Here is a 57671-nt window from a genome sequence, read left to right on the forward strand (position 1 = left end):
CGTAGTGAAATGACAACACAAACGTATTTTTATATTGAAAAATACTACAACTCAGTAAGAAGGCATGGCACCCTAGGGTATAAAAGTCCCATGCAGTACGAACAAGTTAATTAAACCCCGTGTCTACTTTATCGGGGTCAGATCAGATCGCTGAAGGCTGAAGGCTGAAGGCTGAAGGCTGAAGGCTATCAGACTTACTCATCCTGAAATATCTCTTCGATACTCAGGTTAAATAAACGCGCGGCTTTAAATGCTAATGGCAAACTTGGGTCAAATTTACCTTTTTCAATCGCATTAATAGTTTGCCTAGACACATCCAAAAGCTCTGCGAGTTTCGCTTGGGTATAGTTGTGCTCAGCACGGAGCACTTTCAAGCGGTTTTTCATTCTTCGCCCTCGTCGTTTAACTGCTTATTCATCATTAAAAGACTCACTAAATAGGTTAAGCCCATAAAGAGCACGAGGTGTGAAATATCTTCTTTAAAACTAATTAAACCGCTTGATTGCACCACCGAGTAAGCTAAACCAAATACCAAGCTTGCACCCAAGGTAATGGCCATTGCATTAAGGTGCATACGCTGCTGCAGCTCATCCATTCCTTGTAGTTGTCGTTTGTTCGATAAAATCATCATGATGCCAACTACTACATTGATTAAGATTGCCACAACACTAAAAATAGCCTGCTCTTGCCATAAAAAATGCGGCCCAAATGAGGCAACTGCTAAAGTAATCACCCATGCAGATGTCCATTTAGCGAGGTTTAGCGTGTTCTGCTTATTACGTTGTTTAAAGGTTAATCCTGTTTGATTCATTATTCTCACCTTAAAAGTAAAGTAAACTTGACTAAAGATTAACCTAGCAACACAAAAAGTCAAATAAACTTTACAAAAAGTTTTATATACACGACATCAATATGATTTTTTAATGTCAGAAAAGGCAAGGCGCTTGCTGTTGATCTCATAATATTGTATTAATCAAAGAATTCCGTAATCGGTCCAATCGGACTGCGTTTCTAACAATAACAATGAAGATAACACTATGAATACGGCGCTGTTTTTCGTTGGCGAATGGCAAGTTACTCCGGCTACTAATTCAATCAGACGCGGTGAACAAACAAAGCATCTTGAACCCAAGGCGATGGATGTATTACTGCTGCTTTGCGAAAAACAAGGTGAGCTACTAACAAGTGAAGAAATTATCAGCCACTGCTGGCCAAATGTGGCGCTCGGTGACAACCCCCTACATAAAGTGATCACCCAATTACGTAAAGCCTTTGATGATAAAGCAAGTGATCCGCATTACATAGAAACCATTCGTAAACGCGGTTATCGGGTTATTGCCGAAATCAACTTTCCACTCAACGAAGAACAAAAAGCCAGCCAAACCAGTTGGCAAGGTGATTCGCCCTTTGTTGGCTTAAGTGCATTTGCACCAGAGCAAGCCGATGTGTTTTTTGGTCGTAACAAACAAATTGCCACTTTGCTACAGCGGGTATCGGCTCAAATAGAGTTTGGTCGCGCATTTTGCTTAATTTTGGGAGCCAGTGGTTCAGGTAAATCGTCGTTAGTTAACGCAGGTGTATTGCCCGCTTTAATGTCGAGTAATGGCTACGATGGCATTAGAGTACATAGTTACTGCCAACTCGACTTTGCCGATGTCAGCAAAGAGCGCTTACTGCTTGATTTAGCCTCAACCTTGCTCGATTTAGAAATAAACGACGCACCTGTACTTAGCGATATAAGCGCCGATGCGTTGGCTGAATTGTTATTAACAGATCCAGAACAGGTTATTTCCCGCTGTAAAGCAGCACTTGCAACGCTAAATAAAGAGTGCACTACACCCTATTTATTTTTATTTATCGACAGGCTCGAAGTGCTATTGTCATCACCTTTATTTAGCGATGACGAGCGCAACCAGCTGTTAGCACTTATTGAGCGCTTAGCAACAAGTGGCTGCATGATCATTTTTAGTGCCTGTCGTAATGACTTTTACCCGCAAGTAGTGAGTCAACCAAGTTTAATGGCAGGTAAAGCCAATGGCGCACACTTTGACTTATTAGCGCCAACTCGCTCTGAGCTTAAGCAAATGATCCGTTTGCCAGCACTTGCAGCAGGCTTAAGTTGGCAACATCACCCAGAGCATCACACACCGCTTGATGAACAACTTTGTAATGATACTGCCAATAACCCAGATGCATTGCCAATACTGCAATACACCTTGCAACAGCTTTATTTACAGCGAAGCCCAGACAACGAATTATTGTTTTCTGAATACCAAGCGCTTGGCACCATCGAAGGAGCTATCGGCCAAAAAGCCGAACAGGTATTTTGCCAATTACCCAAAGACCAACAAACTGAACTTGCTGCGGTTCTTTCAAAACTGATCACCTTAAATCCAGATGGCGAAACACTCACCAGCCGTGCAGCACATTGGAGCGAATTAACCAGCCCAGCTGCGACCAAGCTTGTTCAGGCTATGGTCGACAGCCGCTTGTTTGTGTCACACCTTAAAAATGAGCAAGCATGCTTTAGCCTTGCCCACGAAGCCCTGCTACGCCATTGGCAACGCGCCATAGATTGGGTGCAAGAACACCAACAAAGCTTAGCAATTCAAAGCCGTGTGCAACTTGCCACCGAGCGCTGGCTGCTTGAACATAAACACAGCGACTTTTTATTAGCCCAAGGCAAACCGCTGCAAGAAGCACAAAGCCTAGTTAAAAACCCTATGTTTAGCTTATCGAGCGACGACCAAGCGTTAATTAAAGCTTCTAACAACAAAGCGAAACGTAAAAAGCGCGTGTTACAAATAACGGCGGCTGCACTTGTGTGCTTAACCTTTATTGCCACATTTATGAGCGTGCGCAGCTATCACGCCGAACAAATAGCAAAACAAAAACGCCAAGAGGCCGAAAGTTTATTGGGTTTTATGGTCGGTGAATTTGCCGATAAACTCAGAAGCGTTAAGCGCATGGATTTACTGGATGGTATTAGCAACAAAGCCCTTGAGTATTTTACCAATCAAGACGAAGAAGCTGCTTCGTTGTTTGACTTTAGCGATAAACAAGCCGAGTTTAATAACCATTTTCAATACGCTCAAACCTTAGAGGCCATGGGCGAAGTCGCTTACTCTCGAGGCAAAACCGACGAGGCCTTCACGGCCTTTGAAAATGCGCGAACGCGCCTAGAATCATTACTAAAAATTCAACCCAACAACCTTGATGTTTTAATGCTTGCAGGGGCCAATGCCTTCTGGCTTGGGCAATTAAACTTTGATAGCAGTGACTACAATGCCGCCGAGCCTTGGATAAAACGCTACCAAGAGTACAGTGAAAAAATGTACACATTAGCACCCAATGACTTTAACTCGATTGTAGAGCTATCTTATTCTTACAACTCCTTAGGTTCACTGTATTTAAAACAATTTAATTACGCACTTGCAAAACAAAGCTTTACTGAATCTTTAAAACTTAAAAACCAAGCTCTTGCGCTTAAACCTGATAACAAAAATTTATTACGCGATAAGACAGATACTATAAGCTGGATTGCAACCACAGAAGAAAACCTAGGGAATTTAAGCGAAGCATTGCTCATGCTTGAGCAAGCTATTAATCAATTAGATTCTGTCCTAAAAATAAGACCTGATGATGCTAGCCTTCTTAATGATATTTTTAATATCTACATGCAACAAAGCTACCTTCTAAGTTATTTCCCGGACAAAAAAGATGCTTATCTGAAAGCTGAAAATGCAACAATCTCTATAAAAAAAGCACTCAGACAAGATCCTAATAACGTTAACTTCAAGCGTAAATATTATAGATCTCTTTCTTACCAACTAATGCTACTTGAAGATAACAAAACAAGTGACGAAGCTATTGAAGTAATTAATTACATTAATACCCTAACCTCTTCAAACCCAACCATAATTAACATTAGAATAAGTTTAATAAAATATTTTATAAATAGAAAAAATTACCAAAAAGCAAAGGAGTTACTAAATGAACTTGAAAAGGACTCAGAATTTAAAGAAAGAATCAACAACACAAGAAAAATAGAAAACGAATCAATACTTATAAAGACATATTTAATAAAAGCAAAATTAGAAAAAGATCCTATTTCAAAAAGTGAATTTTGCAGAAAAGTTATAAGTACAACAGAAGAAAACAGTAGCGGTAGTAAAAGTATAAAAACAGTTTACCCTCTTATACAAGCTTATATCTGTTTAAATAAAGTAAGCGAGATAGAAAAAAATAAAAGTAAACTAATTGAGTTAGGCATTACTAACTTTGATCTATAAAAAACAACTAGAAGGTAATAACAATGAGCGAAAGTCAAACTTACAACTTTACAGTGAATGTTACACTTAACACTGAAAATGAAGCTGTATTTACATACTTCCAAAACGGTCAGCAAGTTTCTGGTGGCGGTACTGTCAACGAAAGAAACAGCCTAGGTATTTATACACTTGATGACGCAACATCTGAAGCGGGCTTTCAGTTTACAGGTGCTAAATTTGCAAACCTTGAAGGTGATTGCGAGCAAGACTTTAGCTTTAAAGTCACTAATGATGGCCAAACAATTGAAGTAGCCGATACTGATGAAAATAACGGTACTGCGTGTATGATTTTCATCGTTGAGTGCAATGGCACAAGCTATGAAAGTGCCGACCCGCAAATAAAAAATGATAAAGAAAACTAAAAACCTCTTGTGAAAAGCTCCTTTTTAGGAGCTTTTTTACATTACAAAACAAAAGATTAAAACCAGAAGATTACCAGAAGATTACCAGAAGGTTAATTTGCACTTTTTTAAGTAACTTTATAGACACCAAAATCGTTTGCATCAGCAAAAAGGAAACGAACGTGTCTACTAATAAAAATGAACAACCAAGCACTGCAAAACCAGAAGCGAAAAACGCACTACCGCAGTCTATCAATTCAGAGCAACTTGCACTGATTGCACAAATGTTTCAGAACATTCCTGAAGGAGTGTTTATCATTAATGGCCAAGGCACGTTTGAATTTGCAAACCCGATGGCGGCTCAGCTTTTAGGTGACAACCAAGAAGCGTTAATCGGGCAAAACATTTTGCATTACCTACACGACACCGACCGTGATAAATACATGTATACCCTACTTAGCTGGTTAGACCATAAAGACTCGCCGATAAGCCTTGGGCCAAACGAAGTTAAAATAAACCGTGCCGACAGTAAAACCCTTGAGGCGGATTTATGTATATCGAGCCTGCCAAAAAATATTGCCGTTGCAGAAAATTTATTTATTTGTGTATTACACGATTTATCATCACACAAAGAACAATATAACCGCTTAATTAAACAGGCTACCACTGACCATTTAACCGGCCTTGCAAATAGATTAACCCTTGAAGAGTCATTAAAAGAGCATTGGCAAGAAAGCGTACAAACCAATCAGGCTATTAGCACTATATTAATCGACATTGATTACTTTAAATTATTCAATGACCGATTCGGTCATGTAAAAGGCGATAAATGCTTACAAAAAGTAGCAAGTATAATAGCAGAGTCACTCCCTTCTCGCGATTGTTTAGCAGCCCGTTATGGCGGTGAAGAATTTGCTATTATATTACCCCGTTGTCAAAAAGACACAGCCGCCGCTATTGCTAAACATATTCAAATAAAAATAAATAACATGCCATTTACTGACATAGGATTACCGAGTGATTTTAGAATAAGTGTAAGTCAAGGAATTGCTTGCGAGTTCAATAATCAATATCGTACTTCAGAAGCATTAATTTGCGCTGCAGATACTGCTTTATACCGAGCAAAAACAGAGGGCAGAAATAAAATAAGCATTAGCGCGTAAACATAACAGTAACAATAAAAACATAAATTCAACAACAATCATAAGTAACACATATACTATATTTTAATGTTATTTGTTTGTTCCCGTTTCGTATTATAGACTAAATTCAGTTAGATAAGTCAGATGGGAACAATAATGACATTATTCAAAAAATTACCTTTGCAACTTGCAATCGCAAGTACGTTAGCTGCATCAGCGACTGCAATCGCTGCTGAGCAAAATACAGAAGATACAGCAAAAGATATTGAGGTTATCTCTGTTACAGGTACACGTAGGAGTTTACGTAGCCTTTCTGAAAGTACAGTGCCAGTTGATCTACTAACAAGCCGCGACTTAGCAAGTACTGGTCAGCTTGAAATTAGCCAAGTACTTGCTTCACAGTTACCAAGTTTTAATTACCCTAGCGCCACTCTTGCCGATGGTACTGATCATGCAAAACCAGCCGTTTTACGTGGCCTTGCTCCTGATCACACTCTGGTATTAGTAAACGGTAAACGTCGCCATGCAGGTGCACTATTAAATTTAGGTGGCACAGTGGGTCGTGGCTCGACGGCCGTTGATTTAAACAATATTCCTACTTCAGCTATTAAGCGCGTTGAGATTCTTCGCGATGGTGCTGCAGCACAATATGGCTCTGATGCCATTGCTGGCGTGATCAATATTGTACTAAAAGACGCTGATGAGGGCGGTAGCGTTAGCTACACTTACGGTGAATACGACACGCAAATGGCTGGCTCGCCGCAACTACTAAGCACAAGTGCTGATAACGATGGTAACTTGAGCTTTGCAAAAGGCAGTGATCGTAAATTAAACGATGGTATTTCGCGAACAGCAAGTGCGAATGCCGGTTTTGCTTTAGGTGATAGCGGCTTTATAAACATCTCTATTGAATCTCGCAATAACGAGCCAACAAACCGCTCGGGAATTGATCAACGCGAGCAATACAGTCGTGATGAAAATGGCAACCTAGACTCACGTGAATTTGATTTCGACCGTTACAATCATCGTTTTGGTAAAGCCGATATCGAAGACTATGCACTTTTTTATAATCTAGGTTACGAGTTTGATAACTCACTATCACTTTACTCGTTTGCTAGTTACTCAAACCGTAAAGGTAATTCGGCAGGCTTTTATCGCCGTGCCAAAGACTCTCGTAACTTAACCGAAGTATACCCTAACGGCTTTTTACCTGAAATAGATACGGATGTTGATGACTATTCATTTGCGATCGGTGTTAACGGCGAAACCAATGACTGGGCATGGGATGTAAGTACCAATTATGGTCGCAACGATTTCGGCTTAGGGGTCAGTAATAGCTTAAATACGTCGATGGGTGTTAGCAGCCCAACTGAATTTGATAACGGCGCCCTTGTTTATGAGCAATACTTAATTAACATGGATGCCAGCAATACTCTTGACCTTGGCTTACCTGATGATGTGTTTGTTACCGTGGGCGCTGAGTATCGTCACGAAAATTATCAAATCAAAGCAGGTGAAGAGGCTTCATACATCACCGTATTGGATGACGATGGCAACCCTGTTGCTGCTGGTGGCGCACAAGTGTTAGCTGGTTTCTCTCCAGAAAGTGCAACTGACGAAAGCCGCCATAACATTGCGGTATTTGCTGAGTTTGATACTTACCTAACAACAGATTGGAATCTAGTGTTGGCTGGTCGTTTTGAAGATTACAGCGATTTTGGCAGCACTTTTACCTCTAAACTAGCTACGCGCTACAGCATTAACGAGTCATTGTCGTTACGCGGTGCAATTAGCACAGGTTTTAGAGCGCCTTCACTTGCACAAACTTCTTATAAATCAGTAAGTACTGTATTTGAAAACGGTATTCCAAGTGAGGTCGGTTTATTCCCAGTTGATGAACCTGCAGCCCAAGCTCTAGGGGCACGCAAACTTGATGCTGAAGAATCAGTTAATATGACGGCGGGTTTTATCTTTACGCAAGGCGGTTTTAGCCTGACGCTTGACGCATATCGCATTGAAATTGACGACCGTATCGTATTGTCTGAAAACTTAAGTGGTCCCGAAGTTGAAGCGATTCTAGCTGCAGCTGGTGAACAAAACACTCAAAGCGTTCGATATTTTACAAACGCTATTGATTCACGTACGCAAGGTGTTGATATTGTAGCTACCTACTCATTAGGTTTAGAAAACTATGGTGATTTACGCTTAAGTGCTGCGGTTAACTTTAACGACACAGAAGTCACACACGTTAAAGAAAACCCAGCAGAGCTAGAAGCACTAGGTGATAACTATCAATACTTCGCACGTCGTGAAATCACTCGCTTTGAAGAAGGCACTCCTGCTGATAAGTGGAACCTATCTGCAACATGGGATTATGAAAACTTTCAGACCACATTACGTGCAACCCGTTATGGCGAAGTCGTTGACACTTCAAGTACGCCTGAAGGTGATGAAATTATTGATGCTAAATGGATCACTGACTTAGAGGTAGCTTATCGTCCCGATGAGCAGTGGAAATTTGCATTAGGCGCTAATAACCTATTTGATCAGTACCCTCAAGATACTGTAAGCAATATAGGTTATAGTGATTTCAATCAAATTTTTACCTACAGTGCATTTACGCCATACAGTTTAGATGGTCGTTTTGTTTACGGTAACATCACTTATAGCTTTTAAAAAATAGGGCGTGAAAGCAGTAATTGCTAACACGCCCTAACCTACAATGATGGGTTGCTTAATTAATCTGAATAGTGTGGTAGGCCAATAAAGTGCCATCACTATTTTGTGCTGTATTTAAAATAAACTGCTCATAATCACTACCAAACACGTTATCGTTGCTAGCAAGGGTTGTATCTTGTTCACCACGTGATTTGTAATCGCTATGAGTGGTACAAATTTCTTTTGCAAACGCATCTGTAAAACAAAACTGACTAATTACATAGTCGTTATTGTTGTTCGACACTTTAAAATGAATATGAATAGTTCGCCCCGAATACCAACCTGGAAAATGCGTTTTAAAGTTCACACGACCACTACTATCTGTGATCAATGAACCTCGGTACCAGGTGCTTGCCTCAGCTTCGGTATCGCCATCAGTACAGAAATCACCCGCAAAACGTGAGCTATCAGAACTACTACTTGTATCACCCGAGTAAATACCGCGGGTATCACAGTGCCAAACCGATATTTCGTAATTTGCTAATGGGTTACAGTCACTATCAATTAACTGTAAACAAAGCATCATAGGCAAACCAGTTAAGCCATCCGAAATATCTTCGTCTGAATCAGCTTGGAAGTAACAGGGGCCTTCTGTTGTTGCTTTAGTTAGTGCTAACACACATGCGGTGGATGTTTCAAAAATACTGTCATCCGGAAAGTCATCAGTAATAAGCGCTGTTGTGCCCGATACATATTCACTGTCGTTCGTGGTTGTTGTATCGCCTGTATCAGTGCTGGTGCCTGTGCCCGTTGATGTGTCGGTGCCTGAGGTTGTGTCCGTTGACGATATTGTGTCTGAGTTACAGCCTAAAAATGCCAACATAGGCACAGTAGCAAGAGAAACCCCTAATGTTTTTAGCATTTTTCTACGAGTATAAAGTTCAGGTTTTAAAGTCACCTTGTGCCCCTTCGTTAACTTGAATAATTAGCGTCGAGTATAAAGAACAAATGTAGAGACTTTGTGTAGAAAAAGTGGTGCTTTTATAGAGTGATTAGGATGCACATGCCAAAAAATAGACATTTATAGTATATTCAATTTTGGCTATTACATTTTACTATTATACCTATGAAGTTAATTCACAAACTCTTAATTACCAATCTTATTATTACGTTGCTGCTGGTACTGACCATGTTTGGTCTTAATGCAATAACTAATAAGCGTATGCTCAATAGTGTATTTGAGGATATAGACAACGAAGCATTTAACCTTATAGCCACTGAAATTAGCCAGCAGTACCAGCAAACGGGTTCGATTGGTATGTTTATCGACTCTAAAGCTCTGTGGTATGAGCTAATTAACCGCAATTTTCACTCAAGCCGTTTATTGTTTTCGCCGAACAGACCAAAACCAAGAGAGCCCAGACCTTTTTCACTAGAAGGCCCCCCTCAAAAGCACATGCAAAATGAGGGAATGCCACCACCTCGCAATAAACCGATGGCTGATGACTTTATGCCTTTTGAAAAACGCCTCAGCTTGCTTGATGCAAAAGGCAAAATATTGATTGCAGGCAATACCGATACTGAGGTCGTGAACGAGCAAGAAATCACTCACAATGGTGCCGTTGTTGCAGTGCTGCAGTTGCATGCTAACGGTAACCATGTCAGCGCGCTTACTCAGCATTACCTTAATACACAAATTAATATCAGTTTGTGGACAGCGGGGATTGGTTTATTAATTGCTTTATTGTTTAGTTACTTACTCGCACGTCATTTTACTAATCCTATTTCACAACTAAAAGAAGGTGCAAAAGCCCTTGCTGAGCGCGAGTTTGAGACCAAAATTACAGTAAATAGTAGCGATGAATTCGCCACCTTAGCGGAAGATTTCAACCGTATTGCCACAGAGCTTAGGCGTTTTGAATCGCAGCAAAGTCAATGGATTATGGATATTTCTCATGAACTGCGTACGCCTTTAACTATTTTAGAGGGCGAACTTGAAGCAATTAACGATGGCATTATCGAACCCAACCAAAAAGCGATAAGTTCACTACAAGAAGAAGTGGCGCTGTTAAGTCGACTTGTGAACGACTTACATAAAGTCAGCACACTTGACAGATACAGCTTCAACTACCAAATGGAAGAGATTGATTTTAATACCTTAGTAACTTTACAAGCGCATAAATATGCCTTTAAATTTCAATCAAAAAACATCACCCTCAATGCAACCTTATCTGAGCAACCCGTAATAATTTTGGCTGATCAGAATCGTATTACACAAGTACTACAAAACATTTTAGAAAATAATTTACGCTATACCGATGAACAGCAAAAAGTCTGGTTAGATTTAACCGTGTCTAAGCATCATGTATTTTTGTCGATAGAAGATTCTGGCCCCGGTGTCCCCGATGAAGCCCTTGAAAAACTGTTTGATCGTTTATATCGCACCGATAGCTCTCGCAACAGAAAAACCGGCGGTTTTGGCCTAGGTTTGGCGATTTGCCAAACAATTGTTGAAGCCCACCAAGGAAAAATAAATGCAACTAAAAGCCGGTTAGGCGGTCTGTGTATAACGTTAAAACTCCCGCTTGCAGAGGCGTAATAATATGTCAGAAACCATAGCAAAACAGCATATTCTCGTTATTGAAGACGAAGTTAAAATTGCCGAACTAATAGAAAAGTATTTATATCTGGAAGGGTTTAAAACAAGCTTAATTCACGATGGCACCTGCGCACTTGATGCTGTTAATGAGCTAAACCCTGACCTCATTATTCTCGATATCATGTTGCCAGGCACTAACGGCATCGAGCTGTGTAGCAAGATAAGACAATACAGTGATGTGCCTATTATTATGCTTACGGCACGGGTTGAAGAAATTGACCACTTAATTGGTTTTGATGTCGGTGCCGATGACTATGTTACTAAACCATTTAAACCAAAAGAGTTAATGGCACGTGTAAAGGCTATTTTAAAGCGCCGCCGTATGCCAACTACCGCACCAAATACGCTCAAAGCGGGCAATATTATTGTTGATCCGAGCGAATACAAAGTACTGGTAAATAATGCAGAGCTAAAACTAACAATTAATGAATTTAGCTTATTAAAAATATTAATTGCCTCACCCAATAAGGTTTTTTCACGCCAAGATTTACTAACCATGACCCAAGGGAAGTACTTTGAAAGCTACGAGCGTAGTATTGATTCACACATTAAAAACTTGCGTAAAAAGCTGACACAAGCCGACCCTAATAGTCATTACATTGAGTCAATTTATGGTGTGGGATATAAATTTAAAACTTAAACAACCTTTTTCATACTTGCGACGACTAACTAAATAACATAACCCTGTAGGATATCATTATGAATTTAGTACGCATCAGCGCAAGCGCACTCTTAATTGCTGCCACTACCGCTTGTATCGGCCTCTCTAATGCCAGTACAGCGAACGACCAAGGTGATTATCGCGTTATCACTTTTAAAGACTGTAAAAAGGTGAGCGAAATTACCCTCAATAACGAACAGATTGCTGCATACCTAGAGCTTAAACATGAGCAAGTAAAATTAGAAGCGCTAGAGCAACCAATTAGCAACATAGAACAACAAGTGACTGAGTACTCTGAGCAAATAAAAGCGATCGCCGAAAAAGCTGTTATTGAAGACGAGAATCACCTGCGAATTAATAAAAGCTTATTAAAAGAGCAAGATAAGTTGGCTACAGAGCTCAATAAACTGATGGCTGCTCATGATGCCGATTTTAAAGCGCTAGAGCAGCAAGCAAAGTTAATTGAACATGCCGCTAAGCAGTTTGATAAAACTATGAAACCTTTGATGGAGCAAGGCGATTCAACCCATCTACAAATTTTAGCGCCAGGTGAAGATGAAAAATCTGGATGTTTTTACACTATCTAAAGCACATTACTAAGATGTGCATAAAGTTTCGCATGTGATTGACGAATGTCTTCTTTATGCACTTGTTTAAACCACTTTAAAGCCTGTGCTGGCTTGCCAGCTTGCCAATTGATTTCAGCAAGGCGTAATTTATAAATAGCAACTGCGTTGCGATCTGAGTCCGTGTCCATGAATTTGAGTGACTGCACATAAACATGATCAGCTTTCACATAATCAGCAAGAAGTTGATGAGTACGGGCTAAGTAACCTAATGCTACAGAAATCTTACGATTATGATTAGTTTTTAAAATCCAATCAGCTGCAATTTGTCGGTTTACAAGTGCACCATCTATATCCCCTAATGAATGAAAAACATTCGCTTTATTCGACGCTAATTCAAAATGAAAAATGGGGTCTTTGCTTTTGCCAAAACGGCGCTCTGCCCTATCAAGAATTTGCAACGCTGTTTCTTTATTACCAAACACAAATTGCAAATTGGCCAGCTCGACCATACGCATCGGATTACCAAACGAATCAAAAATAGCTTGTAGCTTTTCAAACGCTTTCGTCGCATATTTATGACCAGTTTCTGAGTCACCTAAATAGTGTGTTGATTTTGCGTAATAAAAGTAAACTTGTACTTGAAAGACGACTGGCAATTCTTCACTTGTAATAAAAGGCTCAGCGCTTTCCTTTAAAGCTTGAAATTCCATTTTGTCGTAGAAGTAATCTAACTGATACGATTTAATCTCATACCAACGCGCAGAGCCAATCTCGCTGCTGGCAAGCTGCTGATTAATGTAATCTAGGCAACTAATTTGCGATTGCCGCTCACAAAACATCTCATGATCACTAAAGTTTTCAGAGGCTGAGACATTAAAACTAGATAACCCCAGCAATAACATGGCTAACTTTTTCTTCATCCACAATTATCTCAGTGATAACACCTTCAGAAAGCTAACAAAGTTTAATGCTTTATAACAGTATTTTTTAACTAAATTAATAATTGTAACCGACAATAGTTCTAATCCAGTATCTTAATAGAGACGCTAAATAATGAATAAATTCGAATAGTCACTTGTATAAGTTAGAACAATTCAACTTGGACCTTTGATGGCAAAGCAAAACGTCGTGATATTGGAATTGTAGGTAATTGCAACCAATACCCGTAAAGAAACAGCATAATCGAAATGAAGCTGGCTAATTATCTTAGCCAGCGCATTAACCACTTAAAGTAAAAGAAGACTACCCAGGCCAAGGAAAGTGACAAAACCAACAATATCGGTGACTGTGGTAAGGATCACAGAACCTGAAAGGGCTGGATCAATTTTAAGCTTATCTAAAATCGATGGGATCACCACCCCTGATAACGACGCGGCAACTAAGTTAAGTAAAATAGCGATAGTGATTGTTAAACTTAACATACCATCGTTGAACCAAAAATAAGTGAGTACACCAATCACAAAGGCCCAAACACAGCCGTTTAATGCCCCTACTCTTAGCTCTTTCTTTAACAGTGCTTTGCGGTTGGAGTCGGTAACCTGACCAAGTGCTAGACCGCGTACAATAACCGTTAACGTCTGACTACCTGCAATCCCACCCATAGAGGCAACAACTGGCATCAGTACCGCCAGCGCAACCACTTGCTCTATGGTTGCGCCAAACAAACCAATAAACCAAGATGCTAAAAATGCCGTTGCTAGGTTTATACCAAGCCAAATACCGCGGTTTTTTGCCGACTTAGTGACACTTGAGAACAGATCCTCGTCTTCACGAAGACCACCGGCTTTTGCAGCGGCTTCGTCGGTCACTTCTTGACGCAATTCATAAGCAGATGACACTGACAATCGGCCTAATAATTTGTTATCGGCATTCACAACAGGCATCGCCATTTGTTCACTATGAATAACCACTTCAGCAGCTTCGTATAGGTCGTCATCAGCATGTAAAGCCGATACATCAAGGTTCGCGTAATCAAGCAGGCTGTCGTTATCATTGGCTTTGAATAATGCATTAATTGCCACTTCACCAATTAATGTACCTTTGCGACTGACCAAATAAATCACCTCGGTGTATTGCGGTAAGCCTTTTTGAAAAATTTTACGTGCGCCAGCCACGGTGAGTTTTTCTGATACTTTTAGCGCATCAAAATCGAGCCAGTGACCTAACTGCTCTGGGTTATATTGCTGTGCAAGGTCGTACTGCTTTGTTTGAACTTCATCAAGTTGTTTACGTGCATAATCAACAAAGCGCTCAGGAATAATTTCTTCGAGTTCAAGTAATTCTTCTACGCTCACTTCGTCAAGTAGCTTAAAACCTTCAGCTTCATCTAAGCTTTGCAATAACCAGCGACAGCTATCACCGCCTAAGTTAATGAAGATTTCATGTTGCGTGTCTTCATCGAGTAATTGCCAAATCTCTAGACGTTGTTCTTTAGGTAGCGCTTCAAACAATAACGATAAATGTTCTGTAGAAAGCTTTTCTTTAGCATCAGTAAGTAACTTATTTTTGCGTGTTGTGGTGTCACACTGAAGCAAGTCATCAATTAACTGGGGAAGTTGGTCAACAGGATACTCAATCATTTGAGACCTCGGTTAATTACATCAATAACAATAGTCTAACGCAGCTCGGGAAAAATAACTGCTATGAATTAGCTTTAATTTTCAATGATGCGATTATTCTCAGATGGAAAGCATAGTTTCTACCTAAGCTTTCAAGTCTGAGTCACTACAATTGCATAAAAATGCACAAATAAACGCTATTAAGATCTATTATCATTCGTATTATAATGTTAACATTCCCTCCCTTTTGAAATTACCAATAATAAATGCGGGTATAAACATGACTAATAGAATAAAGTATTTACCACTTGTGATTGCATTTGCACTCACTGGCTGTGGCGGTTCAGATAGTAATAATGCACCTGAGTTCACCAGCAACTCAGCGTTCACTCTAGATGAAGATACATCTATTACAGGTCAAGTTGTGGCAACAGGTGATAATGCTGTTAGCTATACCCTCGGCTCTGCAGCAAGTAACGGGATATTTGCTTTAAATGCTGATGGTAGTTTTAGCTATACCCCAAAAGAAGATTTTGCAGGCCAAGACACAGTAACCGTTACCGCCACTGATGGCAGCTTAAGTACTGATGCAGTACTTACTTTTACGGTTAATAACGTTAACGATGCGCCAACACTGGCGAGCCAATCAATCACTGTAACCACCTCAACAACGACTGAAGGCACATTAGTATTTAATGATGTTGACGGTGACACTGTGACTGTTTCTTTAGTAACGGCCCCTGCCAACGGCACCCTTACTCTAGATGAACAAACGGGTGAATTTCTATTCACAGCTGATACGTTGTCAGAAATTAACGACAGCTTTGTTATCGAATTTACCGATGGCATTATTAGCTCGCCTATCAGCGCAACCATTGAATTAAAACCGTCCTATGTGACTAACGAAGATAAACTTAATTACTACTACAGCTCAAATAACTCTCATTTAAAACAAGCACAAGCGATTAGTGACAATATCAATGATGATGTTTACATGGACGAAGTAAACACACAATTAGCTATTGGTTATCTTATTGCAGGCTTTGCTGAGAAAGCAGACGAACACTTCAGCAAAATTTCAGCAATAGACACAAAAGCAAAAGCCTATTTAGATGCAGCTAAATCTCTTGATTTAGTAAGTTTAAGCGAGAGGGCTTTAACGTTTAGACAAGATGCTGCAACTCTTTACAATCAGTACCTTGCTGAAAAAGGCCTAGATAACATCAGCAGCTCAGATCCGGGGTTTTATCTGACTCTAACCAATCAATACAACGCAGCTGGCCAAACCGAATACGCTCAAGCCATGTTAGACACACTTAAACTTTATGCAAATGAGGTTTATACAGAAGAATATAATGCGACTTATATTAGATTTATATCTGCAATCAAAAAAACCGTTGAATCTTCTAAAGATCAATACGCAGCGACTCACACAGAAACAGTAAGAAATGAAGGAGTAAAAGTCACCCAAGCCATGGCCGAGTTAAGTGAAAAAATCGGTTATTTTACTCAAAAATCAGGTGACTACAAAGGCCAACCAACTGAGCGTATGAGAGTGCTTTACATTGCATGGGCTGCTCAATCTTTTATACAGCTCAATGAAGTTGATTTGGCAAAATATTATACGAACTTAGCGCTTTCATATTATGGTGTTGTTGGATTCGATAATACATATAGCTTTACTGCAAGCCCATATGCAGAAGCAACTTTAGCGACATACACCTATCCATTAGAAGTGTTAACAGCAAATATTAAAGCTTTATATGATGTAGAGCTTTCAAATAACCCAGCCTTTGCTTTACTTACAGATCAAGATGACAAAGATGATGCTATTGAATTTTCTTTTGCTTATGAAGTAGCTAACAAACTACAAGCGGGTATCTCCATAGAGGATGCGGTGCAAAACGCTAAAGAATACTTTATGAGTGGCGAAACACCTAATGCAAAAAGTTTCTATCAAACACTTATAACTTCATCAGGCCAACCAGGTGCTGCTGATATTCTTCGAGTTCGAGGTGAAAATGAACTTGGCCTAATTCTGACGGATTACGCCGCAAACATCCTATTTTCTGAAGAGTATGTGTTAAATGAAACTAACGCATATTATGTCACCGGAATATTCGGTTGTGGCGGCCTTGTCGACTTTACCCTTAGTTTAGGTGGGGAAGAACAAGCAAATATTTTTGCACAACGCTGTGCTGAGGTTATAGATTCTTACTTTATAGAAAATAACACTAACTTTAGTACTTCCTCTGCTGCTTATGCTTTAAATCAGCAGTTAGCTATTTTTGGATTTGTATCTCAGAATGACTCGGTAGCCATCACCGCAGAAAGACTTAACACTCAAATTAACTTAATTGAAGAAAAACAAACACAAATAGAATGGCGATTGAGTTCACTCGGATACCTTGTGCAAGCTGGGCTAATTGATATGGCGTTAAATTGGTTAGATATCAGTTTAACCACACTGCAATCAGAACAATCAAACCTTGATATTAATGACTTTAAAACTCTACTTGATAAAGTACTTTACGCGACACTTAGTAATAGCGAAACAAGTGGTGGACTATTCAAAAGCTATTCTCTCACCTCATCATTAGCTAGATTCCAAGTAAATAACGAGCAGTATGCTTCAGCTTATGCTGAAACAATTGAAATGTTAAAGCCATTCGTAGCCAATGCAAATACGTTTGTACTCTTACAAACCGATAAAGTTATTCAAAGTAACCTTGAAACATTGCTTACTTTTCAGGCCCGACTTGGCAATGATGCCGCAGTAAAAGAATTAATCGATCACTCAGTCAATGCAGAAGCAGATAAGCTATCACTTACAGCCCTTTATGCTAACTTAGTAGCTAAAAAAGATGACTTCCCTGCATCTTCGATCGCAAGTATCGATACAGACCACGATGGCAAACCTAACTTCTTCCTATCCAGCGCATCAGAGCAAGCAATTGCTGAATCGGGCTTAATTGCTGATAACGATGCCGACAATGATGGTATTGAAGATAGTATCGATGTGACTCCTTTAGGAGAATAACACCATCACAATAATGCGAGGTCGCCTTGCCTCGCATTATTATTCAATAACATTAAGAAAAAAATTTTATATTCAATAGAAAGTCAAACTTTAAAACACATCCGAAATCTCTTCGTATGTTTAGCATTGTAATTTTTCATCATTTACTTTTATGTGTAATGCGCAATAAAAGCAGCATTTAAAAAATGCAATGAAGCCTTACAAGTCATTTGACTGTTCCTATTTTAATCTAATCACTTGTATTTCAGGAGTTTTACCATGCAAATGCGCTACTTATCAGCGTGTTTGATGCTTTTACTTAATGCCCCTATACACGCTAATGAAGTAAAGCAACAAGCAACAAATCCTCAATGTAATGATAAGAACAATAAGCAATGCTCAGATCAAGAGGTAGAGCGCATTACCATTAAAGGGCAATACATAGGGATTGAAGTACCTGAAGTAATTGGTCGCGCCTATTTAGATAGAAACTTTATTGAAGCAACTCCAAAAGGTAATGGTGATATCAACGAATTGATTGCCTTACTGCCGGGCGTGCAATTAAGTGAAGACTACTACTCGATTGATAACCTTGCGGAAATTAGTGCCCCTGAAATTAGTATTTCGGGTGCAAAGCCTTGGCAAACAGGCTTTATGATTGATGGCATGAACTATAACAATCGTCTTGATCCTGCCAGTGCGAGCCGCATTGGCGCCTCTGAAAATGAGGTGTCAGGCGGTGTGCAAAGCATGAATATTAACAGTCAAATCGTAGAGTCAATTACTGTGTACGATCACAACATTCCAGCAGACTTTGGCGACTTTTCTGGTGGCGTGATTGATGCCGAAACGATATCTGCTTTCTCTAGAGAAACACGTGTAAGCTTAGGTATTCGTGGTAATCGCAGTGATTGGGGGGAGTACCATATAATCGATAATGATGAGCCAGATGACACCGCTGAGGGCAAAGACGCCCTTGAGCCACCAACCTATGAAAAAACCAATATCGATTTTTCAATTCAAAAAGAGTTGACTGACAAGCATGCCTTATTGCTAAGCGTAAGCTATTTAAAAAGTGATATCTCAGATGTTTCGCTTTCAGCACAAAAGGTCGAAAGTAGAGAAAACATCAATGCATTACTTAAATACAGCTATCGCGATGGCTGGGTTGATTCACTCGATTTAAGCGTTATGTATGCCCCTTATACTTCAGATTCATACTTGAAAGACGTGCTTAATAGTGACTACCAAGTCGAAGGAGGAAGCTTTGGTTTTACGGCTAATTTAGGTGAAGAAACACGCTTTGGTCACTTCAGCAGTAAGTTTAATATGAGCCAAAGTGATAACAACCGTACAGGGCCTGCGCATTTTTATACTTGGCTTCAAGCAAAAGGCAAAGAGTGGGGTCAATTAGCCGATCAGAGCCCTGATTCAACTCCTGTTTCAAGATACGGCGGTTATGGCAATCTTGATAACACGCAAACTAGCTTTAATTGGCGAAATTCCCTAACACTTGAGCGTAAAAGTTGGGGCAATACTGAGCACGCAATTCGCGTGGGCGCTGAACTCAACCATCAAAACTATGAGCGTACCCGCCAACAAAACTATTATAAGTATGACTCGCCAATTCAATACTCATCAACCAACGCACAACTAAACTGTAGTGGCTATACCCTTGATTGTGTTGAGCAAAATTTTTATGTTGATTTAGATACCCTTGCCGAGCAATTAGGTGGCAGTATCGATTTTAATAATCCAGAGCACTTACTTGCCTACTCGAATAACGTAGCGACAACAGCTCAGTATTTTAACTCACGTTTGGTCACACCCAGTGAACAAATAGACGTAAGCTTAAATAAAGCGGCACTATATGCCACCGATGTGATCACTTGGAAACAATTTGATTTTCATTTAGGTATTAGATACGACTACGATGATTTTTTCAAAAATCACAATATCGCGCCACGCTTATCAATGGGTTATGACGTATTTAACGATGGCAATACACTATTGACTGCGGGTTTAAACCGTTATTACGATGCGGGCCTACTCGGTTATAAAATTAAAGAGCAACAAAAGTTTGCTTATCGTGAGTATCGCCCTATTCAAAACGGTTATTTACAAGCTTGGCTTCCTTCTTCTTACACAGGTAACTTCCGCTATATCTATGACAACGTAAAAAGTCCTTACGATGATGAAATTGCCTTAGGTCTTCGTCACGCGACAGAAGATTTCGGTAACTTTGCATTAAAATATGTGCACCGTAACAAAAAAGAACAATTAGCGAGAAACGAAGAAACCAACCTAAAAAATGACGGTTTTAAATATATTACTATTTATAATAATGGTACAGGTGAAAGCGAGCGTTACTCGCTATCTTGGGATGCCAAATTTGGCGACCATTCAATATGGGCTAATGCATCTTATAGCCAAAACAGTGAAAGCAATAGCGACTACACTGCAACACCCGATAACACGCCTGTTGAAACACTGGTTTACTATGAGGGTGAGCTGATGAGCTTATCTGAGTTAGATACCCTTAAAGCGAATTTTGGTCGCCCTGTAACTGCTAACTTTGGTTGGAATGCCAACTGGACTGATACTTTTTCAACTGGTCTAACAGCAACCTACAGCGGTAGTTATACAACCGCTATTAAGTCTAGTAACGATCAAAGAATAGGCATTGGAAGTGAATGTGCTACGTGTGGTTCGACCGATATATATATATCCAAATATGAAGCTCATACCTTTGACGCTCGTATTATATTTGCCTTAAGTAGCCGTTGGGAGTATCAAGTTAGTCAATCTCAATCTCTTGAAGTTCGCCTTGATATCAGCAACTTATTTAATGCCAGAAGTCACGCTATTACAGAAGGAAATTCAGGTATTGAACCAGGTAGAATGTTTTGGTTAGGGGTATCTTATAACTATGAATAAATGGTTATTTCTCTTAACTTGCGGCATTTTTACAACGAGCGCCTTCACACAAGAGCAATCATTACGCAAGTTATACGCAAAGCCACAGCATGAGTGGCCTGCGATTATTAGCAGTAAAGATGTGCCAGCTGCCCCGCTCAAACCTTTAAAAGCTAAACCGTTTAATCAAAGTGATGAGATCATCACATTAGGCGAAAAGCTATTTAACGATACCCGTTTGTCACGAGATAACACGGTAAGCTGCGCAAGCTGTCATGAGTCTCGTTTAGCATTCTCAGATAGGCGAAAACTAGCTGTCGGCATTGATGGCCAAGTGGGCACCCGAAATACCCAAGCCATTATTGGTGTTGACCATTGGCAAAGTTTCTTTTGGGATGGCAGGGCTAAAACTGCGACAGAGCAGGCATTAATGCCGATTGAAAACCCGATAGAAATGGGCACTTCTGTTGATCTTGTGCTTAACAAAGTAAACAGTGCTGAGGACTATAAAAGCCCAATATTCAATGCCTTTGGCAAAGAAGCGCTTAATAAAGAACTATTGGCTCTTGCGCTTGTTGCCTTTGAACGTACCTTTGATATTCCAGAATCATTATTCACGCGCTTTATCGATAAAGCGCAAACGAGTCCTAGTGAAGCGGTTGCACTTTTAAACGATCAACAACTTGAAGGCTTGCATCTTTTTAGAACCAAAGCAAGGTGTATGACTTGCCATGAAGGTGCTTTACTCAGCGACAATGAATTCCATGTTACAGGGCTGCATTTTTATGGTCGAAAACTTCAAGATTTAGGCCGTTTTGATGCCACCCAAGACCCAGCTGATATAGGCAAGTTTAGAACCCCTTCTCTTTTAGCGTTACAACAAAGTACGCCTTGGATGCACCATGGTGGCTTTCAAAGTTTGCTGGGGATAGTCAACTTTTATAATGCAGGTGGAGCAAGGCCAAAACCGAGCAAAAAATTTAAAGATGATCCAAACTACCCACAAACAACAGAGTTACTGCATAAGTTAGAGCTCAGTAAGGATGAAAAAAATGCACTCATCGCATTTTTAGAAACCCTTTAACTGCACGCTCGCTCTTAGCGATAAGAGCGGGCTTTCTTACCCCTTCAATTGACTTGGCGTAAGCCCGGTCCAGCGTTTAAACGCTCGTCTGAAATTAGCAATATCATAAAATGATAAGCGCATGGCAACTTGCTCATTGCATTGCTCGCGCATGGCAAGTAGGTAAATCGCTTTGCGCTTACTTTGCTCATCATACAAGGTAGAAAAACGTACGCCATGAGCTTTTAATTTACGCTTGAAGGTTGCAGGGCTCATGGCAAATTGGCTAGCTACTTGGTCTAAATTTAACGCCGGATTTTGATAAATTAATCGGCTTACGGCTTCCACAAAAGTGCTATTTGCTGAATCTAATGCCGCTAGCTGCGAGTTAATTTGTGAGAACCGAAAACTACTAAACGCGGGGTTAGTAAGCCTAAGCGCGTGTTTATTTAATACCCAGCGGGTTATAGGCTTTTCAAAAGCAACTTTAAGGCCCAAATGCTGCTCGTATTCTTGGCTATGTCTGGCGCGTTTATAGGCAAACTCAAACTGACAAGGTACTCGCTCACCCGCCACTTTTTTAAGAACTTGGTAAAACGCGGCGCTGTAAATTTCCTTAACGTACTGGCTTATTTCATCATCCAAGCCGACTGCGTTTTGCAGCACAATGTAATACTGCTCGTTATGTACATAACTGTAACTAAATAACAAAGGGGCTAGTTGCATGCGTAAATTGTGTAACTGCTTTAAAGCTTGGCCGATATGCGCTGCATGTAACACGCCTTGGGCGGCAACAGAGGTATCGTTTGCTAGTTGACTGCCTAATAAAAAGCCGCTGTCGGCAGATTTCATAAACTGCTTAAACTGAGTCAATAAGCGTACTTGCTGCGAAATACTAAACTGATGCTGCACACTCATTAAGTCTTGCTCAAACACCCCAGTGCCTCTAAGTAACTTATGCAGTGCAATGCCGCGGCTTAAGGCCAGTTCCACCAGCGTGGTGATCAGCCCCTGTGCGGTGAGGTATTTGTCATCTTGATTAAGATACGGCTTCACAATGGCTGACTCTTTGTTGTTTTTGTTGTTGTAACTTAGCGTGTAAACGCGAGCTTAAACTGTGTGGTGTATCGCCTTGCATACTGCCCACTAAGGCCGCTGTTACATCTTGGAACTTAGCGTGTTTTTCGCCTTCGACCTTAAATGCACAATGGCTCAGCGCCGAGGTAATTTGCGCCACCAGCTCTTTCGCTTGTACTGCGCTGGTGTTTGGCATTAGCACCATAAAGCAGTCTCCTGCATAGCGGCACACCACATCGCTCAAGCGGCAATTCATCAATAAAAGCTCGCTCACTTCACGGAGTAAGCGGTCGCCTTCGATAAAACCAAATTCAGCGTTAAAATCAGCAAAACCACGAATATCAATGGCGGCCAGTTGCAACGGCTGTGGCTCACTTAACTGCTCTTTTAGCACTGCTTGTAAGTAATCTGCCTTATAAAGCCCTGTTATTGAGCACACTAATTCATGCTCACGATGCTGTGCTTCGCGGCGCTTTAGTTGCCTGTTAAGCACGTATTGCTCTTGATGCCATTGATACAGCCCAAGGCTTGTGAAAATCATGCCTATCGGCGCAGGTAATGATTCAATCCAAGTAAGCCATGTGTTAGTTGGTTGGTGTAACCACTCATCAAATAAATCAAGGGAAGCTGAGAACATAAAAAGCCCAAGCCCAAGCACTAAAAAGCTGGTGACTTTGCCGGGCGGCCTCGAAATAAGTAGCGCAGCTATCCAAGTCAGGGTCATTAGCACAATGCCACCCTCACCTAAAATATCTAACCAAGCAATATCGGCAAGAGGCTTTAATTCTCCTGCTTGCGCGCTTAGCAAAAACGCAAACACAAACAGAGCAATAACTGCATTGGTTAAAAATCGATGATGAGTAAAAGGGTTATATCGCATTCTCAGTACCTAACAATAATTCACGCTGCCATGCTAACTCGTTAGCGTTTAAAGCAGCAGGGTCATATTAGCTCAATGATGTGACAGCAAAACGACAGTCATACCTTGTTAAACCCCCTAAGCACTGTATTTACCTTAAAAAGATGGGGTTATTGCAGCTCAAAAGCACTTTTAAAACCCGCTAATCACTTGTTTTTTCTGGCTGTTAGCGATTTTCTGTCACATTTGCGTCATTTAAGCTGCGTACTTTGCTCGTCAAACCAAGGACAACCAGGAGCAACCCCATGAAACAATTTAAAACGAAGGCGTTAGTAAGCGCCCTCGCCTTATGCCAATTTGCCGCTTACGCACAAGACGAACAAAACAGCGATGAGAAAAAAGTAAAAGTCTCTGAAGAGCTTGTCGTCTATGGCGAGATTGGTTATCGCAACCGCTCACAGGAGCTGGCACCGACGCTTGAATACTCACAAGAATACTTTCAACGTTTTGAACCGCTGACTGCCGGTGATGCATTAAAACGTGTACCGAGTGTGACGTTTTTATCGGATGTTTTAGAGTCTGATGGCGCCCGTATGCGTGGCTTAAGCCCAGCTTACACAAAGGTGCTTATCAACGGTGAAGAAGTACCTGGTGCAGGTGCTGACCGCTCATTCTTTGTTGACCGTATTCCTGCCGAGCTAATTGAGCGTGTAGAAATTATTCGTGCTTCAAGTGCAAACCGCTCTGCCGATGCCATTGCCGGTACGCTAAACATTGTATTACGTGACGGGTACAGCCTAGATGGTGGTTACTTGCGTGCAGGTGGCCTGCGTTATGACGATGGCGAATTAAAAGAAAGCTTTGCTGGTGTTTACGGCACTGAGTTTGCTGGCGGCCGTTTACTACTTGGTGCGAACTTACAAGGTCGTTATAACCCAAAACAAAAATCAAGCCTACGCTATGGCGACAGCCCAGAGAATAACGCCAATTACAAAACCGAAGAATTCGATAACCGCGAAGATCAAACAGACACCCGCGATGGTGATGACACCTCACTAAATGCCAGCTACGAAATTGCTTTTGATAATGGCAGCAAGTTTGATATCAGCGCAATTTGGGTTGATACCGACCGTACTGAAGATGAGCGTTCATTCGAATATGACGATCCAACAGCAATCAATAACTCAATTGTTGAAGGCGGTAATCTTGAAACCGACAACGCCAATGTGTCTTACATTGATCAAACCAACTACAACATCAACTCGGGTTATGAGTTACCCCTTTTTGGTGGCACCAGTAAATTTAAGCTTGGTTTTGCAAGCTTTGAAGAGTCAGTTTACGAGCAAGAAGTAGAAATCGATACCTCTGAGTTACCTATGGTGTTTGAGGAAGAAGAAGAAACTGTAGACCTGGATGACAAAGAATGGTCATTACAATGGCAACATAGCTTATTTGCAGGCGAGAGCAAAACGATTCAATTCGGTGCCTTTGTACAAGGTAAAGAGCGCGATACTGCGGTTTATCAAGCCGAAGGTGAAAGCGAGCAAAGCTTTACTAGCTGGGATCAGTTCAACAAAACACCACTGTCACTGGCAGGCTTTAATAACGAGTTTGAAGCAGCCGCTGGTGGCGTCAATAAACTCGAAGAAGACCGCCTAGATGTATTTGCATTAGTTAAGCACGAAGACCAAGACTTCTCGTGGGAGTTAGGTGTGCGCTACGAAACAACTGATTCAACCATTACTGACAAAGTAGAAGGTGTAAGCGCTAAAAACGATTATGACTTCTTCTTACCATCGGCACATTTACGCTACAACGTCTCTGAAAATGGCCGTGTTAGTGCATCGGTTGCACGTAGCTTACGTCGTCCTGACTTTGATTACATCACCCCTGCTCTACTTGAAAAAGAGCTAGGCGATAACGACTTTTTAGGTAACCCAGACCTACAACCAGAATCATCGTGGGGTATGGACTTAGGCTATGAATATCGCTTAGGTAAAAGCGGCGTCGTGGGTATTAATGTGTTCTATCGCGATGTCACTGACCTTATCGAAATAGCCAATACAGGCCAACAAGGCTCAGAAGGTGATGGTACTTACATTTTGCAACCGCGTAACACCGGTGATGGCAACGTAAAAGGTATCGAGCTTGATTTATCAACGCCGCTAAGCGCTATTAGCATGCCAAACACAGGGGTATTCTTTAACTACTCATGGCTTGATTCAGAAGTAGATGACACTTTCGGTAGCCGTAAATTCAACGACCAATCTGACTACGTGTTTAACGTTGGTTTTATTCAAGACCTACCTGATTTAGGCGCTTCGTTCGGTGCAACTTACCGTAAACAAGGTGATGCTTATGGTCGTATCGTGGGTGAAGAAGTAACCACACACTACGGTGCAGACCTTGAAGTATTCGTAGAAAAACGCTGGCAAGACGTCACGCTTCGTTTAGTGGGCTCAAACCTACTTGATGCAAGCAAAGACGAAACCTTCAACAAGTTCGACACGGTTGATGACCAAATCAACCGCGACTTTGACGAGTATGAACTGGAGTCTGAAGAAGCAGGCCCTGTTATCCAGTTAATGCTGCGCTACGCGTTTTAATACACATAAGAGTTATTAAGGCAGCGCATTGCTGCCTTGTTGTATATTTGGGGATCCCATGAATTTTAAAAAACCACTTAATCTTGTTGCCAGTGCAGTGATGCTAAGCACCCTAGCAGCGTGTAGCCAAACAACGGCAAACGAGGCACCAAGTAAAAACCAATTAACAGCCTTTGGCACAACTGAAAATATGCAAGGCTCACAAGCAGCAGCCCTTGCTGATGACGCTTGGCTATTAAGCTCACAAAGCCAAGGCCTACAACTTATTGATGTCACTGGTAAACAGCACGCATTACAAAAAGGTAACTTCGAAGCGCTATCTGTTAAGGCGATCGACAAAAACAGTTACCTTGTTGCCAGCATCGACAACGAAGCCGACCAAGCGGTGATTTTTAGCTTACAAAAAGCAGCTAAATGGCAGCTAACTGAAATTAGCCGTATCAGCCCACCAAAAGCAAAACCTGAGGCGGTGTGCTTATTTGCCAACCCGACCACTCAAGCCGTGTCGGCATTTGTGGCAGACGCTCGTGGTCTTATCCGCGAAACACTGGTGTTTGATATGGCAAACAAACGCGCGTTAAACCTTGAATTACGTGAGTTTGCTGGCGTAAGTGAAACATCAGGCTGTGCGGTTGATGATAACAGTAAAACTCTTTATTTAAGTGAAGGCGAGCTAGGCATTTGGCAAATTAATGCCGACGCTGAATCACGCGCCGATAAAAAGCCCCTTGCTATGATGTCGCCATTTGGCAGCTTAGCGCCTGAAGTTGGCGGATTAAGCACAACAGAAGATGGCAGCTTATGGTTCACCACTTCTGAAGATAACCAATTACATCGCTACGAAAATAGCACAAAGCGTTTTAGCAGCTGGCAATTTGCTGGTGAACTGGCGATTGAGTCTGCCGCAGTGCGCTTTAACAATAATCAAGCTGACATCGTGTTATACGATGATGAATCAGGTCATTATGTAAAAGGTCAAATAAATGGGCAGGCTAAACAACACACTAGCGCTAAAACAGCGGCTGTTACTTACATCAATGCACAAGCGCAAACCGATGCAGTACGTGCTTTTGGTGATGCCGCCGATGACCCTGCAATTTGGGTAAACCCTAATAATGCAGCTAAAAGCTTGATCTTAGGTACCGATAAACGCCGTGGCTTAATGGTGTATGACCTTGCAGGCAAAGAGCTACAAGCACTAGAAACAGGCCGTTTAAATAATGTTGATGTGCGCCAACATGCCAGTATCAACAACGCAACGAATACCTGGATTGCAGGTAGTAACCGTACTCATAACAGCATCAGTGTTTACAGCGTCGATACTCACAATCAGGTGCAACATTTTGCTGAGCTGCCAACGACTCTAAACGAAATTTACGGTATGTGTATGTACTCATCAAACACAGGCAACTATGTGTTTATGAATGACAAATCAGGCCTGTTTCAGCAATACAAACTAACAGGTGATAATGAGAGCGTATCAGCACAACTAGTGCGCGAGTTTAGTGTTCCAAGCCAACCAGAAGGTTGCAGTGCTGATGATAAAACCGCACAGCTATTTTTAGGTGAAGAAGACGAAGGTATTTGGTTTATTGGCGCTGAGCCAACAGCTGGAAATAAACCTGTAATGCTACAAACCGTGAACGATATGCTGGTTGATGATGTAGAAGGCATGGAAATCTACCACGCAAAAGATGCTCGATATTTAGTGGTTTCTAGCCAAGGTGATTACAGCTATGTGCTTTATAAAATTATTGATGGCAATACCCCAAGCCTTGAGTTTGCGGGTAAGTTTGCAATCAGTAATAACCTAGAGTTAGCAATAGATGGCGTATCAGAAACCGATGGCCTAACGGTCACACCGGCTGCACTACCGGGCTACCCTGAAGGGGTGCTAATTGTGCAAGATGGTTACAACCGTATGCCACAGGCACCGCAAAACTTTAAGATTATTGACTGGCGCGAGGTAAAAAAAGCTATTCAATAAGTTACTATGTAGGGTGCTCGGTTTATCTGGGCACCTTTTTTATCTGAACATGTTTAATCAGTAAAATAGATAACTAAAACATCCTACAATTGCACCGTAAATCAGCATAGGCAAAAAGGTTTTCTTAAGCACGGGCCCTTCTTGATTATTCACTCCAACAATACTGGCTACAGCAATAATATTGCTAATGCAGATCATATTCCCCATCGCCGCCCCCGTTGATTGCAACGCAAGCACTAAGGTTTCTGACAAGCCCACTTGCTGTGCAATACCATATTGAATACCGCCAAAGGTAAGATTAGATACGGTTGCCGAACCTGAAAAGAAAGTGCCGAGTGCCCCCAAGTATGAGGCAAATAACACCCAGTGCTCACCGCTTAAATCTGCAAAGGTGCTCGCCATATAAAATATGGGCGCATTATGGCCGCCTTGCATTAAAACATTCACCATCACCAGCGCCCCGATCAAAGCAATACATGGCATAGCTATACGGCCTAAGGTGTCGGAGCACATTTGCTTTACTTGTGGCTTGCTCATTTTAAGTAACGGCACGCAGATCAGCACCACCAATACAAACGGGATCAAGGCTGGTACAAACAAGGTTTTATACGACCACCCCACTGAGGTACCAAATATCTCATGTAAAGATAAGATCAGTGCTTTGCTTAATTCAAATTGTGCGAAGCCCAAGTGAATACTCAGCCAGAGCGTTTCGTCGTTAAGCAATGCTTTAATTCCCAACTGATGAATACGGGTTATCACCAGCACAACAATCAAAAGTAATAACGGGAATAATGCTAAAAATAGCGCTTTGGGTGTGAACTCAGCTTTGCCTTTCGTGCTTTGTGCATTTACAGCTGAGTTATCTAAACCCACTCCCCGACTTGCTAAATAGATAGTGACTAATAGACCCACTGCGCCACCTATCAGTGATGGAAATTCATAGTTCCAGTGGGCAAACAACCAATAAGGTAAGACACATGAAAACACACTTAAATAAATGAATACGCTATTTTGACGCACCTTTTTTAGTGGTAAAACAAGACACAGCGCAATCATAGGAATAACCAAAGCAGCAATAACATGACAAAGCGCCGTCCATCTTGAAATAGCCAGCACTTGCCCATCATCTAATTGTAGCGCTGAAAAGCCAAACCATGTTGGTGTGCCAACTGCACCAAAAGATACGGGGATCGAGTTTAAAATAAGAGTGAAAATAATCACTTTAAAAGGCGAGAAACCAAGCCCGACCAAAATGGGCGCCGCGATGGCCGCTGGCGTGCCAAATCCCGATGCGCCTTCGAGCATAAATGCAAACGCCCAACCAATGATCATCAACTGCGCAACTTGATTACTGCTAATTGATTCGAGCCAATGTTTAATCGTGGTTTCGGCCCCTGATATTGCCAACATGCGGTTAAGTAAAATAGCCCCAGCAATAATCGAAATAGGCGTCATAACAGACAATACACCAGCAAACGAATTAGCAAGCAACAGCCTTAAATCAGCTTGAAAGTAAAACAGTTGCAGTAAAGCAGCGAGTAGCGCTGTTATGGGTAAGGCAATATAAGAGGCGATGGGGCTGCTTTTTACCATCATCCAGATCAGCACCAAAATAGGCAGTGCAGCCACTAGGGTATTCATGGGTCATCCTGTTGTTTTTATTAAGCGCTTTCCTTATTTCAAAGTATAGACAGGATAACCCTAATCAGTATTTTTTATTTGTTAAATGAGTGTATTAAATGAGTGTACTGAGCCACCAAAGTAACAGTACTAACACAGAAATAGCCACTAAGGCTTTGGTTTTGTGCTTTTGAATAATTCGCTCAGCCTGATTACCCGCGTAATAAACAACGGCAGCAAGAGCAAAGTAGCGAATTGAACGCGCAATGACCGTTGCCAGTAAAAATAGAAAAATCGAATACTTAGTAGCCCCAGCGGCAAGCATGGCAATTTGAAATGGGATGGGCACAATACCGAGCGTCAATACAAACCAAAAGCCTTGTGCCTGCATTTTTTGCTTAACTTGCTCGAATTGCTCAGGGTTTGAGAAGGTATTAATCACCCAATCGCCCACTACATCAAATAGATAATAGCCAAGGGCATAGCCAAAAATAGCACCGATTATACAACCTATGGTCGCCATTAAGGCAATTAACCAAAGCTTTTCACGGCGGGCTTGCATTAACGGAATAAGCACAGCTTCAAGAGGAATAGGCACTATGGTTGACTCTAAAAATGATGCCACCGTAATCGATTTAAGCATGTGTTTTGAGTCAATAAACTGCCGTGTTTTTTGCTTAAGCTTTTTTGCAATCGCCATTATTCATCCTTAATCGTTTTGTTGCATTTTAGGTTACAACAAAAAGTCTTAACCGTCCCTTACGGTTTATGAACATAGCGACTACGACCCTGATTTTTAGCCAAATAAAGCGCTTGATCAGCACGTTTCAAGGTACTACTAAAGGTCTCAGTAGCACGTTTGATCGCTGAACCAACACTCACGCTGAGCGTTTTACTCGGTGTCACCATCACATTACTGGCAAGGCTCAGCAGTTGCTCGCAGGTAGCATGTAATTCATCTGCATCATCTGTGGCAACATACATTGCAAACTCCTCACCACCAATTCGCGCAAATAGAACGTCTTCTCCTAATGCTTGGTGACACTGATAAACAAAGTCTATCAATACCTGATCGCCTACATCATGGCCATATTCATCATTAATCGCCTTAAAATGATCAATATCGGCGATCACTAAACTATGTGGTTTACTTTGGTTTTGCTGCACATAATGGTAAAAATAACGACGATTGTACGCCTTTGTTAATACATCGGTTTTTAGCTCTTCTTCGAGCTGCTCTCGGGTTTTAGCTAAATCAGTAAGCGCTAAATAAAGACCAAACCCAGTGATAAGCATCCCTAAGGTGCGGGTAATATCTTCGATATAAATGCCGACCCAGATTGGTTGGAACACCAGCTCATCTAAAAAATCAAATGTAAGTCCGACGCTCCAAAGGAAGATACCCACACTTAAAAATAAGTAACTGCGCTTAGCAACCACCGAAGTTTGCACAAACGCAAAAATACAAATCAAAATGAGCAAATTAATAGCATCACTGAGCACACCATTTAAGTAAACATCACTTTCAAGCCGATTAAAGTTATACAAATAAGTCACGACTATCATCAATAAAACGACAACAAAAAAGCTAATAAAGAATTGCTTTACTACAAGAGGTACTGAATTTAACTCAGCCTTTACTTCTGGAGGGGGTGCTTGCTTATTCATAATTAATCACGACAACTTGCTGCAATGAATTAAACATTAGCAAAGCAAATTTAAAAGTGCATGATAAAGCCACTATAAAGGGGAAAAACCAGCGTTTTTACTGGAGTAAATATTCTAAATATAAGCCGTTTTAGTCAGTAAAAAAGTCTAAGTTCATGCCATTTGCCACTAACGGTCGCAATTTTGTCGTTATTTTTTTATTATCCCAGCCAGTTTTAATGTCATTACACAAATCTATGAGCAACGCGCGATTCATCCCTTTTCGAAAACACGACATCATAAATCTTTGCCAAGCTTACTTGGGTGAGCCGCAATCAGCTTCGTTTATGGAGTTTGCTACTCTTTTGCAAAGCGTGACTCATTATCAATATCACGAGCTGCTGGAGTCTTTAAAAAACAACTATGCGCCATTTGACCCAAATAGCGACACCCGCACGCTAACACCGATTACCAACGAGCAACGTGCCAGCTACCAATCTGCCTTTGCAAAAGAGTTTGCCAAAGTACTCAATGCTGCCAATTTTGAAACCATTACCAATCAAGACTTGCAAGATGCACTGAATGAAGAGTCTTTATTTAAAGTACGTTTAGCCGTTGAGTTTGATGACTTTGCAGAAGTGGTCTTTTACCGTCGCGGCGAATCGCAAAAAACCGAGACGCTACGCAGTTTTTGGGGGCTTAAAAAAAAGCAGATTCAGTTTACTAACTATGACCGCGTTGCCATATTCATCCGCTTTAAAGACGAGCAGTACTTTTTAGAAAAAGGCAAAATGCCGGTAGGCTTTGAGCCAAACTCAACCATCGTCAAATTATTCCAGAATGTGCCAAAAGCCGATTTAGAAATGCTGTTTCCGAATAGCGAAGTAAAAATGCGTCCAATAGATAAACTGATTATTGGTTCATCAGCACTGATTGGTGGAGCTGTGGTGTTGGTAACAAAATTAGGTGCGTCAATTTTACTCCTGATTGCTATGATTGCCTTTTGGGGTGGTTGGCGCAGTGAAGAAGTGCATATGAGTCAGCAACACTTTATTACCTTTGCAATCGGCATGGGGGTATTTGGCAGCTTTATTTTTAAAGAATGGAGCAAGTTTAAAAACCGTAAAATTCGTTTTATGAAAGCATTAGCCGACAACTTGTATTTTAAAAACCTCGATAACAACGCCGGGGTTTTTCATACCCTAGTCGATGCAGCTGAAGAAGAAGATGTTAAAGAAGCGCTACTTGCCTACACCTTTTTACTAAAAAGCGAATCAGCGATGACTGCACAGCAATTAGATAGTCAAATTGAGCAATGGTTTAACGCGCAGCATCATTGCCAGCTCGACTTTGAAATTGATGATGCTTTAGACAAACTCGTCAAGCTTGAGCTGGTTCATCAACAAAATAACGTTTATACAGCCGTTGATTTAACCAAAGCCAAACAGCGCTTAGATAGTCGTTGGGATGACTATTTTAAGTTTGCCTAAGCCTTTAAAATCAGGTGCTAGCAAGTACACATTAACTTCGAGTCAATTCAACTGGGGTAAATGCAACTTTATCTCAATGTGCTTGCGCAGCGAATGCTCTGCTTTTAGGATAAAATTTTACGGCTAAAAAAAGACCATTCCATGCAATTAAAAAAAACAATTCTTATTGGAGCAAGTTTGCTGTGCGCAGCAACGACGGCTCAAGTATATGCTAACGACAAGTTTGTCTCTGAAGATATTTTTCAACTTGAATACGCAGGCGACCCACAAATAAGCCCTGACGGTAAAAAAATCGTTTATGTGCGCAGCGGCTACGACATCATGAAAGATGGTAACAAGCGTAGCTTTTGGCTGTACGATATAAAGTCAGGTCAACACACGCCGCTGTTTTCTGATGAGCATAACTACAGCCAACCCACTTGGTCTCCAGATAGCAAGAAAATTGCTTTTACCAGCAACTCAAGCGGTTCGAATCAACTTCACGTTTATTGGTTAGCGCAAGACAAACAAGCATTATTAACGCAACTACCAAAGTCAGTACGTAACTTAACGTGGTCAAATGATTCTGCACAAATTGCCTTCACCATGAGCATTCCTGAAGGTAAATCTGCGTTCGCTAAATCGGTAAAACTGCCGAAAAAACCAAAAGGCGCTGAGTGGTCAAAACCAGTGAGAGTGTTTGAAAAAGCACGCTATCAAGCTGATGGCGCTGGCTTTTTAGAGCCTTCATATCGTCACGTTTTTGTTATTCCGGTTTCGGGTGGCACACCACGCCAATTAACATCGGGTGATTATCAGCACTATGGCCCACTTGCTTGGGATCCAAGTAACACAAAACTAGCTTTTTCTGCTGATCGCAATGATGAGTGGGAATATCGCACAACTGAGTCAGACCTCTATGAAATCAATGTAAAATCAGGCGAGCTTACGCAACTAACTGATTTACCGGGCCGTGAGAGTAACCCGCGTTACGCTGAAGACGGTGATGAACTAGCCTTTGTTGCGCGTGACAACGCCCCTGTGCCTTACATTAACTCAACACTATCTATGCTCGATTTAGACGATAAATCAATCAAGCATATTACTGAAAAATTAGACCGTTCAGTGGCTGATTATAAGTGGTCAGGCGATGGCGACTTTGTTATTCAGTACGATGATTTTGGTAAGCGTAAGCTTGCTAAAGTAAACAGCCGCGGTAAGGTCACTGACTTAACGGATACGGTATCGGGCACTTCAATTGGTCGTCCGTATATCAGTGGTAGTTTCAGCATGGCCAATAATGGCGCTATTGCGTACACCACAGGCAGCGAGTACCGTCCAGCTGATTTAGGCTACCTATACAAGGGTAAAAGTAAAACGCTAACTTCATTAAATGAAGATGTGTTAGGCCATAAAAAGCTTGGTAAAGTGCACGAACTAAATGTTAAGTCACAGTTCGATGGCCAAGCTATTCAAGGTTGGTACATTACGCCACCTGATTTTGATGAAAACAAACAATACCCATTAATGGTTGAAATTCACGGTGGCCCACACCTAGCCTATGGCCCAAGCTTTACTGCTGAATTACAACGTTATGCCGCTGAAGGTTATGTGGTTGTGTATGTGAATTACCGTGGTTCAACAAGTTACGGTAAAGACTTTGCACTACTGCTAGATGGTAAATACAGTTCAGAAGAAGACTTTGCTGACCACAACTCAGCAGTTGATGCCATGATTGCTAAAGGCTTTATCGACAAAGATAACCTATTTATTGCGGGTGGTTCAGCAGGTGGTATTGCAACGGCTTATGCGGTTGGTTTAACAAACCGCTTCAACGCTGCGGCAATTACCAAGCCTGTGATCAACTGGTTAAGTAAAACGCTTTCAGCTGACAGCTATATTGGTCAAATTCGTAACCAATTCCCTGGCATGCCTTGGGATAATGTTGAGCACTACTGGAAACGTTCGCCACTTTCATTAGTAGGTAACGTCACCACGCCATCATTGATCATGACAGGTGAAGAAGACCGCCGTACGCCAATTTCAGAATCAGAGCAATTCTATCAAGCATTAAAACTGCAAAAGGTAGATACCGTTCTTATTCGTGTACCGGGCTCACCCCATGGTATTGCGGGTCGTCCATCACGTATGATTTCGAAAATTGAATACACCCTTGCGTGGTTCAAACAATATCAGAAGTAATGAATTAAGTAGGAGTGAGGTGCTCACTCCTCTTAAAAATAATGATGACTAAGCGCAAGTTGGGCAGACCCTATCGACTGCGCTTTTTCCCCGCACACACCTAAGCTCACATCACAGCTACGTAACCCACGATTATCTAAACGTGCAAATGCGGCAATTGATAACTGCTTGAGATGTTCAAGTGCTTTACTCGGTAACGGCGAATCAATAATCACAGCTTGCATATCTAATAAACTTAAACTGTTATGCATGGCAATACTGATAGCCTCAGCGGCTTTTTCAAGCCAAGGCTGAACGAGTCGATTATGCGCTGTAAACTGACTGTCTGTCAGCTCATACACAGAAATACCCAACTGCAGCTTATCAAACTCGCTTTGCAGTGAAAGTAATGAACATTGGCTAAGTAACTGTTCACGATCAGTGTTTAGCATTGAGCCTATAGCACCGGCATTACCACTTTTACCTTCGAGAAGCTGATGGTTAATCACCACTGCACCACCTAAAAAAGCCCCCAAATAAACATATAAAAAATCGCAGTAGTTGTTAGGGTTTCCAAGACTTAGCTCTGCACAACAGGCAGCGTTATTGTCGTTACTAATATAAACAGGGAGCTGGAACTGGCTTTCTAAGTAACCTTTTAAGTCAAAGTTTTGCCACTGACTAAGTGTACTGGTTGCTGAGCATGAAGCGGCTTGCCATTGCCAAATATCAAACGGCATAGCGACCCCAAGCCCACACACATGTGAGCGCAGATCAGGCTCTAATTGACTGATTAGCTTTGGGATATGTGTTTCTAAAAATGATTTAAGCTCTTCAACCGATGCTTCATGCACCTCAACAGATACAGACGTCCTTTGCGTGCTTTGTAAGTCAACGAGTATCAGGTCAAAGCGTCGTCGCCCGATTTTCAAACCAAAACTAAATGCACCATCTGGGTTGAGCCTAAACGGCACACTTGGCTGCCCTACTCGCCCTTTAACAGGTGCATCACGAAGCAACAGCTTATCTTCTTCAAGCTTATTAATATTCACTGTTGCCGCCTGAGCAGACAAGGCTAACGCTTTTGCTATTTGTGCTTTAGGCATGCTTTGCTGTTGCCTAATTAAACTTAAGATTGCGCGCTCGTTATTGCTTCTTGGTGCTCGCGATAAACTGCTCTTCATAACATCCTTCTTGATACAAGCTTGATAAGCGGCCTATTAGACCTGTTTGCAGTACTATCTACCAGTCAAAATAATAAATCAACTAGGTTGATTTATTATTTATAGTCGTGAATACTGTCGGCCACAACAATATGAACACATTAACCTGGTGAACTATGCAAACACAGTCCGCTATTGTATCGCGCCAAATGCTTTGGCCTTTTATTCTGCTTACGATTTGCTTTGCTGCTTGGGGTACTGCGGCCAATATGACAGACCCATTAGTGAAAGTTTTTAGCAAAACATTTTCTATGAGTGCGTTGCAATCAGCACTGGTGCAGTTTAGTTATTACGGCGCGTATTTTTGCTTAGCTTTACCGGCGGCCATGATCAATAGACGATTTAATTATAAAACAGGGCTGTTAGTGGGTTTAGCCATGGCCGCTTGTGGTGCCTTATTGTTTTACCCTGCTAGTCAAACCATGCTCTATAGCCACTTTTTATTGGCCTTGTTTATTCTTGCTGGTGGTTTGTCTATTTTAGAAACCTCTGCCAATCCCTATGTTATGCAGTTAGGATGCGAGCAAACAGCAACCCGCAGACTTAACCTCGCGCAAGCATTTAACCCTGTTGGGACTAATATTGGTGTGTTTTTAGCTGCGACGTTGATCTTACCGAACTTAAATCAAGCTGATAGCGCAAGCCGTGCCCTGATGAGTGAAGCGCAATTAAAAACCGTTGTGAGTGCAGAGCTCGATGCTGTGATGGTGCCGTATGTGGGTATGGCCTGTTGCTTAATCTTACTATGGCTATGTATCTTCTTTAGCCGCTCTCCTGCAACAGAAACAAAAGTAACAGCGCAGCCGCGTAAACTTAAAAAGACCTTTCAACATTTGTATCAAAACAAGCATTATCGATTTGGTGTGCTGGCACAATTTTTTAATGTTGGCGCGCAAACCTGTGTATGGACCTACACCATTGGCTACACCATGGAAGCACTTAACACGACAGAAGTTACCGGCGGCCAAGTCTTACAATGTTCGATGTTGGTGTTTTTAGTATCTCGTTTCATTATGACATGGCTAATGCGCTTTATTAGCGGCGCTAAATTACTGCGTTTGATGGCTTTAATTGCAGCCGTGCTGTGTTTTATTGTTACCACACAAGTGAATTTAGTGGGCGTAGTCGCACTTGTAGCTATTTCAAGCTGTCTATCTTTGATGTTTCCAACCATCTACGGCACAGCACTTGAAGGCCTTGGCGAAGATGCAAAAGTTGGTGCAGCTGGTTTAGTAATGGCAATTTTAGGGGGCGCATTTTTACCTCTGATCCAAGCCGCAACCATAGATGCTTTTAACACTGCGGTTTCGTTTGTTGTACCACTTGGATGTTTTCTTATCGTATCTCTTTATGGGCACCACAGCATTAGGTCACCACGACACCAGCAATCATAATTTTTAAAGGCATCTTGCAAAGTCAGATGCCTTTTATAATTGTACTTTGTGGTTAGATAATGTGAAAATCACTATCTTTCTAACTACCTATAAGTGAGTATGAAATCACTTAAGCTTTTTATCTTAAATTACACAGCAAAGCTTAAAAACATGAGTAGCTTTGAGCACTTTCGGTTTTTTTTAATAAAGTATATTTGTTTCTTTTTTGGCTGCTTTATCTGTTTCGTCTTACACGAATATTTTCGTGTTCCTATTGTTGTAGCCGCTGCTGCGACAGGCTTAATCGGTACGTTTTTACCTTTTTCAAGAACGTTAAAATCACACCCTTATGCGGCCATTTACGCTGGTAGCTTTGCTGGCATGTGCTCTTCAAGTTTAATAAACAGTTATTGGGAGCTAAGTCTTATTTCATTGATCGGTGCCAGTCTTTATATTTTGACTATGAATCTATTTGCAGGTTTTGGCGGCCGACTTGGTAGTGTGGCTTTTGCCAGTGTGGCGCTTTATATGCTTGCAAAAGGGATTTTTTGATGAATATATTTATTGCGATAACAGCGTTATTAGGTGCTTACTCAACCTACTTTTTAGCACATCATAATCGCTTCGACGGCATTCGCGCATCAGCGGCCACCAGCATTATTGCATTTGCGATTTTGAGTCTATTCCCCGTTGATGTTGAGCTATACAGCGTGGCATTTTTCGGTGGTACTTTCATCGGTATGAGCGCACCAAAACGCTTTGGCATTTTTACATTAGCCATTGCGTCATTACTATTTGCTTTGTTGTTTGAGTACCTCGTGCCGCGCTTACATGGCTATGGCGGTGCATTAGGGTTGAGTGCGTTTTTATCTGTCTGTGTTTGCCACATCGGTATTTTACTCGGTGCGCCACGAAGCAAAAAGAACAACTAATTCCGATTCACCGATTAAAAACCTATACCTTTTTATTAATATTCATTACTATGTTAACAATATGTTTAAAGGTGTAGGTTCTTTATGCTTCTTCGTTCATTGCTGATTGTTATTATCTTCTGCTTTATCAGTAGTGCTACGACGGCGAAAACACTGACCTTTATTGCCGAAGATTTACCCCCATACCATTTTAAAAATCAGCAAGGTAAAGCCGATGGTGCGCTTGTTGAAGTGATAAAGTCTGCCCTAGCGAAAACAAACATCGCTGGCGAATTCGCAATTATGCCAATGGCCCGAGCTTTTCATGAGTTTCAAAATGACCCAAGCATATTGATGATTTCATTGCTAAAAAATGAGTCTCGTGAATATAAATTCCAATGGCTAGCACAAACCTATTTTGCCGATGCTTATTTAGTTGGGCTTGCCAAACAAAACCACGAAATAAAAAGCTTAAAACAAGCAAAGAAATATCGTGTGGCAACAATTCGTGGCTATTCAAGTGAACATTATTTGAAACAAGCCGGCTTTAATGAAAATAAAAATTTGGTGCTGGTCAGTCATTACCATCAACTTTGGCAAATGCTAGAGAAAGGACGAATTGATTTTGTACTAACCAACACGCTTACCTTACAAAACGAACTCGCGTTATCAGGAGTTCTCCCTAATGACATTAATAAGAGCCTCCACTTAGACGACTACCCATCAGGCCTTTATTTAGCCGCGAATCTAAAATTGGACAAGCAACTTGCTATGCAATTGAGTGATGCCATAAAAGCATTGAAACAAAACGGTCAATACCAAGCAATTTTACAAAAATGGCATCTGCCTTTACCTAGATTATAATGAAAAACACGCAATCACCTTACAAAGGCTTAGCTTTAGCTATTTTGCTTAGCTGCTTATCGCTAAATACCCTTGCTATTACCCCTGAACAAGCTTTAGAAAAGCTTAACGAAGCACAATTGTTACGTAACAGTAATCCAAACCAAGCCACTAAAATATTTGAGCAATTAACTAACGACTCGACCCTTTCCAATGAACCTAACATCATACAAGAGGCATTCGAATCGCTGGCATTTATGAATATGGGCAGTGGCGATTATGACCAAGCTCTTAGCTATGCAGAGCAGCTGCTTAATTACGGGGAAAAGCACAATAACCAGTCAGTAACAGTACGAGCAATGCTTATTCAAGGTTACGCACAAGGCAGAAAAAGTAACTTTCTTAAGGCAGAGCAACACTATCGCGCTGCATTATCCATTGCCAAACAGATAAATAACTCAGTGCTGATTGCCCAGTCCTATGAGCGATTAGCAGCCATTTTACGCTGGCAAGATAAGTACATAGCTGCCCTCAATGAAGCACAAAAAGCAGTCAATATTTTACAAGAGTTTGATGACGATAAATCTTATGCCTCTGCATTGCAGAACTTAGGTATTATTGAAGCAATTATTGGTGACCACCACGACGCACTAGCCAATCTTACTTTGTCGTTTTCTTTACATCAAAAACTTGACGATAAAAAAGGCATTGCTGATGCACTTTATGAAATTGGCGAAGTTTATCGACGTATGGGTGACAGTGCCCAATCGTTAAAGCACTTTAAAATGTCGCACGTTCTGGATTTAGAAATTGGCTCTAAAGTCGATATCGGTAATAGTGCCATGAAGGTCGGCTATGCAGCGCTAAAACAAGGTGAGCTTACAACAGCCACAGACTATGCAGAAAAGTCGATTAGCTATTATCTACCCTCATCTTCAAACACAGGATTGTGCCGTTCATATAATTTAATGGCGTTAATTGCTCTAAAACAAAATAACATTAGTGAAGCGCAAGCCTATATTGATCGCGCCATGGCAATCGCCACTGACTTTAATTTCCGCTCCCATTTAGTGTCTTTAGCGATCACCCAAACACGTATCTATCAAGCTCTTAATGACCATGCAAAAGCAATTAAAACCGCAGAACAGGCCTTAAACCAGGCTAATGAGTTACAAGATGTCGAAGATCAAATTAGCTTAAATAAATTACTCACTGACTCTTACCTTGCATTACAACTTTATAAACAGGCATTTGAATCGCAAAGCCGCTATCAAACCCTTGAAAATAAAACGGGTAAAAATCAGCACGACTTAACTGTGGCCGCGATGCAAAGCCAAGTCGCCTTTATGCGAAATCAGCAAGAAATAAACCAATTAAGTGCAGATAAACAAATTCAAGCAGCACAACTAAGCGAAAGTGAATGGCAATTTAAAGCCTGGTTACTCGGCCTAAGCTGTGTGATTTTATTGATATCAGGCTTTGGTTACCGCTCATTTAAAACGCGTAAACTTGCCAGCGAGCGAGCACAACTATTACAAGAAGTCGTTGATAAGAAGAACCGCTTACTAGCCGATGTATCCCATGAAATTCGCACACCACTCACAGCGCTACAATTGCAAGTTGAAGCATTGCAATACAATATCGCAAAAGACGTTGATGCCTCTTACGATGCCATTAATCGAAAGCTAACCGATATCAATGTACTGATCCGTGATATCCACCAACTAGCACAAGCAGACTCAGATAGCCTATACCTGAACCTAAAACCCTATTTACTTGCTGATGTATTATCCGTTTGGCAGCAAGACTTTGCTGCTTTTGTACAAAGCAAAGGCTTTGAATTTACCAGTGACATTCATGTTACTGCTGATTTAAAGGTGACATGGGATATCGATAAAATTAAGCAAGTACTGGCTAATCTTTTATCAAACAGCACCTTTTATACTGATAAACCCGGCAAAATTAAATTTGTAGCGACAGCCTCAGCGCAGAGTATTACTTTTAGTATTGAAGATACCCCACCCGGTGTGACCGACAATCAGTTAGTTGAAATATTCGAACGTTTATACCGCGTTGATAAATCACGTAGCCGCCAAACGGGTGGCTCAGGCCTAGGACTGGCGATTTGTAAAAGCCTAATAGAAACGCACAAAGGTACTATCAAGGCTGAGCACAGTGAGTTAGGTGGCGTTAAGATCCTCATTTGCTTACCGCTTATTAGTGAACAACAGGTTTAATTAGCATCTCGATTCCCTGAAATCGCCCCAAATCCGGGCGATTTCACGACATTTAGCCCCATTAATGCCGACCAAGGTCGCATATTATTTAATCAAAAACCGCCCTATATTTTTTAGTACGTTGTACAAATCTCTCACTAAAAAGTATAGGAGCCTCACAATGGCGGGCGAATATCAACAACAATACCAACAGTTCCAGCGCGATCCGGGTCAGTTTTGGCTTGAGCAAAGTAAACGAATTCCTTGGTTTAAAGAGCCAAGTGCCCCTTATCAATATGACGATAATGATTTTTACCATTGGTTTGCCGATGGTCAACTAAACACTTGTTATCTAGCCCTCGACCAACATGTCGAAGCAGGCTATGGCGACCGAACTGCACTAATTTACGACTCCCCTGTTACCAATACTAAACAACAATACACTTATGGCGAGTTACAAACTCAAGTTGCTAAATTTGCAGGACTCATGCAATCCCTTGGCGTAAGCAAAGGTGACCGTGTAGTCATTTATATGCCAATGATCCCACAAGCGGTTATTGGTATGCTAGCGTGTGCTCGCCTTGGTGCCATTCACTCCGTTGTATTTGGTGGTTTTGCACCGCACGAACTCGCGGTGCGTATTGATGATGCAAAGCCTAAGCTTGTGCTTACTGCGTCTTGCGGGGTCGAAATCAATCATGTGATTGAATATAAACCACTGCTTGATGAAGCACTCGAAAACGCCCAGCATACTGTTGAACACTGTATTGTCTTTCAGCGTGAGCAAGCCATTGCCGAGATGCAAGATGGCCGAGACATCGATTGGCAATCAGCCTCTGATGCAGCAAGTTCAGTCGATGCCGTGCCGGTTGCAGGTGACGACCCGCTTTATATTCTTTACACCTCAGGCACCACAGGCACACCTAAAGGGGTGGTTCGAGAAAACGGTGGTCACGCTGTTGCAATGCATTACAGCATGGAGACCGTGTATGGCATGAAACCCGGCGAAGTATTTTGGGCTGCTTCTGATATTGGCTGGGTGGTAGGTCACTCATACATTGTATATGCACCGCTTATTTATCGCTGCGCTACCGTACTTTATGAAGGCAAACCCATAAGAACCCCTGATGCCAGTGCGTTTTGGCGTGTTGTAGAAGATTATAAAGTCACCGCCTTATTCAGTGCTCCTACTGCGTTTCGCGCTATTAAAAAAGAAGACCCTACCGCCGAGGGCTTTAAACAATACGATACTTCGAGTTTAAAACGTTTATTCTTGGCCGGTGAACGCCTAGATCCTCCCACTTATGAATGGCTAAAAGACAACACCGGCTTGCCCGTACTTGACCATTGGTGGCAAACAGAAACAGGTTGGGCCATTGCGTGTAATCCAATTGGTATTGAACAGCTTGCCACTAAGGCGGGTAGCTCAACGGTGCCAACACCGGGCTTTGATGTACAAATTCTTGATATGAATGGGCAGCAGTGCTCAGCAAACGAAAATGGTGCGGTGGTAATTAAACTGCCCTTACCTCCTGGCTGCTTACCAACAATTTGGCAAAACAATGAACGCTTTCAAGCGGGTTATTTAAGCGAGTATCCGGGTTATTACCTCTCTGGTGATGGTGGCTATATTGATGACGATGGTTATCTATTTATTATGGGTCGTACCGACGATGTAATTAACGTTGCGGGTCATCGCTTATCAACCGGTGAAATGGAAGAAATTGTTGCAGCCCACCCTGCTGTTGCTGAATGTGCAGTATTTGGCGTTAACGATGCACTCAAAGGGCAATTACCTATGGCGATGATAGTGCTCAAAGACGATTACCTTGGCGATAGCAAAGAAGTCGAGCAACAGCTAGTCCATTCTGTAAGGCATCAAATTGGTGCCATTGCCTGCTTAAAGAATGTTTTGCATGTTGAGCGTCTACCAAAAACCCGTTCAGGGAAAATACTCAGAAAGAACTTACGCCAATTGGTCGATGGTGAAGAACTACAAATTCCATCTACCATTGATGATGCGAGTATATTTGATGAAATCAACCAACAACTTAACAATCGCTGATCTGCGTTTGTAATTTTGTAATGTTACCAAAGGCCTTGTTTAAGGCCTTTATTCGTTTTGGCCTATGGCTTGCAACTTTACTAATAAGTTAGCAAACGAAAAGGTGGTTAACATGGCTATTATTGCAGGTTATTTCCAATTCAATGATTCAGATAAAACTGACTTTAAGTATATAAATCAACTAGCTAATGTATTTAGTAACTATGAAGAAAAACATGTTCGTTTTTTTAATTGCGAGTATGGAGCCATTTTTCAGTATGATTTTGATGCCTATCAGCAGGCGAGCTGGTTGCGAACTGAGTCGCAAATTGCAACACTCATTGGACACCCTCTCATATCAAGCTCTAGAACACAGGACCTAATTACACTTGCGGGCTGCGAGTCTCTCGACTTTTCTTTGCAGCAATGCGAAGGAGTATTTAGCTTTTGTCAATTTGATCTGCAGAGCCAGCGCCTAACATTAGCGACTGATCCACTTGGATTAAAACCTTTTTATACCTTACAAACACAGTATGGTTTACTATTTTCCACTAACCTTAATTTATTCAAGCAGTTGGATATCCAACTACAGAACAATCCGGATGCATTAACTGAGCTTGCCGTGCTTGGTTATCCTCTTTTAGATCATACGCCGTTTAAAGACGTAAAATGCTCATACCCAAGTGAAATGCTATGCTTTAATGCAAAACAGGGTGTAACTAGAAAAAGATATTTTGATTGGGTATCACTTGCAAAACAAAAGCTCGTTGCACCAGATGCAATTGAAGGGATCTCAAAGGCTTTTAAAACTTTAGTTGCAAAGGCAAAACATAAAGATAAAACCATTCTTAGCACTTTATCTGGCGGTTTAGACTCTAGGCTTATTAACAGTGAGTTATTGCGCCAAGGCGTGCAATTGAAGTCGTTTAACTTTTCGCAATCTGATAGCCAAGATCTATTTTGTGCTAAACAATATGCATCACAAAATGCAGTACCATTAGAAGTAATACAAGTTTCAGACACCCAGCGGCTATCTGTCGAACAGCGCCTTGGCAAATATTGGCGTAAAGCGAAACATCAAGATTTCACTAACGTATGCAGACCACAAATAAGCTGGTCAGGAAATGGCGGTAGTGTTGGGGTCGGGCTTATTTATTACGGTGATGAAATTTATGCTGCAGCAAAAGAAAACAACTTAGATAAACTAATCAGTGCTTACCTCAAACAACAATACGCTTTTTTACCTAAGTCAGTTGTTCATAATGCTGAACAATTACAACAAAAACTGATAGCTAACTTAAAAATTAGCTTCGAACCACTCGCTGAATTACCACTTGAAAAAGCATTTCAATTATTCTTGCTGCTTAACGATCAACACCACCATTTGAGTGTTCCTAACGAGCAGGTTTGCGAATTTAAAATGGAGTTTTTCCATCCATTTTATTCGTGGAAGGTCCTACAGTATCCGTTGGGTTTACCGGTGGAGTATGTTCGCAAACACCGTTTTTATCAACGATGGTTAAAAACCGATTACCCACGAGCTTTACTTGCGCCTTGGCAAACTTACCCAGGACACTTGCCTTGCCCAATAACCGTCAAGCATCAAACCCAATGGCAATTGAATAGCGCAAAACTTATGTCGCCCACAGAACTATTAAAGCTATGGTTTAAAATTATGTTTTTTGACCGCCATTTATTGATAAAGCGCTGCCATTTCACTTTACTTTGCATCTTACAGTTAACTCATTTAAAGAATGTTCAGCCTAATTTACGTGTTGCTCAGAAATTCTGCCAATGGTGAATGAAGTTCAGGCCATCCATTTTGAATTAATTGCTTTGAAGTAAAAACAGCTTTCTAACAACGAACTTTTCGGGCTAGAATCTATTCAGTTATTAATATCATAAGCTGAGATTTTAATGAGAAAATGGACTCTTCCTCTACTGCCACTAATCGTATTAGCAGGCTGCACCTCGGTTAGCAAAAATGAATGTTTACAAGCTGACTGGTATGGTATTGGTTATAAACATGGTGCAGATGGCACTGAGTATCGCGATGGCATAGATGCACTATCACAATGCAGTGAGTATGGTGTAAATGCTGACATTGCTAAATATAAAGTGGGATACGATCAGGGCCTCGCTACATACTGTGAACCAGAAAATGGCTTTACGTTAGGCATGCAAGGCGCATCATACAATGGTGTCTGTAATAGCACAGCGTTTCGTAAAGCATGGCAAGAAGGTAACGATAGATATCAAGTGCAACAAAGACTGAGTTATATTGATAATCGTATTGACGATATCGACCGTCGATTAAAAGATATTCGTGGCGAGCTAAACAGTAACCACCTTAATAATACTCAGCAAAAAGAGCTTTATCGAGAACGCAAAGATTTAGAAAACGAGCGTATAGATTTGCGCAAAGAACGCGCATTACTTCCGCTTTTGAATAAACTGCCTAGTGTTGAAATATCAACCGAGTGGTGAGACTTTTAGAGCCAATTTCATTTCATACATTTGTTTATCAGCGATGGCCAAAAGTTCCTTTGCACTGTGTCCGTGTAAAGGATACATGGCGATACCAAAGCTCGCACTTACCGGCTGAACCGTTTCATAATCTTGCGCTACTTTTTTAACCGCCTGCTGACATCGTAGCGCTATATCTTGGCACAAACTAGCCTTTGTTAATGAAGGTAAAACAATAACAAACTCATCACCACCAATGCGCGATAGCACATCTTTATCTCTCATTTGTAAACGCAATTGCTGACTAATGTCCAGTAATAAATTGTCACCCTGTTCATGACCATATGTATCATTAACGAGTTTGAAATTATCAAGATCAAGATAGATCAATGCAAATTGGTTATGCTCTGCTGGCGTTCTTTGTGAGAAAGCACGCAATTGAATATCGAGTCCTCTGCGATTCAATAGCTTAGTAAGTGGATCTTGATTAACTAGCTCATTGAGAAGCTGGCGCTTTTCTACCGCCGAAGAGATATCATCAAATGCACCGATATAATGAGAAACTAAGCCATTTTCATCATACAGTGCATCTATGGATAATTGCTCAGGAAACACCTCTCCTGACTTTCGCTTATTCCATACCTCTCCTTGCCAACAGCCTTTATCGAGCAACTCAGTCCACATTTGTTGATAAAACTCATCTGGTTGCTTCTTTGCAGAAAGTATTGAAGGTTTTTTACCTATTACCTCATGCTTCTTAAACCCTGTTATTTGCTCAAAAGCAGGATTTACATCAACAATCACAGACTCAGCGGTGGTGATCAGAATCCCTCGGCTAGTTGTAGAAAAAACAGCCGTTAATAGTTTAATTCTCTCATTACTTTTAACTTCCTCTGTAACATCCTCAGAATAACCATTCCATTCTACACTGCCATCAGCTCGGGCTATAGGAGATGATTTTGCCGAAATCCAGATCTGTCCTTTTTTGGGGTGGTTAACGCGAAACACTTCACACCAATCAGTTAGCTCTGCACGTGAATGCTCAATACTTCGTACAATACGTTCCAGATCATCTTGATGTATCGCTTGCATAACTCTATCTGCTGATGACTCAATATCTTTGGGAGAGCAGCCATAGATATCAAATACTTTTGATGTAGCAAATGGGAAAAACGCTTCATCTTTATTGTCTATTACATATTGATAAACAAAGCCTGGGAGGTTATCAGTGAACTTTTTTAGTTCTTGATGTAGGAATTCAATTTCGCGTTCTTTTTGCCATTGTTCCGTAATATCAATATGTATTCCAACCATCCATTCTGGATTACCGTTTTTATCCCACGTTTGTACTTGGCCTTTATCAAGCACTTTAACCCAGTGGCCTCGTTTATGTTTCATACGCGCTTCACAGACATATCGCGCTGATTCACCTTCGAAGTGCTCATTTAATAATTGCTCAGATTTCACTAAGTCTTCAGGGTGAGCAAAGGTAAGCCAAGTATCAATTGAAACGGGTTCTAGTTCGCACAGAGAATAGCCAATGATATCTGCCCATTTATCATTAAAAATTGTTTCGCCTGTTTGCACATTCCAGAGCCAAACTCCCACATCACCACTTTCGAGAAGCAACTGTGCAATATCTAGTCCTAGCTGCGACTTTAGTTCATTGTAAGCTTCACTAAATGCCATAATCTGCCTTAATAACTAGCCTAATGATAAACAATTAAGTCTTATTCATTATTTTAGTTAAAAAGGCAAAAAATACTAAAATATAATCAAATAAATATACTCTTACAGATTTATTGCGGATTGGTATTTTTCACCTTGACGGCCAGTCAACCTCATCAACCGAGTCAAAAAGCGTTGTGGTCGTTTGCTCGCCATTCCATTTGCGAATGTAACGTGACAACGGATCATAAAGCGCTGTTTGCTTATTGATATGAAAGTGACGCCCACCTCTAGGGTCGACACCGACACCCGCAATATATTGCCAATTGCCCCAATTTGCAGCCACATCATAATCAATAAGTTGCTGTTCGAAGTAAGCTGCACCATAGCGCCAATCAAGAGCTAACTCATTAACCAAACAGCTTGCTGCAATCTGCCGCGAGCGGTTAGATATAAAGCCTGTTGTGTTGAGTTCATGCATTATCGCATTTACCAATGGAAATGGAGTGCAGCCATTACACCAAGCAGTGAAACGCTGGCTGTTAAACGTTGTTAGCGGCGCACTTTGCTTTTGACCTTTGAATAAAAAAAGCTTTGCTCCCGCTTGCAGTGCATGCCATTTGAAATATTCGCGCCATAGCAATTCAAACTTTATCCAATAGCTCGACTCATTTGCACCGTTTTGATGCTCATATTTTTCAACTTCGTTATACAGTTGTTTAGCACTAATTGTGCCTCCAGCGAGCCAAACACTAAACTTAGTGCTGTTGCTAAAGCCATCTAACTCATTGCGAGTCTCTTTATAGCTGCTTGGTGCTTTTGAGGAAAAGTACGCACTGCAATGTTGCTGAGCTGCAAATAAACCTCCTTTAAAGTTAGCTGACTGGGTAACTACGTCAGCAATATTGTGTTCAGCGCATAACTGTACTGGGTGAGGTAATCGGCTGACCGCAGGTCGCGGTGCAGCTATAAAGGTTGGCTCAGCTTCTACTTTTTTACGAAAGGCGGTAAAATTTTTTGGTAATTCATCAAGCTGAAAAGGTAAGTCCGCTGCTTTAAACAAGGTATCTTGCTGATAAGTTTTCACGGCAGCTTGAGGGCATAAAGCTTTAATTTTTTCGAGCTGTTTTTGCTCATAAACGCCAACTTGCTCGGTACAAACCAATGTTTCAATATTATATTTTTGCAAACGCTGGCTGATTACATACTCAGGCTCACCTGTGATCATATGAAGTGTTTGGCCAAGATTCTCAACTGCGTTTGCAAATGCAGATAGGCTCTCAAGTAAAAAGTTGTACTTATGTTCCCCATATGGCTTCTGTTGGTAATTAGTTTGCCTAAACCAACGCGGTTCAATCACAAACACTAAATCAAGCTCGCCAGCAAAATCTGCTAATTCAGATAAAATTTCATTATCAGCTAGGCGTAAATCATTTTGTAGCCAATATAAAACTCGTTTTTTCATGGGATAACTCATATGTTTTAACATACATACGAATACCCTTCTTATCCGGATTTAAATATCAGAACAAAATGATTAACTATAATTTGCAGATAGGTATTAAGCATCTTGCTCTTTACTCATAAGCTCGCTCATGCGCTGCATAAGCTCTTGCTCACTGAGGTCTTTTTTGTGTGTACCTATAGTCCAAATATGGCCAAAAGGGTCTTCTAGAGTCCCTGACCTATCGCCATAAAATTGGTCATGTACTGGACGCAGCTCTTTCGCCCCAAGCGATAAGGCTTTAGCAAAAACAGCATCGACGTCTTCAACATACAGCATAATGCTCACCGGCGTACCGCCAAGTTGTTGCGGCGATTTAAATTGCACATCAGGGCAATTATCAGAAAGCATAATATGAGAGTCGGCTATTTTTATTTCAGCATGCGCCACCCCACCATCAGGCAGAGGCATTTGCATTACAAGCTCTGCATTAAAAGCTTGTTTGTAAAACTCTATCGCCTTAGTGGCACCTTCAATAACCAAATACGGGGTTACCGCATGGTAACCTTTTGGGATTGCAGAAACAGCCATGTTACACCTCAACGTTAAATGTGTGAGTTATAAAGGTAGCAGTTGTAGCTAATTTCACTAATCTAATGATAAAAACGCCAGCGAAATATTTCGCTGGCGTTTTAAATACGAATACCAATCAACTTAACAACGCGGTGTATTATTCAGGCCAGCTTTGCGTCCCATCAATTGCAACTTCTGTTTGATTTAACGTCGTGCAATAGCCAGTGGCAGATGAGGCATAGTAAACATCACCTAATACCGTGTAGTTTTTCGCTTTAACCTGCTGTTTTGCTTTGTCTGACGTTGCCATGCCCCACATGCTGAAGTAGTCGCTCAAATCGAGCTCGGTTGCTTCTGAAAGCACTATTAATAGCCAATCATTGTTGCCTATGCTTTGTGCCTCCGACAAGCTGTAGCTTGAAAAGCCAAGTGCATCTTTTTGTGCCTGCCAAGCAGCCTCACTGTTATCAGCTAGATTAAACGCACGCTCCAAAATGTGTAAGCGAGGGTATAAATGCCAGCCGTTTTCAAGCTTATTGTGTGCCTGTGCGGCCATCATAATTTGTAAATAAATAGCGTGGCTTTGCGACCACTCTGACATCGCTAAAGCTTGCATATAAGCAAATGCATCTGCGCTTTGTTTACTGGCTTGTAAATGATCGAATAGGTTCTCGAATGGCAAGTTTTGGCACGATGCCGAAAAGCCGGTTTCATCCTCAAACTTCGACTTACTGTAGTAGGAGTAAAAATTGGTATTTGAATGGCCACCAAACCCTTCGATACGAAAGCGCCCTTTTTCAAGTCCATGTCCTAACTCATGGATATCGCCATGCCCTGTTGGATTAAAATTCCAACCTGCGTCATACGGATTGCCCGAACAGCCCCAACCACAGGTCGGCTGGTCAGCATTCATATGTTTTACAATATCAATTGTTTGTACTTCAATATTGCGTTCACTCGCAAAGCCATGAATTTCGCTAACCACATCGATGCCCGGCCCTTTGAAACCAGCAAGTACATGCGGATAGTTATGGGTATAACGCTCTACAGCATGGGCGAAGTCAGACGCTACAGGCCAATAACCATCGTTAATTGAAATACGCACTTTCTCGAGCTTTGAATGCACCTCAAAACCACCGGTTGCCACCTCAGCCCAATCATAGTCACCTTTTTCAAGCAACTCAGCAAAGCGCTCATCATCACTGCTGCTACGCCAATACGGGTGCTCACCTACATTGCTAAATTCAAAGCTGACATCTAAATCATTTTGATCAAACTCAATTTGAATTGGTCCACCATAAGGTGACGTAAAATAGACCGTTTCATTTGTCTCTATAGGGACATGAACCGACTGCAATTTAGCGGGTCGATTATAGCCATTGCTGCTCATGTAATGTGTTGCGCCATCGCGCAGAGTATTAACAAACACCTTGGTATTCACTGCTTGATTATCGGTGCGTTTAACAGCAAACGTTTGCCCCGGCAAGGCATACACACCCGTTGAGCGAAAATACGCCTTACTCTGCATATTCACGGTGACGGTTTTAGGTGTTACATGACTAAAATCACTACGGCTGAAATTCCCCATATCAACTTGAAGTGGGTTAACTTTACGTATATTTAATACCGCATGATCAGTAAACAGGGCACGAAAGAAGCTTGTATTATCGGTGCTTAGTTTATCCATCGGGAAGCTCACTACTTGGCGATAATGATCTGCAAGCAGCGCCAGTAACTGATAAAAACGATAGCCTTGCTCAGTAAAGATATCTGTTTTAGCTTGGTCAAAACCTCTAAACACCGAATTAATGATCGTTGCCGCATCACTAAACTGTTGCTGATATTGGCTTTCAGCTGGACAGCTTCGATTATCGCAAGCACTTAAATCAACACTAAATTCGCTGCTTTTAAAGCGGCTAAGTAAGTCTTTAACAGTTTGCGCATCAGTTGGCAAGCTGTCGTTGATAGCAATTGGGTTCCAATTTGCCAATTCTAACCGGTGCCAGTAGTTATCACCTGCAACGCTCACATGGAGTAATTCAAATAGCGCTTTACCTAGTGCCGTTTGACTACCATCACGCTGAATATAGATCACTGCTATATCGTTTTCTTGCGCTTGCTTTACTGCAGCCACAACATTATCAATATTTAATCCTTCACGCTCATGCTGAGAGATAATCAGGATATCCGTGTCAGATGTTAAACACGCCGCTAAAGCGTCGTTGTCACAACTTGCATTGTCGTTATAGCTCACCATGCCTTCATATTGACTATCAAACCACTCTCGCGTTTTGATCCTATCTTGAAAGTAATAGCTTTGATCTAGTTGTGCTAATACAAGTTTGAGTGGCTGCTCTGCGGTTATTTCTCTGCCAGCTAACCATGTGGTGCTGTTTTTCAAAAACTGAGTCATTTGCTCGTTAATGGTATTTCGATAAGGATTACTACCAAATACCAAGTAACGGCCTTGCTCACCATCACTAGTCCCGACTACAGCAAGATTTCTAATTTTTGTCTCGTAGCCATCTTGCCAACTATTGTTGGTAAGTAGTACCGGCTCATTGAATGGATACGTGGCATTTAATAGCGTTGCATCCCAGGTTGGATACCAGCTTAATTCATCAAGGGTGGAGCTTGAGCCAAACCCAAATAAGCTATTTTTAATGCTTTGAAAGCGCGCTTTGTGGGTATCAATTTCATTAAGTGTCGCATCAAGAAGTAATTCGCTGTTTGGCACAACCAGCGCATTACCCGTTTCGAGTGCCTCGGCCACATAACTTTGAGTAATGTTTAACACAAACTCGAAGCTAGTTTCTGTACGTGAATCAGAGGCTGTGATTGTGAATTTATGTTCACCAAGTTCTTCATTACTCGCGGTGCCTGATAAGATGCTAGTTTGCTCATCAAAACTTAGCCACGTTGGTAAACCTGTTACGGTTAAGCTCACATCATCGTTGTCTGCATCGTTGCTGATTAACTGCACACTCAATGCCTGCTCAGCACGCACTTCACTACTCAGTGGAGAAACCACCGGCGCTGAGTTTGCTCTGGCAGCGATGTTAAATGTTTGCTCTGCCTGCTGCGTCACTTCGCCATCTGAATAACGAAAACGAATTTGCTGTTCGCCCGTATTCGCAAACAAGGGCGTGCCGCTAAAACTGAGGTTAGTCGCATCAAAGCTAAGCCAATCAGGTTTACTAACTTCACTTATTACCACAGTGTCATTTTGTGCATCAGTAAATGTTAGCTGGTAAGTATAAGCTTGGCCTTCATTGCTATCCGATGGTGTAGACGTGAGCGTTGGCGGCGTATTTTCGACAAGCTTGGCTTCTACATTAATATCAATCAAAAGCTGGGCAGACAGCTGCCCATCAGTGACCGTAAACTCAATGTTTGCATACTTACCTGCTTGCTCTGGCGTGCCACTGATACTTGCTGAGGCTTCATTAAAACTTAGCCAACTTGGTAAGTTTGTTACAGACAAAGTAAGAGGGTCATTATCTGGATCAGAGACTTCAGGACTAAAGCTTAAGGTTTCACCAACACGTAAAGTCTGTGATTGACCGCTGATTTGCGGCGCTTGATTTTGTGGTGTTTCGGTTACAGGAGGGGTTGTTGTTTGTTTTTCATCTGAGCCTGAGCCGCCACAAGCAGCAAGTGTTAGCAATACAGCCGAGCATAATAGCGAGCGTTTGCACAAAGAGTAAGGTGCGTTCATTGAGTTCTTATCGGTATTGTAAACAATTTTTTAACATTATAAGCCGATACTACAAACTAATATCTCGGAAAAAATACGTAAATTGATATCGCTGTCATTAATTGTTAAAGCGTAAAAAGCCCCATGAAGGGGCTATTTAAAGGTTACGAGCTTGGGTTTGCAAAATCGGGTCTGGGTAACTTTTCGAGTATGGCGTATAAATAAATCACCACAACGCAAAGCCCTCCTGCTACAAAGAACAAGGTTGGGCCATTGTAATAATCTAAAATTAAACCACCTCCGAGTGGCGCTAAAGCAAACCCTAAATCATAAAACGAAGCTGCGCCAAAGTAGGCACCACGAAGATGAGAAGGCGCCAGCCTATCAAGGTGAACGTTCATCGTCGGAAACAAAATGGTTTCGGCCAAACTCATCACCACTATCGCACCAATCCAGCCCCAGAATAAATCGATTGGATTAAGTGCTAGCCAAAACTGCGACACCATCAATAGCATCAAGCCAATTTGAATGCGCACCGTTAGGCTAAATCGCGCCATCATTTTTAACAGCAGAAATTGACTTGAAATGATCACTAACGCATTGGTAAAAATAAGCGCAGAAATCAATGCAAGTAGGTCGGGAGCCTCTGCACGAGTTAAGTATTGTATGAGTGAACTATCCATTTGCGCATAAATAAACATGCACAAAATATTGGCTAAAATTAAACACTGCAACAGCTTATCTGCAAATAAAATACGTAAAATTTGCTTGCCCTGTACAGCTGGTTTTTTCTCTTCTGGCTCGTCGATTGCGGCAGTATTTTTTGCAGCTTTATCACTAAAATTAAAGCCCCAAACAAGCAGCACCAATAAAATAGCGAATGCCCCTGCGGTAATATAAAAGCTCGACTGCTCACCGGTTAAACCTAGCCATACTCCGGCTAATGGGCCCACCGCACAGCCCACATTAACAATAAAGTACAGCGACTGCATGGCCAGCTCACGAGTTTGTGCATCATCAATAATATCGCCAATTGCCGCACTGGTTAATGGTCGCCAAAGCGCAGTCGCAATCGAGCATAAGGTCATCACAATCACATAACCGGCCACGGTTTCTACCTCAGCCAACAGCGAGAAAGAAATGATATACAGCACGCCGGTAATGTACATCAGCGTATGCCGGCCCACTTTATCGGATAGGCTACTGCCAATAAAACTGGTAAACACCGAAATCACCGCAGCACTGGTAAGTACCAACCCGACTTCTGTTGCCGATAAAGCAAACTTTTCGTACAAAATCACCGCGAGAAATGGCCATACCATGTAATAGCTGCCACGGGTAATAAACGAGCCAAATAAGAAGATCCACATAAGCACAGGAAACTGCTTAAAGCGCGCTAAAGAGATGTCTGAATTCATTATTTTAATTTTTATGGTGATGATGGAAGCACTATACATTAACAGGCTTTAAGATTGTAAATTGACTTCGCTTTAATCATCTTATTTTACTAATCAACAAAAACATAAATAGAAAAAAGTTGTAATAACTGTAAATGCAACTTGAAAAAGATTAATCTAAATAAGAATAATTATTGATTGTATTTTTCATTTCTGTACTATACGCAGCGTCCCTCAAAGGGATAACCTACAAAAAGAACTGGAACCCTACAATGAAATCAATAAAACCAAGCTTACTGGCACTTGCCATAGCAACACATTTTTCAGCCTTTGCTGATGACGCTAAGCCGAAACAAGATATGGAACGCTTAGTAATCACTGCAACAGGTTTTGAGCAAAAAGTTACCGAAGCACCTGCAAGTATTTCAATTATCACCAATGAAGATATTAAGTCTCATGCCTTCACCTCAGTACTTGATGCTGTGCAGTATTTAGAAGGTATCGACATTGGCACAACTCGTGATAAAACGGGCCAAGGCAGTGTGAGTATGCGTGGTTTAACAGGTGAATACACCTTGTTACTAATTGATGGTAAACGCCAAAATAACCATGGCGACATTTACCCAAACAATTTTGGTGGCAACGCGTTTAACCACGTACCACCGGTTGATGCGATTGAGCGAGTTGAAGTAATTCGCGGTCCTGCATCAACACTTTATGGTGCAGATGCGCTGGGTGGTGTAATCAATATCATCACTAAAAAGCACACTGACAGCTGGAGTGGTGCAGTATCTTTTAGCCGTTCACTACAGCAAAACGATGATTTTGGTGATGACATTACCACTGACTTTAGTGTGATGGGCCCGCTAATTAAAGACGTATTAAGTTTAGGTGTGCGCGGCAGTGTTTACGAGCAACAAGCATCATCGCCAACATTTGAACCTGCGACCGATCCTAATGGTGTTGTACATACTCGTTCATTAGGCTTTGGCAGTGGCGGTCGTACCGTTAATAACACAAATGAGCAGTATGGTTTTACGTTAACTTATACCCCGTTTGAATCTCATCATTTACGTTTTGATTATGACAATTCAAGCCAAGTGTACGACAACACACCTAGCTACGACATTGAATCAGGCACCATTACTTACCCACTTGGTACTAAAGATAACATTGAATCAATTTGGCAAGATCGCCGCGGCCAAGTAAACCCGCGCGCAGGTTACGCCGCAGACCAAGAGTTTGACCGTGAATGGTGGTCACTCAGTTATGATGGCGATCTTAACTGGGCAACGGTAAAAGCCTCTGTGTCTTATGTTGATACGCAAAACAATGGCCGTACTTTACCACTGAGTGTAAGCGAGCGATTAGAGCTGCAAGCTATGTACGATGGTACTGGCGAATACGAAGGAATGGACGAGCAAGCACGTAAAGACTTAGCTGAAGAAACATTCTTACCACGCCCTGCTCGCCCACTTGAAAGCAGCCAATATACCTATGACTTACGTTTTGATATTCCAATCGAGGGGCGCTTTGGTAGCCATAACCTAGCAATTGGTGGCCAGCTTATCGACGGTGAATTAAAAGACGGTGTATTTGGTCTTGAAAGTGATCAAGCTGGCAAAGTACAAGAGCAAAACATGTACTCAATCTTTGCCGAAGATAACTGGATGGCAACTGATAACTTCACCTTTACACTTGGTGCTCGTTACGATGACCACGATGTATTTGGCAGCCAAGTATCACCTCGTGTTTACGGCGTATATAACTTATCTGACACTTGGACCTTAAAAGGTGGTGTAAGTACAGGTTACAAAACACCAAAAACAACTGACCTTTATGACGGGATCACCGGATTTGGTGGCCAAGGCACAAGCCCATTTGCAGGTAACCCTGAATTAGAACCAGAAACCAGTGTTAACTCAGAAGTTGCACTTTACTGGACTTCACTTGATGGCGATCACAACATTAACGTGACTTACTACAACACCAAGTTTGAAGACAAAATTGCTAGCGGCGATACAATTTTAAGCTGTGAACAAACTAACGACGTACGTCCATGTGTGAACCTAGGTCAATATGATCAGCTTGGCTACGATAGCTACAGCCAAAAGATCAATATCGACGAAGTAGACCTTCAAGGTGTTGAAATTGCTGGTCAATACACAATCACTAAAACAGTGTCTATTAACGGTAACTACACGTGGACTGATAGCGAACAAAAGAGCGGTCCTGAACAAGGTCAACCATTAACTAACTCAGCTGAGCACATGGCAAACCTAACCCTAAACTGGGAAGCGACTGACTTTATGAACTTATACCTACAAGGTGTATATCGTTCAGACCGTTACCGCGGTTGGGATAACGTGCACGATAAAGCGCTGTATTACAAAAACTACAACCTACTTAATTTAGGTGCGCAGTTTTATGTAAATGAGTACGTGCAAATC

The 57671-nt window shown here is 41.4% G+C and carries 40 protein-coding genes (1 of these 40 running past the window's edge); 24 read left to right on the forward strand and 16 right to left on the reverse strand.

Annotated features, from left to right (window positions below; genetic code table 11):
• The first annotated feature begins 9 nt into the window (after positions 1–9).
• A complete protein-coding gene (locus IRQ78_RS20850) occupies positions 10–114 on the forward strand; it encodes an IS3 family transposase (protein WP_138602026.1) in 105 nt (34 codons plus the stop codon).
• Positions 115–194: 80 nt separating this feature from the next.
• Here IRQ78_RS20850 and IRQ78_RS16840 read toward each other — a convergent pair whose 3' ends face one another.
• Together IRQ78_RS16840 and IRQ78_RS16845 are read right to left on the reverse strand one after the other, a co-directional pair.
• A complete protein-coding gene (locus IRQ78_RS16840; protein ID WP_054551820.1) occupies positions 195–386 on the reverse strand; it encodes a helix-turn-helix transcriptional regulator in 192 nt (63 codons plus the stop codon).
• Positions 383–811 carry a hypothetical protein gene (locus tag IRQ78_RS16845; RefSeq protein ID WP_194442725.1) on the reverse strand — a complete coding sequence of 143 codons (429 nt, stop codon included), beginning with the start codon at positions 809–811 and terminating at the stop codon, positions 383–385. Before IRQ78_RS16845 ends, IRQ78_RS16840 begins: the two co-directional genes overlap by 4 nt.
• Positions 812–1037: 226 nt before the next feature.
• On the opposite strand from IRQ78_RS16845, the gene IRQ78_RS16850 reads away from it, so the two are divergent.
• From IRQ78_RS16850 to IRQ78_RS16865, 4 genes are all read left to right on the forward strand, one after another.
• Positions 1038–4292, forward strand: a complete 3255-nt coding sequence (locus tag IRQ78_RS16850) for an nSTAND1 domain-containing NTPase (RefSeq protein WP_194442726.1) — start codon at positions 1038–1040, stop codon at positions 4290–4292.
• Positions 4293–4315: 23 nt separating this feature from the next.
• Positions 4316–4693: a DP-EP family protein gene (locus IRQ78_RS16855; protein WP_138599939.1), complete on the forward strand. Its 378-nt coding sequence runs from the start codon at positions 4316–4318 to the stop codon at positions 4691–4693.
• A 161-nt stretch (positions 4694–4854) separates the two neighbouring features.
• Complete coding sequence (locus IRQ78_RS16860; RefSeq protein ID WP_294406624.1) at positions 4855–5835, forward strand: GGDEF domain-containing protein; 981 nt, start codon at positions 4855–4857, stop codon at positions 5833–5835.
• A 135-nt stretch (positions 5836–5970) separates the two neighbouring features.
• Complete coding sequence (locus IRQ78_RS16865) at positions 5971–8490, forward strand: TonB-dependent receptor plug domain-containing protein (RefSeq protein WP_138619563.1); 2520 nt, start codon at positions 5971–5973, stop codon at positions 8488–8490.
• Positions 8491–8548: 58 nt separating this feature from the next.
• On the opposite strand, the gene IRQ78_RS16870 is transcribed toward IRQ78_RS16865, so the two are convergent.
• Positions 8549–9430 (reverse strand): dioxygenase family protein, encoded by an 882-nt coding sequence (locus IRQ78_RS16870; protein WP_249362600.1) that lies wholly within the window; start codon positions 9428–9430, stop codon positions 8549–8551.
• 231 nt (positions 9431–9661) lie between these two features.
• On the opposite strand from IRQ78_RS16870, the gene IRQ78_RS16875 reads away from it, so the two are divergent.
• Genes IRQ78_RS16875 through IRQ78_RS16885 form a run of 3 tightly spaced genes read left to right on the forward strand, consistent with a single transcriptional unit; the run spans position 9662 to position 12379 of the window.
• Positions 9662–11071: an ATP-binding protein gene (locus IRQ78_RS16875; protein ID WP_171041542.1), complete on the forward strand. Its 1410-nt coding sequence runs from the start codon at positions 9662–9664 to the stop codon at positions 11069–11071.
• Between the two features lie 4 nt (positions 11072–11075).
• Positions 11076–11771 (forward strand): response regulator transcription factor, encoded by a 696-nt coding sequence (locus IRQ78_RS16880; protein WP_200909086.1) that lies wholly within the window; start codon positions 11076–11078, stop codon positions 11769–11771.
• A gap of 59 nt (positions 11772–11830) precedes the next feature.
• Entirely contained in the window at positions 11831–12379 is a 549-nt protein-coding gene (locus IRQ78_RS16885) for a hypothetical protein (RefSeq protein WP_138619561.1), read from the forward strand.
• Here the strand turns inward: IRQ78_RS16885 and IRQ78_RS16890 are convergent.
• Together IRQ78_RS16890 and IRQ78_RS16895 are read right to left on the reverse strand one after the other, a co-directional pair.
• Entirely contained in the window at positions 12376–13281 is a 906-nt protein-coding gene (locus tag IRQ78_RS16890) for a tetratricopeptide repeat protein (RefSeq protein ID WP_194442727.1), read from the reverse strand. The genes IRQ78_RS16885 and IRQ78_RS16890 overlap by 4 nt on opposite strands.
• A 306-nt stretch (positions 13282–13587) precedes the next feature.
• Entirely contained in the window at positions 13588–14940 is a 1353-nt protein-coding gene (locus IRQ78_RS16895) for a magnesium transporter (protein ID WP_138619557.1), read from the reverse strand.
• A gap of 259 nt (positions 14941–15199) precedes the next feature.
• Between IRQ78_RS16895 and IRQ78_RS16900 the strand changes: the two genes are divergently transcribed.
• The 3 genes from IRQ78_RS16900 (at position 15200) to IRQ78_RS16910 (ending at position 21938) form a co-directional block, all read left to right on the forward strand.
• Complete coding sequence (locus tag IRQ78_RS16900) at positions 15200–17959, forward strand: cadherin-like domain-containing protein (protein WP_194442728.1); 2760 nt, start codon at positions 15200–15202, stop codon at positions 17957–17959.
• Positions 17960–18217: 258 nt separating this feature from the next.
• Entirely contained in the window at positions 18218–20875 is a 2658-nt protein-coding gene (locus tag IRQ78_RS16905) for a TonB-dependent receptor (RefSeq protein ID WP_194442729.1), read from the forward strand.
• Complete coding sequence (locus IRQ78_RS16910) at positions 20868–21938, forward strand: cytochrome-c peroxidase (protein WP_194442730.1); 1071 nt, start codon at positions 20868–20870, stop codon at positions 21936–21938. The genes IRQ78_RS16905 and IRQ78_RS16910 overlap by 8 nt, the downstream gene beginning before the upstream one ends.
• A gap of 36 nt (positions 21939–21974) precedes the next feature.
• On the opposite strand, the gene IRQ78_RS16915 is transcribed toward IRQ78_RS16910, so the two are convergent.
• Together IRQ78_RS16915 and IRQ78_RS16920 are read right to left on the reverse strand one after the other, a co-directional pair.
• Positions 21975–22973 carry a helix-turn-helix domain-containing protein gene (locus tag IRQ78_RS16915; RefSeq protein WP_194442731.1) on the reverse strand — a complete coding sequence of 333 codons (999 nt, stop codon included), beginning with the start codon at positions 22971–22973 and terminating at the stop codon, positions 21975–21977.
• Positions 22957–23874 (reverse strand): GGDEF domain-containing protein, encoded by a 918-nt coding sequence (locus IRQ78_RS16920; RefSeq protein ID WP_194442732.1) that lies wholly within the window; start codon positions 23872–23874, stop codon positions 22957–22959. The genes IRQ78_RS16915 and IRQ78_RS16920 overlap by 17 nt, the downstream gene beginning before the upstream one ends.
• 284 nt (positions 23875–24158) lie before the next feature.
• Between IRQ78_RS16920 and IRQ78_RS16925 the strand changes: the two genes are divergently transcribed.
• The gene (locus IRQ78_RS16925; RefSeq protein ID WP_194442733.1) at positions 24159–26459 is read left to right on the forward strand and encodes a TonB-dependent receptor plug domain-containing protein; all 2301 of its coding nucleotides are present in this window, start codon (positions 24159–24161) and stop codon (positions 26457–26459) included.
• Between the two features lie 58 nt (positions 26460–26517).
• On the forward strand, positions 26518–28446 hold the full coding sequence (locus IRQ78_RS16930) for a phytase (protein WP_194442734.1): 1929 nt from the start codon (positions 26518–26520) through the stop codon (positions 28444–28446).
• 57 nt (positions 28447–28503) lie between these two features.
• On the opposite strand, the gene IRQ78_RS16935 is transcribed toward IRQ78_RS16930, so the two are convergent.
• The 3 genes from IRQ78_RS16935 to IRQ78_RS16945 form a co-directional block, all read right to left on the reverse strand.
• Positions 28504–30090: an L-lactate permease gene (locus IRQ78_RS16935; protein WP_194442735.1), complete on the reverse strand. Its 1587-nt coding sequence runs from the start codon at positions 30088–30090 to the stop codon at positions 28504–28506.
• A gap of 94 nt (positions 30091–30184) precedes the next feature.
• Positions 30185–30769 carry a YqaA family protein gene (locus IRQ78_RS16940; RefSeq protein ID WP_054551838.1) on the reverse strand — a complete coding sequence of 195 codons (585 nt, stop codon included), beginning with the start codon at positions 30767–30769 and terminating at the stop codon, positions 30185–30187.
• Positions 30770–30828: 59 nt separating this feature from the next.
• Positions 30829–31737: a GGDEF domain-containing protein gene (locus tag IRQ78_RS16945; protein WP_054551839.1), complete on the reverse strand. Its 909-nt coding sequence runs from the start codon at positions 31735–31737 to the stop codon at positions 30829–30831.
• A gap of 236 nt (positions 31738–31973) precedes the next feature.
• On the opposite strand from IRQ78_RS16945, the gene IRQ78_RS16950 reads away from it, so the two are divergent.
• The gene (locus tag IRQ78_RS16950) at positions 31974–33206 is read left to right on the forward strand and encodes a TMEM143 family protein (RefSeq protein ID WP_194442804.1); all 1233 of its coding nucleotides are present in this window, start codon (positions 31974–31976) and stop codon (positions 33204–33206) included.
• A gap of 141 nt (positions 33207–33347) precedes the next feature.
• Positions 33348–35387 (forward strand): S9 family peptidase, encoded by a 2040-nt coding sequence (locus tag IRQ78_RS16955; RefSeq protein ID WP_138599923.1) that lies wholly within the window; start codon positions 33348–33350, stop codon positions 35385–35387.
• Positions 35388–35419: 32 nt separating this feature from the next.
• Here the strand turns inward: IRQ78_RS16955 and IRQ78_RS16960 are convergent, their stop codons facing one another.
• The gene (locus IRQ78_RS16960) at positions 35420–36550 is read right to left on the reverse strand and encodes an ROK family transcriptional regulator (protein ID WP_194442736.1); all 1131 of its coding nucleotides are present in this window, start codon (positions 36548–36550) and stop codon (positions 35420–35422) included.
• A 155-nt stretch (positions 36551–36705) separates the two neighbouring features.
• Here IRQ78_RS16960 and fucP point away from each other — a divergent pair, with 155 nt between their 5' ends.
• The 8 genes from fucP (at position 36706) to IRQ78_RS17000 (ending at position 46463) form a co-directional block, all read left to right on the forward strand.
• Positions 36706–37983, forward strand: a complete 1278-nt coding sequence (gene fucP, locus IRQ78_RS16965) for an L-fucose:H+ symporter permease (protein WP_194442737.1) — start codon at positions 36706–36708, stop codon at positions 37981–37983.
• Between the two features lie 150 nt (positions 37984–38133).
• A complete protein-coding gene (locus IRQ78_RS16970) occupies positions 38134–38514 on the forward strand; it encodes a hypothetical protein (RefSeq protein ID WP_171041543.1) in 381 nt (126 codons plus the stop codon).
• Positions 38514–38894 carry a hypothetical protein gene (locus IRQ78_RS16975; RefSeq protein ID WP_054551843.1) on the forward strand — a complete coding sequence of 127 codons (381 nt, stop codon included), beginning with the start codon at positions 38514–38516 and terminating at the stop codon, positions 38892–38894. Before IRQ78_RS16970 ends, IRQ78_RS16975 begins: the two co-directional genes overlap by 1 nt.
• Before the next feature lie 84 nt (positions 38895–38978).
• Entirely contained in the window at positions 38979–39737 is a 759-nt protein-coding gene (locus tag IRQ78_RS16980) for a substrate-binding periplasmic protein (RefSeq protein WP_138619536.1), read from the forward strand.
• Positions 39737–41953 (forward strand): tetratricopeptide repeat protein, encoded by a 2217-nt coding sequence (locus IRQ78_RS16985; protein ID WP_194442738.1) that lies wholly within the window; start codon positions 39737–39739, stop codon positions 41951–41953. The genes IRQ78_RS16980 and IRQ78_RS16985 overlap by 1 nt, the downstream gene beginning before the upstream one ends.
• 160 nt (positions 41954–42113) lie before the next feature.
• The gene (locus IRQ78_RS16990; protein WP_054551846.1) at positions 42114–43997 is read left to right on the forward strand and encodes a propionyl-CoA synthetase; all 1884 of its coding nucleotides are present in this window, start codon (positions 42114–42116) and stop codon (positions 43995–43997) included.
• A 112-nt stretch (positions 43998–44109) separates the two neighbouring features.
• Entirely contained in the window at positions 44110–45777 is a 1668-nt protein-coding gene (locus IRQ78_RS16995; RefSeq protein ID WP_054551847.1) for an asparagine synthetase B family protein, read from the forward strand.
• Positions 45778–45893: 116 nt separating this feature from the next.
• Positions 45894–46463 carry a DUF2799 domain-containing protein gene (locus tag IRQ78_RS17000; RefSeq protein ID WP_054551848.1) on the forward strand — a complete coding sequence of 190 codons (570 nt, stop codon included), beginning with the start codon at positions 45894–45896 and terminating at the stop codon, positions 46461–46463.
• Here the strand turns inward: IRQ78_RS17000 and IRQ78_RS17005 are convergent.
• The 5 genes from IRQ78_RS17005 to IRQ78_RS17025 form a co-directional block, all read right to left on the reverse strand.
• On the reverse strand, positions 46449–48131 hold the full coding sequence (locus IRQ78_RS17005) for a sensor domain-containing diguanylate cyclase (protein WP_054551849.1): 1683 nt from the start codon (positions 48129–48131) through the stop codon (positions 46449–46451). The two genes, IRQ78_RS17000 and IRQ78_RS17005, sit on opposite strands and share 15 nt — an antisense overlap.
• A gap of 130 nt (positions 48132–48261) precedes the next feature.
• Positions 48262–49575: a DASH family cryptochrome gene (locus tag IRQ78_RS17010; protein ID WP_194442739.1), complete on the reverse strand. Its 1314-nt coding sequence runs from the start codon at positions 49573–49575 to the stop codon at positions 48262–48264.
• Positions 49576–49671: 96 nt separating this feature from the next.
• Positions 49672–50145: a VOC family protein gene (locus IRQ78_RS17015; protein WP_194442740.1), complete on the reverse strand. Its 474-nt coding sequence runs from the start codon at positions 50143–50145 to the stop codon at positions 49672–49674.
• Between the two features lie 139 nt (positions 50146–50284).
• Positions 50285–53845, reverse strand: a complete 3561-nt coding sequence (locus IRQ78_RS17020) for an ImpA family metalloprotease (protein ID WP_194442741.1) — start codon at positions 53843–53845, stop codon at positions 50285–50287.
• 143 nt (positions 53846–53988) lie between these two features.
• Positions 53989–55242, reverse strand: a complete 1254-nt coding sequence (locus IRQ78_RS17025; RefSeq protein WP_194442742.1) for an MFS transporter — start codon at positions 55240–55242, stop codon at positions 53989–53991.
• Positions 55243–55493: 251 nt separating this feature from the next.
• Between IRQ78_RS17025 and IRQ78_RS17030 the strand changes: the two genes are divergently transcribed.
• Positions 55494–57671: the 5' portion of a TonB-dependent receptor domain-containing protein gene (locus IRQ78_RS17030; RefSeq protein WP_194442743.1), read on the forward strand. 192 nt of this gene lie beyond the right edge of the window; 2178 of the gene's 2370 nt are visible here — the first part of the coding sequence; its start codon is at positions 55494–55496; its stop codon lies off the right edge, out of view.

It is taken from the genome of Pseudoalteromonas simplex (assembly GCF_015278155.1).
GTDB classification, from domain to species: Bacteria; Pseudomonadota; Gammaproteobacteria; order Enterobacterales; family Alteromonadaceae; genus Pseudoalteromonas; species Pseudoalteromonas simplex.

Excerpts from the sequence above, each read along its gene's own strand:
- IRQ78_RS20850 (WP_138602026.1), top strand. The coding sequence starts at position 10 with ATGACAACACAAACGTATTTTTATATTGAAAAATACTACAACTCAGTA.
- IRQ78_RS16840 (WP_054551820.1), bottom strand. The coding sequence starts at position 386 with ATGAAAAACCGCTTGAAAGTGCTCCGTGCTGAGCACAACTATACCCAA.
- IRQ78_RS16845 (WP_194442725.1), bottom strand. The coding sequence starts at position 811 with ATGAATCAAACAGGATTAACCTTTAAACAACGTAATAAGCAGAACACG.
- IRQ78_RS16850 (WP_194442726.1), top strand. The coding sequence starts at position 1,038 with ATGAATACGGCGCTGTTTTTCGTTGGCGAATGGCAAGTTACTCCGGCT.
- IRQ78_RS16855 (WP_138599939.1), top strand. The coding sequence starts at position 4,316 with ATGAGCGAAAGTCAAACTTACAACTTTACAGTGAATGTTACACTTAAC.
- IRQ78_RS16865 (WP_138619563.1), top strand. The coding sequence starts at position 5,971 with ATGACATTATTCAAAAAATTACCTTTGCAACTTGCAATCGCAAGTACG.
- IRQ78_RS16875 (WP_171041542.1), top strand. The coding sequence starts at position 9,662 with ATGTTTGGTCTTAATGCAATAACTAATAAGCGTATGCTCAATAGTGTA.
- IRQ78_RS16880 (WP_200909086.1), top strand. The coding sequence starts at position 11,076 with ATGTCAGAAACCATAGCAAAACAGCATATTCTCGTTATTGAAGACGAA.
- IRQ78_RS16885 (WP_138619561.1), top strand. The coding sequence starts at position 11,831 with ATGAATTTAGTACGCATCAGCGCAAGCGCACTCTTAATTGCTGCCACT.
- IRQ78_RS16890 (WP_194442727.1), bottom strand. The coding sequence starts at position 13,281 with ATGAAGAAAAAGTTAGCCATGTTATTGCTGGGGTTATCTAGTTTTAAT.
- IRQ78_RS16895 (WP_138619557.1), bottom strand. The coding sequence starts at position 14,940 with ATGATTGAGTATCCTGTTGACCAACTTCCCCAGTTAATTGATGACTTG.
- IRQ78_RS16900 (WP_194442728.1), top strand. The coding sequence starts at position 15,200 with ATGACTAATAGAATAAAGTATTTACCACTTGTGATTGCATTTGCACTC.
- IRQ78_RS16905 (WP_194442729.1), top strand. The coding sequence starts at position 18,218 with ATGCAAATGCGCTACTTATCAGCGTGTTTGATGCTTTTACTTAATGCC.
- IRQ78_RS16910 (WP_194442730.1), top strand. The coding sequence starts at position 20,868 with ATGAATAAATGGTTATTTCTCTTAACTTGCGGCATTTTTACAACGAGC.
- IRQ78_RS16920 (WP_194442732.1), bottom strand. The coding sequence starts at position 23,874 with ATGCGATATAACCCTTTTACTCATCATCGATTTTTAACCAATGCAGTT.
- IRQ78_RS16925 (WP_194442733.1), top strand. The coding sequence starts at position 24,159 with ATGAAACAATTTAAAACGAAGGCGTTAGTAAGCGCCCTCGCCTTATGC.
- IRQ78_RS16930 (WP_194442734.1), top strand. The coding sequence starts at position 26,518 with ATGAATTTTAAAAAACCACTTAATCTTGTTGCCAGTGCAGTGATGCTA.
- IRQ78_RS16935 (WP_194442735.1), bottom strand. The coding sequence starts at position 30,090 with ATGAATACCCTAGTGGCTGCACTGCCTATTTTGGTGCTGATCTGGATG.
- IRQ78_RS16940 (WP_054551838.1), bottom strand. The coding sequence starts at position 30,769 with ATGGCGATTGCAAAAAAGCTTAAGCAAAAAACACGGCAGTTTATTGAC.
- IRQ78_RS16945 (WP_054551839.1), bottom strand. The coding sequence starts at position 31,737 with ATGAATAAGCAAGCACCCCCTCCAGAAGTAAAGGCTGAGTTAAATTCA.
- IRQ78_RS16950 (WP_194442804.1), top strand. The coding sequence starts at position 31,974 with ATGAGCAACGCGCGATTCATCCCTTTTCGAAAACACGACATCATAAAT.
- IRQ78_RS16955 (WP_138599923.1), top strand. The coding sequence starts at position 33,348 with ATGCAATTAAAAAAAACAATTCTTATTGGAGCAAGTTTGCTGTGCGCA.
- IRQ78_RS16960 (WP_194442736.1), bottom strand. The coding sequence starts at position 36,550 with ATGAAGAGCAGTTTATCGCGAGCACCAAGAAGCAATAACGAGCGCGCA.
- fucP (WP_194442737.1), top strand. The coding sequence starts at position 36,706 with ATGCAAACACAGTCCGCTATTGTATCGCGCCAAATGCTTTGGCCTTTT.
- IRQ78_RS16970 (WP_171041543.1), top strand. The coding sequence starts at position 38,134 with ATGAGTAGCTTTGAGCACTTTCGGTTTTTTTTAATAAAGTATATTTGT.
- IRQ78_RS16975 (WP_054551843.1), top strand. The coding sequence starts at position 38,514 with ATGAATATATTTATTGCGATAACAGCGTTATTAGGTGCTTACTCAACC.
- IRQ78_RS16980 (WP_138619536.1), top strand. The coding sequence starts at position 38,979 with ATGCTTCTTCGTTCATTGCTGATTGTTATTATCTTCTGCTTTATCAGT.
- IRQ78_RS16985 (WP_194442738.1), top strand. The coding sequence starts at position 39,737 with ATGAAAAACACGCAATCACCTTACAAAGGCTTAGCTTTAGCTATTTTG.
- IRQ78_RS16990 (WP_054551846.1), top strand. The coding sequence starts at position 42,114 with ATGGCGGGCGAATATCAACAACAATACCAACAGTTCCAGCGCGATCCG.
- IRQ78_RS16995 (WP_054551847.1), top strand. The coding sequence starts at position 44,110 with ATGGCTATTATTGCAGGTTATTTCCAATTCAATGATTCAGATAAAACT.
- IRQ78_RS17000 (WP_054551848.1), top strand. The coding sequence starts at position 45,894 with ATGAGAAAATGGACTCTTCCTCTACTGCCACTAATCGTATTAGCAGGC.
- IRQ78_RS17005 (WP_054551849.1), bottom strand. The coding sequence starts at position 48,131 with ATGGCATTTAGTGAAGCTTACAATGAACTAAAGTCGCAGCTAGGACTA.
- IRQ78_RS17010 (WP_194442739.1), bottom strand. The coding sequence starts at position 49,575 with ATGAAAAAACGAGTTTTATATTGGCTACAAAATGATTTACGCCTAGCT.
- IRQ78_RS17015 (WP_194442740.1), bottom strand. The coding sequence starts at position 50,145 with ATGGCTGTTTCTGCAATCCCAAAAGGTTACCATGCGGTAACCCCGTAT.
- IRQ78_RS17020 (WP_194442741.1), bottom strand. The coding sequence starts at position 53,845 with ATGAACGCACCTTACTCTTTGTGCAAACGCTCGCTATTATGCTCGGCT.
- IRQ78_RS17025 (WP_194442742.1), bottom strand. The coding sequence starts at position 55,242 with ATGAATTCAGACATCTCTTTAGCGCGCTTTAAGCAGTTTCCTGTGCTT.